The following is a 57,301-nucleotide window of genomic DNA, read 5'->3' as shown; positions in this document are numbered from 1 at the left end:
CGACGTTCTGGGTATTAAATATCGATTCCATGTTTTTCTCTATGGTGCTGGGAATCATCTTCCTGGTGTTGTTCCGTAGCGTGGCAAAATCTGCCACCAGCGGTGTGCCAGGGAAAATGCAGGCGGCTATCGAACTGGTTGTCGGTTTCGTCGATAGTAACGTGCGCGACATGTATCACGGTAAGAGCAAACTTATCGCCCCGCTGGCTCTGACAATCTTTGTCTGGGTCTTCCTGATGAACTTCATGGATCTGCTGCCAATCGACTTGCTGCCATATATTGGCGAGCACGTATTGGGGTTACCGGCGCTGCGCGTCGTACCATCTGCAGACGTGAACATCACGCTATCTATGGCGTTGGGCGTATTTATTTTGATTCTGTTCTACAGCATCAAAATGAAAGGCATTGGCGGCTTCACTAAAGAGCTGACGCTGCAGCCTTTTAACCACCCGATCTTCATCCCGATCAACCTGATTCTGGAAGGTGTGAGCCTGCTGTCTAAGCCTGTATCACTGGGTTTACGACTGTTCGGTAACATGTATGCGGGTGAACTGATCTTTATCCTTATTGCCGGTCTGTTGCCGTGGTGGTCGCAGTGGGTGCTGAATGTGCCGTGGGCCATTTTCCACATCCTGATCATTTCGCTACAGGCTTTCATTTTCATGGTCCTCACGATTGTCTATCTGTCGATGGCATCTGAAGAACATTGATTTTTTTCTCAACACTACTTTCCCTCTTGATTTCGGGTTGCAGCGCACACCGCTGAAGCCCGGAAGATGAAGGGAGCATTTAACTGAAACAAACTGGAGACTGTCATGGAAAACCTGAATATGGATCTGCTGTACATGGCTGCCGCTGTGATGATGGGCCTGGCGGCAATCGGTGCTGCGATCGGTATCGGCATCCTCGGAGGAAAATTCCTGGAAGGCGCTGCTCGTCAGCCTGACCTGATTCCTCTGCTGCGTACGCAGTTCTTTGTTGTAATGGGTCTGGTGGATGCAATCCCGATGATCGCTGTTGGTCTGGGTCTGTACGTGATGTTTGCTGTCGCCTAAAGCCCTGTGTTCACTCAGCGCACAATGTGCAAGGGTGAACGGATTCTGCCGCTTATCGTTGATAACGGCAGAAAAGTTAAATACTCAATCTAGAGGCATTGTGCTGTGAACATTAATGCAACAATCCTCGGCCAGGCTATCGCGTTCATCCTGTTTGTCGCGTTCTGCATGAAGTACGTATGGCCGCCGCTCATGGCTGCTATCGAAAAGCGCCAGAAAGAAATTGCTGAAGGCCTTGCTTCTGCTGAACGTGCAAAGAAAGATTTGGATCTCGCGCAGGCTAATGCGACCGACCAGCTGAAAAAAGCCAAAGAAGACGCTCAGGTCATTATCGAGCAAGCGAACAAGCGTCGCGCGCAGATTCTGGACGAAGCCAAAACCGAAGCTGAAAACGAACGTAATCGCATCGTGACACAAGCGCAGGCTGAAATTGACGCTGAACGCAAACGTGCGCGTGAAGAACTGCGTAAGCAGGTCGCGTTGCTGGCTATGGCTGGCGCCGAGAAGATCATCGAACGCTCCGTGGATGAAGCTGCTAACAGCGACATCGTTGATAAACTGGTCGCTGAACTGTAAGGAGGGAGGGGCTGATGTCTGATCTGATTACTGTAGCTCGCCCCTACGCCAAAGCAGCTTTTGACTTTGCTGTTGAGCATCAAAGTATTGAACGCTGGCAACAGATGCTGGCGTTTGCCGCAGAAGTGGCTCGCAATGAACAGATGGCTGATCTTCTCTCAGGTGCATTAGCACCCGAAGCGCTGGCAGCGTCGTTTAACGCAGTCTGTGGTGATCAACTGGATGAACCCGCGCAGAACCTGATTAAGGTGATGGCGGAAAACGGACGTTTGACAGCGCTTCCGGCTGTACTGGCCCAATACATCGAACTGCGTGACGCTCATGAAGCCACCGCTGAAGTTGATGTTATCTCCGCCAGTACGCTGAGTGACGACCAGCTGAATAAAATCAGCGCCGCGATGGAAAAACGTCTGTCACGCAAAGTTAAGCTGAATTGCAAAATTGATAAGTCTGTGATGGCAGGCGTGATCATCCGTTCGGGTGATCTGGTTATTGATGGCAGCGTACGCGGCCGTCTTGACCGTCTGGCTGACGTCTTGCAGTCTTAAGGGGACTGGAGCATATGCAACTGAATTCCACCGAAATCAGCGAACTGATCAAGCAGCGCATTGCTCAGTTCAATGTCGTGAGTGAAGCTCACAACGAAGGTACGATTGTTTCTGTAAGTGACGGTATCATCCGCGTACACGGCCTGGCCGATGTCATGCAGGGTGAGATGATTGCCCTGCCGGGCAACCGTTACGCTATCGCCCTGAACCTCGAGCGTGACTCGGTTGGTGCAGTGGTGATGGGCCCTTACGCTGACCTCGCCGAAGGCATGAAGGTTAAGTGTACTGGCCGTATTCTTGAAGTACCGGTAGGCCGTGGCCTGCTGGGCCGCGTAGTGAACACCCTGGGTGCTCCTATCGACGGTAAAGGCGCAATCGACAACGACGGTTTCTCACCGGTTGAAGTCATTGCACCTGGCGTTATCGACCGTCAGTCAGTCGACCAGCCGGTTCAGACCGGTTATAAGTCGGTCGATGCGATGATTCCAATCGGCCGTGGCCAGCGTGAGCTGATCATCGGTGACCGTCAGACCGGTAAAACCGCAATGGCGATCGATGCGATCATCAACCAGCGCGACTCAGGCATCAAGTGTGTCTACGTTGCGATTGGTCAGAAAGCCTCAACCATCTCTAACGTGGTTCGTAAGCTGGAAGAGCATGGCGCACTGCAGAACACCATCGTTGTTGTGGCGTCTGCTTCTGAATCTGCTGCACTGCAGTATCTCTCTCCGTACGCAGGCTGTGCGATGGGCGAATACTTCCGTGACCGCGGTGAAGATGCGCTGATCGTATACGATGACCTTTCTAAGCAGGCTGTCGCGTACCGTCAGATTTCTCTGCTGCTGCGCCGTCCACCAGGTCGTGAAGCATTCCCTGGCGACGTGTTCTATCTCCACTCCCGTCTGCTGGAACGTGCATCACGCGTAAGCGCTGATTATGTAGAGCGTTTCACCAATGGCGCAGTGACAGGTAAAACCGGTTCACTGACCGCGCTGCCGATCATCGAAACCCAGGCGGGCGATGTTTCTGCGTTCGTTCCGACCAACGTAATCTCGATTACTGATGGTCAGATCTTCCTGGAATCGAACCTGTTCAACTCCGGTATTCGTCCGGCCGTTAACCCAGGTATTTCGGTATCCCGCGTAGGTGGTGCTGCACAGACCAAGATCATCAAGAAACTGTCCGGTGGTATCCGTACCGCGCTGGCACAGTATCGTGAACTGGCGGCATTCTCGCAGTTTGCCTCTGATCTGGATGATGCAACCCGCAAACAGCTGAGCCACGGTCAGAAAGTGACCGAGCTGCTGAAGCAGAAACAGTATGCGCCGATGTCTGTTGCGCAGCAGGGTCTGGTTCTGTTCGCTGCAGAGCGTGGCTATCTGAACGACGTTGAACTGGCAAAAATTGGCAGCTTCGAAGCTGCACTGCTGGCCTTCGCCGATCGCGACCACGCTGAGCTGATGGCTGAAATCAACCAGTCGGGTAACTTTAATAACGATATCGAAGCCAAGCTGAAAGGCCTGGTCGAGACGTTTAAAGCAACCCAGTCCTGGTAATGTCTGGCGGCTTGTCTGAAAAGGCAGGCCGCAAGGCTTTGAGGAGAAGCTAATGGCCGGCGCAAAAGAGATACGAAGCAAGATTGGAAGCGTGAAAAACACGCAGAAGATCACCAAAGCGATGGAAATGGTCGCCGCCTCCAAGATGCGTAAAACGCAGGAACGCATGGCGGCCAGCCGTCCGTATGCAGAAACCATGCGCAAAGTGATTGGTCACCTTGCGTTGGGTAATCTGGAATACAAGCACCCTTACCTGGAAGAGCGCGACGTCAAGCGCGTCGGCTACCTGGTCGTTTCAACTGACCGCGGGCTTTGTGGTGGTTTGAACATTAACCTGTTCAAAAAGTTACTGGCGGATATGAAGTCCTGGTCCGATAAAGGCGTGCAGAGCGATCTGTCGATTATCGGTTCAAAAGGGGCGTCATTCTTTAATGCTGTGGGTGGCAACATTGTGGCGCAAGTCAGTGGCATGGGTGATAAACCTACCCTGTCTGACCTGATTGGCCCGGTAAAAGTGATGTTGCAGGCTTATGATGAAGGCCGCATCGACAAGCTGATGATCGTCAATAACAAATTCAATAACACCATGTCTCAGACTCCGACCATCACCCAACTGCTGCCGTTACCGCCAGCGGAAGGTGAAGAAGAGATGAAGGCGAAGACCTGGGATTACCTGTATGAACCCGATCCGAAAGCGCTGCTGGATACCCTGCTGCGTCGTTATGTCGAATCGCAGGTTTATCAGGGTGTGGTGGAAAATCTGGCCAGTGAGCAGGCCGCACGTATGGTAGCGATGAAAGCCGCAACCGATAACGGCGGAAATCTGATCAAAGAGCTGCAGTTGGTGTACAACAAAGCTCGTCAGGCCAGCATCACCCAGGAACTTACCGAGATTGTCGGTGGAGCCTCCGCGGTTTAACCAGGTTTGGAATTAGGTAGAGGATTCAAGATGGCAACTGGAAAGATTGTCCAGATTATCGGCGCCGTTGTTGACGTCGAATTCCCTCAGGACGCGGTACCGCAAGTGTACAGCGCCCTCGAGGTTATGAATGGTGATGCGCGTCTGGTGCTGGAAGTTCAGCAGCAGCTCGGCGGCGGCGTAGTACGTACCATCGCAATGGGTACGTCTGACGGCCTGAAGCGTGGTCTGAGCGTCAACGACCTGCAGAAACCGATTCAGGTACCCGTCGGTAAAGCGACCCTGGGCCGTATCATGAACGTTCTCGGCGAGCCAATCGATATGAAAGGCGAGCTGAAAGAAGAAGATGGCAGCGCAGTAGAGATCGCCTCTATTCACCGCGCAGCCCCTTCTTATGAAGATCAGTCTAACTCGCAGGAACTGCTGGAAACCGGCATCAAGGTTATCGACCTGATGTGTCCGTTTGCTAAAGGCGGTAAAGTCGGTCTGTTCGGTGGTGCGGGTGTAGGTAAAACCGTCAACATGATGGAACTGATCCGTAACATCGCGGCTGAACACTCAGGTTACTCAGTGTTTGCCGGTGTGGGTGAGCGTACTCGTGAGGGTAACGACTTCTACCACGAAATGACTGACTCTAACGTTATCGATAAAGTTGCACTGGTCTATGGCCAGATGAACGAGCCGCCGGGTAACCGTCTGCGCGTAGCACTGACCGGTCTGACCATGGCGGAAAAATTCCGTGATGAAGGTCGCGACGTTCTGCTGTTCATCGATAACATCTACCGTTATACCCTGGCCGGTACAGAAGTTTCTGCACTGCTGGGTCGTATGCCATCTGCGGTAGGTTACCAGCCAACGCTGGCAGAAGAGATGGGTGTGTTGCAGGAGCGTATTACCTCCACCAAGACCGGTTCAATCACCTCCGTACAGGCCGTTTACGTCCCTGCGGATGACCTGACTGACCCATCACCAGCAACTACCTTTGCGCACTTAGACTCAACGGTAACGCTGAGCCGTCAGATCGCCTCTCTGGGTATCTACCCGGCCGTTGACCCGCTGGACTCTACCAGCCGTCAGCTGGATCCGCTGGTTGTCGGTCAGGAGCACTATGATGTTGCACGTGGCGTTCAGTCACTGCTGCAGCGTTATCAGGAACTGAAAGACATCATCGCCATCCTCGGTATGGATGAGCTGTCTGAAGAAGACAAACTGCTGGTGGCACGTGCGCGTAAGATTCAGCGCTTCCTGTCTCAGCCGTTCTTCGTTGCAGAAGTATTCACCGGTTCACCGGGCAAATACGTGACGCTGAAAGACACTATCCGTGGCTTTAAAGGCATCATGGAAGGTGAGTTTGACCACCTGCCAGAGCAGGCCTTCTACATGGTTGGCGCCATCGAAGAAGCCGTGGAAAAAGCGAAGAAACTGTAATAACGGTTTCCCGGGAGGAAGATTATGGCTATGACTTATCACCTGGATGTGGTCAGCGCAGAGGAGCAGTTGTTCTCTGGTCTGGTACAGAAAATTCAGGTGTCAGGTAGCGAAGGTGAACTGGGGATTTTCCCTGGCCATGCGCCGCTGCTGACTGCCATTAAGCCTGGAATGATCCGTATCGTGAAACAGCACGGCGAAGAGGAGTTTATCTACCTCTCTGGCGGCGTGCTGGAAGTGCAACCGGGCAGCAGCACCGTTCTGGCCGATACCGCTATCCGCGGTACCGATCTGGATGAAGCACGCGCTCTGGAAGCAAAACGCAAAGCAGAAGACCATATGAACAGCAGCCACGGCGACGTGGACTATGCTCAGGCCTCTGCCGAGCTGGCGAAAGCCATTGCTAAACTGCGCGTGATCGAACTGACCAAAAAAGCGATGTAATCCAGCTTTATGCGTCATGAAATGCCAGCCCTCGGGCTGGCATTTTTTTTGTCTGCTGCGCCTGATCTGCCTGTCCGCCTAATTTCGGCCTGAGAAAAATGTAGTAATCTCAATCCCAAACCGTTTTACTTTCACCCGTAAAAATTCACTCAGGATAGTTATGTCTAACAGTGCGATGAGTGTGGTGATCCTTGCTGCTGGCAAGGGCACCCGTATGTATTCCGATCTGCCTAAAGTTCTGCATACGCTGGCAGGCAAACCCATGGTTCAGCATGTGATTGACGCGGCTAAAGGGCTGGGCGCACAGCAGGTCCATCTGGTTTATGGTCACGGCGGCGATCGCCTGAAGGCGACCCTCACTGACAGCTCGCTCAACTGGGTACTGCAGGCCGAGCAGCTCGGCACTGGCCATGCGATGCAGCAGGCAGCGCCTGCATTCGCGGATGATGAAGATATCATGATGCTTTACGGTGACGTGCCGCTCATCTCTCAGGCGACATTACAGCGGCTGCGCGAAGCCAAACCGCAGGGCGGCATTGGCTTACTTACCGTGGTACTGGACGACCCAACCGGTTATGGCCGCATTGTGCGTGAGAACGACACCATCACCGGCATTATCGAACAGAAAGATGCCAGTCCGGCGCAGCTCACCATTAAAGAGATCAACACCGGCATTCTGATCGCCAACGGCGGCGATTTAAAACGCTGGCTGGCGCAGCTCACCAACAATAATGCGCAGGGTGAGTATTACATCACCGATATTATCGCGCTGGCGCATCAGGAAGGTCGGGTGATCAACGCGGTTCATCCGGCACGCATCAGTGAAACCGATGGCGTCAATAACCGGCTGCAGCTGGCGACATTAGAGCGCACTTACCAGGCTGAACAGGCGGAAAAACTGCTGCTGGCTGGCGTGATGCTGCGCGATCCGGCCCGTTTTGACCTGCGCGGGACGCTGACGCACGGGCGGGATGTTGAAATTGACACCAACGTCATTATTGAAGGCCAGGTCACGCTGGGCGCACGCGTCAGAATCGGCGCGGGCTGCATTATCAAAAACAGCGTGATTGGCGATGACTGTGAAATCAGCCCCTATTCGGTGATCGAGGATGCGAATCTCGCCACTGCCTGCACCGTCGGACCTTTTGCCCGTCTGCGTCCTGGCAGCGAACTGGCCGATGCTGCCCACGTGGGCAACTTCGTCGAAATGAAGAAAGCGCGTCTGGGCAGAGGATCGAAAGCGGGGCACCTCTCCTATCTCGGTGATGCGGAGATTGGCGACAACGTAAATATCGGTGCAGGCACCATTACCTGCAACTACGACGGTGCGAACAAATTCAAAACCGTGATTGGCGATGATGTGTTTGTGGGCTCAGATACCCAGCTGGTGGCGCCGGTCAGCATCGCGGCAGGGACCACCATTGCGGCGGGCACGACCATCATGAAAGATGTGACCCAGGCCGGTCTGGTCTATAACCGTAAAGAGCAGAATCACAAAGCGGACTGGCAGCGTCCGGTGAAGAAAAAATAAATTTTAACGGCCCGCTTTAATGCGGGCCGATGCAGTGCAGTGCCAAAACTATAATCCCCACTCTCTACAAGGCTCGGGGAACCGGCAAAGCCGGATATCAGGTCGCATGACAACAGAAGTGGCGAAAAGCCATGTAGTCAGGAAAACATCATTATGTGTGGAATTGTTGGTGCAGTAGCGCAACGTGATATCGCAGAGATTCTGCTGGAAGGTCTGCGTCGTCTTGAATATCGCGGATATGATTCGGCCGGTCTGGCCGTGGTCGATCGTCAGGGGCACGTCACGCGCCTGCGGCGTTTAGGAAAAGTGCAGAAACTGGCGGAAGCCGCTGAGCAGCAACCGCTGATTGGTGGCACCGGCATCGCGCACACGCGCTGGGCAACCCATGGCGAGCCGTCGGAAGCGAACGCGCATCCGCACGTCTCAGAGCACATCATCATCGTGCACAACGGCATCATTGAAAATCATGAGCCATTGCGTGCTGAACTGATCGCGCGCGGTTATGTCTTTGCCTCTGAAACGGACACCGAAGTGGTGGCGCATCTGGTTCACTGGGAGCAGAAGCAGGGCGGTTCGCTGCGTGAAGTCGTACTGCGTGTGATTCCGCAGCTGCGCGGTGCCTATGGCATGGTGATCATGGACAGCCGCGATCCGTCACTGCTGGTGGCGGCCCGTTCCGGCAGCCCGCTGGTGATTGGTCGTGGCATGGGCGAAAACTTTATCGCCTCGGATCAGCTGGCCCTGCTGCCGGTGACCCGTCGGTTCATCTATCTGGAAGAGGGTGATATCGCCGAAATCAGCCGTCGCGATGTCACGGTGATCGACCGTGAAGGCAACACCGTGACCCGTGCCGAGATCGAGTCGAACCTGCAATATGATGCCGGTGACAAAGGCATTTACCGTCACTACATGCAGAAAGAGATCTACGAACAGCCCATGGCGCTGAAAAGCACCCTGAGCGGTCGGTTCAGCCAGGGTCAGGTTGATCTCAGCGAACTGGGCGCGGGCGCAGAAGCGCTGCTGAGCCAGGTTGAGCATATCCAGATTATCGCCTGCGGCACCTCGTACAACTCCGGCATGGTGTCACGCTACTGGTTTGAGTCGCTGGCAAACCTGCCCTGTGATGTCGAGATTGCCTCGGAATTCCGCTACCGCAAATCAGCGGTGCGCAAAAACAGCCTGCTGATCACCCTGTCGCAGTCGGGTGAAACGGCAGATACCCTGGCGGCGCTGCGTCTCTCTAAAGAGCTGGGCTACCTGGGCTCGCTGGCGGTCTGTAACGTGGCCGGTTCATCACTGGTGCGGGAATCTGACCTGGCGCTGATGACCAAAGCGGGCACCGAAATCGGCGTCGCCTCTACCAAAGCGTTCACCACCCAGTTAGCGGTGCTGCTGATGCTGGTGGCGAAACTGGGCCGTCTGAAAGGGATGTCTGCCGAGACTGAACATGAGATCGTTCATGCACTGCAGGCGTTGCCGAACCGGATTGAGCAGATGCTGGCGCAGGATAAGCTGATTGAGAATCTGGCGGAAGGCTTCTCTGACAAGCATCACGCGCTATTCCTGGGCCGTGGCGATCAATATCCGATTGCCATGGAAGGGGCGCTGAAGCTCAAGGAGATCTCCTACATTCATGCGGAAGCCTACGCCGCAGGCGAGCTGAAACATGGCCCGCTGGCGCTGATTGATGCGGACATGCCGGTGATCGTGGTGGCACCTAACAACGAACTGCTGGAGAAGCTCAAATCCAACATCGAAGAGGTACGCGCACGCGGTGGACTGCTCTATGTCTTTGCCGATCAGGATGCGGGCTTCAGCGACAGTGACGGCATGAAGATCATCCCGTTGCCGCATGTCGAAGAGGTCATTGCGCCCATCTTCTACACGGTGCCGCTACAGTTACTCTCCTATCACGTCGCCCTGATCAAAGGGACCGACGTCGATCAGCCACGTAACCTGGCAAAATCGGTTACTGTGGAATAACCGGGTGGGCCCCGTCGCGGGCCCACTTTGCTCTGGCCCTCTGTCATATAACTGTCATATTTCGTACATTTCACTGTCATCAAACTGTCCTATTTTCCCTCCTGCAGCAATCACAGATTCTTACTAAAACGGCCCCAAGCCTGACTTTTCTCCCCTGGAGGGAATATGACACTGATGCGTAGCACCGTAGCCCGAATCCTCGCCACCACCTTCGCCGTAAGCGCGGTATCTGCTTTTGCGGCAACCGATCTCACTGGCGCAGGCGGGACGTTCCCGGCGCCGGTTTATGCCAAGTGGGCAGCAGAATATCAAAAAGCCACCGGTAGCAAAGTTAACTACCAGGGTATTGGTTCATCTGGCGGCGTGAAACAGATCATCGCTAAAACCGTCGATTTCGGTGCGTCCGATGCGCCAATGAAAGATGAAGATCTGCAGAAAAATGGCCTGTTCCAGTTCCCTACCGTGATCGGTGGCGTAGTGCTGGCGGTTAACCTGCCGGGTATCAAGTCAGGTCAGCTGACGCTGGATGGCAAAACCGTCGGTGATATCTACCTCGGCACCATCAAAAAGTGGAACGACCCGGCGATTGCTAAACTTAACCCAGGCGTGAAACTGCCAGAGACCAACATCAACGTGGTACGTCGCGCTGACGGTTCAGGCACCTCGTTCGTGTTCACCAGCTATCTGGCGAAAGTGAACCCGGACTGGAACAGCAAAATTGGTAAAGGTAACACCGTTAACTGGCCGGTCGGTCTGGGTGGTAAAGGCAACGACGGCGTCGCCGCGTTTGTTCAGCGTCTGCCGGGTTCAATCGGCTACGTGGAGTACGCCTACGCCAAACAGAACAACCTGACCTACACCAAATTGATCGATGCCGATGGCAAAGCGGTCGCCCCAAGCGAAACCAGCTTCAGTAATGCCGCGAAAGGCGCTGACTGGAGCAAATCGTTCGCGCAGGATCTGACCTTCCAGAAGGGCGCTGATGCCTGGCCAATCTCGTCAACCACCTTTATTCTGATCTACAAAGATCAGGCTAATGCGGCCAAAGGCGCTGAAGTACTGAAATTCTTCGACTGGGCTTACAAAAGCGGCAGCAAAACCGCCACAGCGCTGGACTATGCTGCGCTGCCAGAGAGCGTGACTGAACAGATTCGCGCCGCCTGGAAAGCCAACATCAAAGACAGTTCTGGTAAAGCGCTTTATCAGTAATTGACCGACCCTGACCGGACAGCAGTCCGGTCAGACTCAACGGGCGGCGTCATGCCGTCCTGATAACTTCTGAAGACTGAGACTTCTATGGCTGCAACGAAGCCGGCATTCAAAGCCCCAGGCAAACAAGGTGACAGAATTTTTGGCGCGCTGGTCAGGCTGGCTGCGCTGATTGTCCTGTTACTGATGGGCGGCATTATTGTCTCCCTGATCATCTCCTCGTGGCCCAGCATCCAGAAGTTTGGTTTCGCCTTTTTGTGGACCAAAACCTGGGATGCGCCCAACGAACAATTTGGTGCACTGGTACCGATCTACGGCACCCTTGTGACCTCCATTATTGCCCTGATTATCGCAGTACCGGTGAGTTTTGGTATCGCGCTGTTCCTGACTGAACTCGCGCCAGGCTGGCTGCGTCGCCCGCTGGGCACCGCCATTGAGCTGCTGGCAGCCATTCCCAGTATTGTTTATGGCATGTGGGGTCTGTTTGTTTTCGCGCCGCTGTTTGCCGAATACTTCCAGACACCGGTCAATGACGTGATATCGGGCATTCCGATTGTCGGCGAGCTTTTCTCCGGCCCCGCTTTCGGTATCGGCATCCTCGCGGCGGGTGTGATTCTGGCGATCATGATCATCCCTTATATCGCCTCGGTGATGCGCGACGTCTTTGAGCAGACCCCGGTGATGATGAAAGAGTCAGCCTACGGCATCGGCTGCACCACCTGGGAAGTGATCTGGCGCATCGTACTGCCCTTTACCAAAAATGGCGTGATTGGCGGTGTGATGCTCGGACTGGGTCGTGCGCTGGGTGAAACCATGGCGGTGACTTTTATTATCGGCAACACCTACCAGCTCGACAGCCCGTCACTGTTTATGCCGGGTAACAGCATCACCTCGGCGCTGGCCAACGAGTTCGCTGAAGCGGAATCGGGCGTGCACGTCGCCGCGCTGATGGAGCTGGGACTGATCCTGTTTGTGATTACCTTTATCGTGCTGGCGATTTCAAAGCTGATGATTATGCGGCTGGCGAAAAGTGAAGGAGCGCGCTCATGACCACAATTGAAATTCAGGCGCGCGCCGAACTGGACGCATCACGCCGTAAAATGCAGTCCTGGCGCAGCACTAAAAATAAAATTGCGCTGACGCTGTCGCTGCTGACCATGGCTTTTGGCCTGTTCTGGCTGGTGTGGATCCTGTTCACCACCGTATCGCGCGGCGTGGATGGGCTCTCCTGGTCCCTGTTCACCGAATCAACGCCACCACCCAATACCGCGGGCGGCGGGCTGGCTAACGCCCTGGCAGGCAGCGGATTACTGATTTTCTGGTCTACCTTCTTCGGCACACCGCTGGGCATCATGGCGGGTATCTATCTGGCGGAATATGGGCGCAAGTCGCCACTGGCAGAAGTGATCCGCTTTATTAACGACATTCTGCTTTCGGCACCCTCGATTGTGGTCGGCCTGTTCGTCTACACCCTTGTGGTGTCGCAGATGCAGCACTTCTCCGGCTGGGCCGGGGTGATTGCGCTGGCGCTGCTGCAGGTGCCGATTGTGATTCGTACCACCGAAAACATGATGCGACTGGTGCCAGACAGTATGCGTGAAGCGGCTTACGCGCTGGGTACGCCCAAGTGGAAGATGATCGCGTCTATCACCCTGAAAGCGTCGGTCTCCGGCATCATCACGGGTGTGCTGCTGGCGATTGCGCGCATTGCAGGTGAAACGGCACCGCTGCTGTTCACGGCGCTCTCGAACCAGTTCTGGAGCACCGACATGATGCAGCCGCTGGCGAACCTGCCGGTCACCATCTTTAAGTTCGCCATGAGCCCGTTCGCCGAATGGCAGAGCCTGGCCTGGGCAGGTGTGCTGATTATCACCCTCTGCGTGCTGGTGCTGAACATCGTGGCGCGGGTGATTTTCGCCAAAGGTAAACACGGTTAATTTCCGGCGCGGCCCTGTGCGGCGCCGTATAAGAGAGATGAATTATGAGTATCGCGACAGCATCAGCCGATAAAATTCAGGTCCGTAATCTGAACTTCTATTACGGCAAATATCATGCGCTGAAGAACATCAATCTGGATATCGCTAAGAATCAGGTGACTGCGTTTATCGGGCCATCGGGCTGTGGTAAGTCGACCCTGCTGCGGACCTTCAACAAAATGTACTCGCTCTATCCGGATCAGCGGGCTGAAGGGGACATTCTGCTGGATGGCGAAAACATTCTGGCGACTCAGCAGGATATCGCGCTGCTGCGTGCCCGGGTCGGCATGGTGTTTCAGAAGCCTACGCCGTTCCCGATGTCGATCTATGACAACATCGCCTTTGGCGTTCGCCTGTTTGAAAAGCTGTCGCGTGCCGATATGGATGCGCGCGTGCAGTGGGCGCTGACCAAAGCCGCGCTGTGGAATGAAACCAAAGACAAGCTGCATCAGAGCGGTTACAGTCTCTCCGGCGGCCAGCAGCAGCGTCTGTGCATTGCCCGCGGTATCGCGATTCGCCCGGAAGTCTTGTTGCTGGATGAGCCCTGCTCTGCGCTTGATCCTATCTCTACTGGCCGTATTGAGGAGCTGATCACCGAGCTGAAACAGGATTACACCGTGGTGATCGTGACGCACAACATGCAACAGGCTGCACGCTGCTCTGACCATACGGCTTTCATGTATCTGGGCGAACTGATTGAGTTCAGCGATACCGACACGCTGTTCACTAAACCCGCCCAGAAGCAAACCGAAGATTATATAACTGGCCGCTACGGCTGATCTGACAGGAGATCGACATGGATAATCTTAATCTGAATAAGCACATCTCCGGTCAGTTCAATGCCGAGCTGGAGCATATCCGTACCCAGGTGATGATCATGGGCGGTATGGTCGAGCAGCAGCTGACCGATGCAATTACCGCTATGCATAATCTGGATGGCGAACTGGCGCAGCGGGTGATCGACGGTGACCAGAAGGTCAATATGATGGAAGTGGAGATTGATGAAGCCTGCGTGCGCATCATCGCCAAACGTCAGCCAACCGCGATCGATTTGCGACTGGTGATGGCGATCATCAAAGCCATTTCTGAGCTGGAACGGATTGGCGACGTGGCGGAGAAGATCAGCCGCACGGCGCTGGAGAAGTTTGGTCAGCAGCATTTGCCGCTGCTGGTCAGCCTTGAGTCGCTGGGTCGTCACACCGTACAGATGCTGCATGATGTGCTGGACGCTTTTGCACGCATGGATCTCAACGAAGCGATCACTATCTACCGTGAAGATAAAAAGGTGGATAAAGAGTACGAAGGCATTGTGCGTCAGCTGATGACCTACATGATGGAAGATCCGCGCACCATTCCCAGTGTGCTGACGGCGCTATTCTGTGCCCGCGCCATTGAGCGTATCGGCGATCGTTGCCAGAACATCTGCGAAATCATCTTCTATTTCGTCAAAGGTCAGGATTTCCGTCACGTTGGCGGCGACCGGCTCGATGAATTACTGTCGGGCGATGACGGCAGCAACAGACCTTCCTGATAAATCTTCTTCCTGCGCCTGATCGGCGCAGGGATAAGCCTTTTCAATTGGTCACATCCTGAACTCTCTCTATAATTGCGGCACTTTTCTTTATGAGGTGCGCAACGATGTCCCCTTCTCCCCAATCTAAGCCGGGCGTAACGCCGGGCAAAGCGATGCTGGCTGCGGTCAGCGGTTATGCCATGGATGGATTTGACCTGCTGATACTCGGCTTTATGCTGCCGGCTATCAGTGTTTCGCTGGCGCTCAACCCATCACAGGCGGGATCGCTGGTGACCTGGACGCTGATTGGCGCGGTTATCGGTGGCATCGTATTTGGTCATCTCAGCGACCGCTATGGCCGCATCCGCATGCTCACCGTCACGATTCTGGTCTTCTCGGTCTTTACCGGCCTGTGCGCGGTGGCGCAGGGCTACTGGGATCTGCTCGCCTGGCGAACGCTGGCGGGTGTCGGTCTGGGTGGCGAATTTGGTATCGGCATGGCGCTGATTGCCGAAGCCTGGCCTGTGGAGAAGCGTAATCGCGCATCAGCGTGGGTCGGTATAGGCTGGCAACTCGGGGTGCTGATGGCGGCCTTTATCACACCGCCGCTGCTGACTATCATCGGCTGGCGCGGCATGTTTCTGGTCGGCTTGTTGCCTGCGCTGGTCTCGTTTGCCATTCGTCGCGGCATGGGTGAACCGGAGGCGTATCAGCGGCAGGTTAAACATGTGCCGTCACTCTCTTTTCCGGCGCGCCTGAAACTGCTGGTGCGCGATCGCGCCACCGCCAAAGCCAGCCTGGGCATTTTTATCCTCTGTTCAGTACAGAACTTTGGTTACTACGGGCTGATGATCTGGATGCCGAGTTACCTCTCCTCCAGCTTTGGCTTCAGCCTGACGAAGTCGGGCCTCTGGACCGCGGTGACCGTGGTCGGGATGACCTTTGGCATCTGGCTGTTTGGTGTACTGGCCGACCGCTTCGCTCGCTGGAAAATCTTCCTGCTCTATCAGTTTGGCGCAGTAGTGATGGTGGTGGTGTATGCTCAGCTGCGCGACCCGAACATCATGTTATTGACCGGCGCGATCATGGGGATGTTTGTTAACGGCATGATTGGCGGTTATGGCGCGCTGATTTCCGATACCTTTCCGCCGCAGGTGCGTGCCACCGCGCAAAACGTCCTGTTCAACCTTGGTCGTGGTGTGGGCGGCTTCGGCCCGGTGGTAATTGGTCTGCTGGCGAGCCAGTTCTCGTTTACGGCGGCGATTACCCTGCTGGCGCTGATTTATCTGCTGGATATTGCGGCGACGCTGTTCCTGCTGCCGAAGAAACAGGGTCAGGAAGATACGCTGGGCGCGATCGGCTGATGCTGCCGTGATGGTATGGCTGGAGTAAGTATCATTCCGGCCATTCCGGGTCAGTAATATGGCTCACGATCACCTGTTCTGCCTTCATTACCCCCTGGCATTACATGGCAGGGGGATCCGTTAACAGGCGATTTAAATTCATAACAGGCAGAGCGTTCTCGCAGGTTTACTTCATCAGCGGCAGGAGCTGTTGATAAAGCGTCGCAAAGGTCTCCCGACGCGGCTGGTAGTGCGCTACCCGGGCCGGATCCGGCTGGTGTCGCTGCACCAGAACCGGGGTCGGCACGGTGACCTCTGCATCCAGCGCCTGCTGCGCCAGCCTGGCGGCCCCCAGCGCCGGGCCAACCTCCCCGCCATGGCAGTAATCCAGCGTCTGGCCGCTGATGTCTGCCAGCATCTGACGCCACAGTGCACTGCGTGCGCCGCCGCCGATCAACATAATGCTCTTTGGCTGAACGCCACAGTCGTGCAGCGCGTCCATGCCCTCCGCCAGCGCAAACCCTACGCCTTCCAGCACCGATCTCGCCAGCTCGGGACGGCCATGCTGGTGGGTAAAGCCAAAGAAAGCACCCCGGGCATTCGGGTTATTGTGCGGCGTGCGCTCACCGGAAAGATAGGGCAGAAACCACAGCCCGGGCACGTCATCGCGCGCGCGTTCAGCTTCAGCCAGCAGCTCAGGAACATCTCTGCAACCGGTCAGCGTCGCTGCCCAGTCCAGGCAGGAGGCTGCGCTGAGCATCACCGACATCAGATGCCAGCGCTGGGGTAACGCATGACAGAAGCTGTGTACCGCGCGCTGCGGATTGCTGAGATAGCCGTCGCTCACCACGAAGTAGACGCCCGACGTACCCAGCGACAGCATACCCTGGCCCGGTTCGGTCATGCCGACACCAATCGCACCCGCAGCATTGTCGCCACCGCCCGCCGCCAGCGGCACGGCGTTCATCCTCCAGCGTGTGGCCAGTTCGGCATGTAAGGTGCCGGTCAGGGCATTGCCCTCATAGAGTTGCGGCATCTGATCGCGGCTGAGGTCGCAGGCGCGCAGCATCGCATCGCTCCAGTCACGCAGCGCCACATCCAGCCACATCGTGCCTGCTGCATCTGACATATCAGTGGCGAAGTCGCCACTCAATCGCCAGCGCAGGTAATCTTTGGGCAACAGCACGTGAGCGATCTGATTGAATATTGCTGGTTCATGTTGCTGAACCCACAGCAGCTTGGGAGCCGTGAAGCCGGGCATCATCAGGTTGCCGGTGATCGCCCGCGAATCCGGCACCTTCTGTTCCAGCTCCCGGCACTGCGCCTCGCTGCGCCCATCATTCCAGAGCATGGCCGGTCGTAATACCTGATTTGCACTGTCGAGCAGCGTTGCGCCATGCATCTGTCCGCTCAGCCCGATGGCCTGCACCGCGCGCAGATCCTGCTGCGCGCTCAGCGCCTGCATGGCCAAATCCAGCGCCTGCCACCAGCTTTCGGGATCCTGCTCGCTCCACAATGGCTGCGGACGCGAAACCTGCAGCGGCGCTGTTTCCGTCGCCACCACGTTGCCTTGTGCATCCATCAGCACCACTTTGACGCCAGAGGTGCCTAAATCGATCCCGATAAACATGCTCTGCTCCTGAAGGGTTAGAAATCAAACAGGTAGTGATTCACCAGATTTTCCAGTTGCTCCTGACGTCCGCTCTGATGCTGCGGATTGAGCTGCTGCTGCTGAGCATGCGCCGCCAGCGCCTCCAGTGAAAACTCACCTTTCAAAATTTGCTGGCCGAACTCACCATTCCAGCCGCTGTAGCGCTGTGCCACACGCTTATCGAGTTCACCGTCGCTGATCATGCGAGCGGCGACTTTCAGCGCCAGCGCCATGGTATCCATCGCGCCAATATGACCGTAGAAGAGATCATATTTATCAGTGCTCTGACGACGCACTTTGGCATCAAAGTTTAAGCCGCCAGTGGTAAAGCCGCCCGCCTTGAGAATTTCGTACATCACCAGCGCATTCTCTTCCACGCTGACCGGGAACTGATCGGTATCCCAGCCGCACTGCGGATCGCCGCGGTTGGCATCCACTGAACCAAAAATGCCCAGCGCAATGGCCGTCGCAATTTCATGATGGAAAGAGTGACCCGCCAGCGTGGCGTGGTTCGCCTCAACGTTAACCTTGATCTCTTTCTCCAGTCCGAACTGTTTCAGGAAGCCATAAACCGTCGCGACATCATAGTCATACTGATGTTTGGTCGGCTCCTGCGGTTTCGGTTCGATCAGCAGCGTTCCCTGAAAGCCAATTTTGTGTTTGTGCTCGACCACCATCTGCATAAAGCGGCCAATCTGCTCGCGCTCCTGGCGCAGATCGGTATTCAGCAGAGTTTCGTACCCTTCGCGTCCGCCCCACAACACATAGTTTTCGCCGCCCAGGGTTTTGGTCGCCTGCATGGCGCTGCAGACCTGCGTCGCTGCCCAGGCAAAAACTTCAGGATCGGGATTGGTGGCAGCCCCGGCTCCGTAGCGTGGATGGGTAAAGCAGTTGGCTGTGCCCCACAGCAGTTTCACGCCGGTCTCCTGCTGTTTCTCCAGCAGTTTATCGGTCATGGCGGCAAAATTCTCTTTGTAGCTGTGCAGCGAATCGCCTTCTGGTGAGACATCAACGTCATGGAAGCAGTACCACGGCACATTCAGCTTGTGGAAAAACTCAAAGGCCACATCCGCTTTCAGTTTTGCCAGCTGCAGCGCATCTCCGCTTTTCTGCCACGGACGATCAAAAGCGCCGACACCAAACATATCCGCGCCATTCCAGCAGAAGGTGTGCCAGTAACAGGCGGCAAAGCGCAGATGCTCCGCCATGGTCTTGCCGAGGATCACCTCATCGGGATTGTAGTGGCGGAAAGCGAGAGGATGAGTCGACTGGGTGCCTTCATAACGAACCCGATCGATCTGATCGAAATAAGCGTGCATGGTTTGCTCCTTAGCATCAGTACCCGAATGGCCTGCGTTGAAGCAATATTTGATATTGGCTGCTGCCTCAGCTCAATTACGATATTTCACTACGGGTGTCAGATAATTATTATTTGTGCGCTGGCTCGCAAAATAATGTTATTTACGGGATGGTTTATCATTATCGCTCTCTTGTCCGAAAAAGATGAAACCTCGATCGCGCTCATAAAAAATGAAATAAACCAAAAAACGTAATAGCCGGATAAAAATCAGTAATTGCTGTAACAGGAAAATAAGGGCAACAATTCATCCGCCTGGTTTATAGGCCTGAAACGACAATAGCCTCAACCTACAGGATGATCACAATGAAGATGAAACATGCACTGCTCGCCGCCTGTGCGGCGCTGGCGCTGTTCAGCCAGACCAGCGTGGCAAAAGAAGTGAAGATCGGCATGGCGATTGACGATTTGCGACTCGAGCGCTGGCAGAAAGACCGCGATATTTTCGTAAAACAGGCTGAGACGCTGGGCGCGAAGGTGTTTGTTCAGTCAGCCAACGGCAACGAAGAGACACAGATGTCGCAGATTGAAAATATGATCAATCGCGGTGTCGATGTGCTGGTGATTATTCCCTACAACGGTCAGGTATTGAGTAATGTTGTCGCTGAAGCGAAACGGGAAGGCATTAAAGTGCTGGCGTATGACCGAATGATAAATAATGCCGATATCGACTTTTATATCTCTTTCGATAATGAAAAAGTGGGCGAACTGCAGGCCGAGAGCATTGTGAAACAGGTGCCTAAGGGCAACTATTTTTTAATGGGCGGATCGCCTGTGGATAATAACGCACGCCTGTTTCGTGCCGGACAGATGAAGGTGTTAAAACCCTATATTGATAACGGCAGCATTAAAATTGTTGGCGACCAGTGGGTCGATGCCTGGCTGCCGGAAAATGCCCTGAAAATTATGGAAAATGCCCTGACCGCCAACGGCAACCATATCGATGCGGTGGTGGCCTCTAACGATGCCACCGCAGGCGGCGCGATTCAGGCGCTGAGCGCGCAGGGGCTGGCAGGAAAAGTGGCGATCTCCGGTCAGGATGCCGATCTGGCAGCCATTAAGCGTATCAAAGCGGGCACCCAGACCATGACGGTTTACAAACCGATCACTGAGCTCGCCACCGAAGCGGCGAAAATTGCCGTCGAACTGGGCGAGGGCAAAACACCTGCCAGCAACAGCACGCTTAACAATGGTCTGAAAGAGGTTCCGTCACGGCTGCTGAAGCCGATTCCGGTCAACAAAGACAATATTGAAAGCACCGTGGTGAAAGACGGTTTCCACAAACAGAGCGAACTCTGACTGCGCATAGCGTGAGGGAGAACAGTCGATGCTGCTGGAAATGAAAAATATCACCAAGCGTTTCGGTGCCGTGAAGGCGCTGAATGATGTCAGCCTGCAACTTGAGGCGGGCGAAGTGATGTCGCTGTGTGGTGAGAATGGATCGGGCAAATCGACGCTGATGAAAATCCTGTGCGGACTCTATCCGCACGGCGATTTTGAAGGGCAGATTCACTTCTCTGGCGACGACATTCAGGCGCAGACCATTCGCGATACCGAGCGTAAAGGCATTGTGATTATTCATCAGGAGCTGGCGCTGGTGCGGCAACTGACGGTGATGGAGAACATTTTCCTCGGTGCCGAACTGAGCCGTTTCGGCATGGTGGATGATGAAACCATGACCCTGCGCTGCCAGCAACTGCTGGCGCGGGTCGGGCTGAACGTTTCTCCCGCCACCCGGGTCGGTGAGTTAGGCCTTGGGCAGCAGCAACTGGTGGAGATTGCCCGCGCCCTTAACAAACAGGTCCGGCTGCTGATTCTGGATGAGCCGACCTCTTCCCTGACGGAGCAGGAAACGGACGTGCTGCTCGGCATCATCCGCAATCTGCGTGAACACGGCATCGCCTGCATCTACATCTCGCACAAGCTGAATGAGGTTAAGGCGATCTCCGATACCATCTGCGTGATTCGTGACGGCCAGCATATTGCTACCCGTCCGGCAGCGGGCCTGAGCGAAGATGACATCATCACCATGATGGTGGGACGCGAGCTGACCGCGCTCTATCCCCACGCGCCGCATCAGATTGGCGACGTGATACTGAAAGTTGAAAACCTCACCGCCTGGCATCCGGTTAACCGCCACATCCGCCGCGTTAACAATGTTTCGTTCTCTCTCAGACGCGGTGAAATCCTCGGCATTGCCGGGCTGGTAGGCGCAGGCAGGACGGAAACGGTGCAGTGTCTGTTTGGCGTCTGGCCAGGACGCTGGCAGGGCGATATCTGGATCAATGGCAAACAGGTCAACATCACCGATTGCCGCGCCGCCATTGCGCACGGCATCGCGATGGTGCCGGAAGATCGTAAAAAAGATGGCATCGTGCCGCTGATGGCGGTGGGCAAAAATATTACCCTGGCGGCGCTGGACCAGTTCAGCCACCGGCTCTCAACGCTGGATGAAGCGCAGGAGCAGCAGGCGATCAACGACGCGATCGGTCGGCTGCGGGTGAAAACCTCCTCATCAGAACTGCCGATTGGCCGTTTAAGCGGCGGCAACCAGCAGAAAGCAATTCTGGCGAAATGTCTGCTGCTCAATCCAAAAATCCTGATCCTCGATGAACCGACGCGCGGCATTGATGTGGGCGCACGTCAGGAGATCTACCTGCTGATCAATGCGCTGGTTCAGCAGGGTATCGCGGTGATTGTGATTTCCTCTGAGCTTCCGGAAGTGCTGGGCCTGAGCGATCGGGTGCTGGTGATGCATGAAGGGCAGATCAAAGCCGATTTGATTAACGATAACCTGACTCAGGAGCAGGTGATGGAAGCTGCCCTGCGGAGTGAACATTATGCTTAAAAGTGAAAGTACCCAAAGCCGCCTCTCCGGCACGCCGGGCAAACCGTCACCGGGCAGGTTCACACTGCCTAATCTGCAGGTTCTGGTGATGCTGGGCGCAATTGTGCTGATTGCCCTGTTCTTTACCTGGACCACAGACGGCTCGTGGCTCAGTGCGCGTAACGTCTCCAACCTGCTGCGTCAGACCGCCATTACCGGCATTCTGGCCGTGGGTATGGTGTTCGTAATTATCTCGGCGGAGATCGATCTGTCAGTAGGTTCCATGATGGGCCTGCTGGGTGGCGCGGCGGCGATATTCGACGTCTGGCTCGGCTGGCCGTTGCCGCTGACCATCGTGGTGACGCTGGTGATGGGATTACTGCTTGGCACGTGGAATGGCTGGTGGGTGGCCTACCGTAAAGTGCCTTCGTTTATTGTGACGCTGGCGGGGATGCTGGCTTTCCGCGGTGTTCTGGTCGGGATTACCGATGGCACTACGGTTGCGCCGATCACGCCGGGCATGTCGCAGATTGGTCAGAGTTATCTGCCGGGCGGCGTCGGTTTCGGCTTTGGCGTTGCCGGTCTGGCGTTGTTTATGTTGTGGCAGTGGCGGCTGCGGCTGCGTCGTCAGCAGCTCGGACTGGCGCAGGGCGCAGCCAGCGGCACCATCGGACGTCAGGCGATCACCGCCATCTTAGTGCTGGGTGCCATCTGGTTGCTCAACGACTATCGCGGCGTGCCGACCCCGGTGTTACTGCTGGCCGTGCTGTTGCTGGCGGGCATGTTTATGGCAACCCGCACCGCGTTTGGCCGTCGTATCTACGCCATCGGCGGCAACATTGATGCTGCGCGCCTGTCTGGCATTAACGTGGCGCGTACCAAGCTGGCGGTGTTTGCCATCAACGGTGTGATGGTGGCGATTGCCGGGCTGATCCTCAGTTCACGGCTGGGCGCAGGTTCGCCGTCGGCGGGTAATATTGCGGAACTCGACGCTATCGCCGCCTGTGTCATCGGCGGCACCAGCCTGGCGGGTGGCGTGGGTTCGGTTGCGGGCGCGGTAATGGGAGCCTTTATTATGGCCTCGCTGGATAACGGCATGAGCATGATGGATGTGCCGACTTTCTGGCAGTACATCGTCAAAGGCGCGATTCTGCTGCTGGCGGTGTGGATGGATACGGCAACGCGGCGTCGGGTGTAATCGCGCGGGCGATCACATTGTGGCGCAAACAATTTTTTTGCCCCTTTCAGCCGTGTTATGCAATGCGCTGAGGATTTAAGGGAACGCGCCATCATGCATGAGAAACGCTATCGCATTACCCTGCTGTTTAACGCCAACAAAGTGTATGACCGTCAGGTTGTGGAGGGCGTCGGTGAGTATCTGCAGGCGTCGCAGACTGACTGGGATATCTTCATCGAAGAAGATTTCCGCTGCCGCATCGACAACATCCGGGAGTGGCTGGGCGATGGGGTGATCGCCGATTACGACGATCGCTCTATCGAAACCCTGCTGTCGAATGTTTCCGTGCCGATTGTCGGCGTTGGCGGCTCTTATCATCGGCAGGAGGATTATCCGCCGGTGCACTACATCGCGACTGACAACGCCGCGCTGGTGGAGAAAGCCTTTCTGCATCTGAAAGAGAAGGGCATTAATCGCTTTGCCTTTTATGGTTTACCAGCCTCCAGCGGCAAGCGCTGGGCACAGGAGCGTGAACAGGCGTTTCGCCAGCTGGTGGGACGTGAGCGCTATCAGGGCGTGGTCTACCAGGGCATGGAAACCGCGCCGGAAAACTGGCAGCACGCCCAGAACCGTCTTGCCGACTGGCTGCAGACGCTGCCGCCGCAAACCGGCATTATCGCCGTCACGGATTCACGGGCGCGACACCTGCTGCAGGCGTGCGAACACCTGAAAATTCCGGTGCCGGAGAAGCTTACGGTTATCGGGATTGATAATGAGGAGCTGACCCGCTATCTGTCACGCGTGGCGCTCTCGTCCGTGGCGCAGGGCTCACGGCAGATGGGCTATCAGGCGGCCAAACTGCTGCATCGGCTGCTGGATAAGCAGCCCTTACCGCTTCAGCGTATCCTGGTGCCGCCGGTGAAAGTCATCGCCCGGCGCTCTACCGACTTCCGCTCGCTGCGCGATCCGGCGGTGATTCAGGCGATGCACTACATCCGCTTCAACGCCTGTAAGGGGATCAAAGTGGAGCAGGTGCTGGATGCCGTCGGGCTGTCGCGCTCTAATCTGGAAAAGCGCTTTCGGGATGAGACCGGCGACACCCTCCATGCGATGATCCACCGTGAAAAACTGGAAAAAGCGCGCGAGCTGCTGGCCTCTTCATCGCTCAACATCAACGAGATCTCGCAGATGTGCGGCTATCCTTCGCTGCAATACTTCTATTCGGTCTTCCGCAAAAGCTACGACACCACGCCAAAAGAGTATCGCCAGCATTTTGGGGAGAATGTGTTGTAGCAGGAAGCGTTCAGTCTGAGGTGGATGGATACCGGATGAATCAGGGCGGCTTGGGCCACTAGATCATCCGCTGCTCACTCTGCTCCAGCACCGCCAGCGCCAGCCCGTTGGCCGGATCGATCCGTTGCTCAGGAAAGTGCAGCAGGGTATGTGCGGCGGTAAAGGCCAGCGCGTTGCCGTGGGCGGTAGTGCGCACCGCCTTGCAGAAGACCTCACTGGCGTTCCACGGACAATCAATGATGATGGTGGCGGGATTGAGCAGCAGCATAATCTGACTCAGCGCCGCACCCAGATAGCCACCCGCCTGCGCCATCACCTCATCCACCACCCGTGGCGCGCTGTCGCGGTTCTGCCAGCTCAGGCCAGGCTGACGCTGCGCCAGCTGCTGTTTAACCGCAGGCTGGCTGACCAGCGCTTCCAGGCAACCGCGGCGGCCACAGCTGCAACGCGGGCCGTCGGGCTGGACAACCAGATGTCCCGCCTCGCCCGCCGTCCAGCTGTGCCCGGTAAATACTTCGCCATGCTGTACCAGTGCGCCGCCAATTCCCTCGGAAATACGCAGATAAAAGTGACCGCTCTCCACAGATAATCCACGCAGCTGTACCGCCAGCAGCGCAGCGGCTTTGACATTATTCATAATGCGGATGGGGAGACTGACGTGCTTACTCAGCGCGCCCAGCAGGTCAACATCCTGCCATTCGAGGGGCAATGAAATATGCATCCAGCCGCGCCGGGGATCGACGATACCGGGAAAACCCAGGCCAATGCCGAGCAAATCAGGATAGCTTTTCATCAGTTCCCGGCACAGCATCGCCAGCTCAGCCAGCAGTCGGGTCGGGTTACTGGTATCGGTGCGCAGCGTCTTTTCAGCCAGCACCTGTGAAAAATAGTCGCAGACCCGCCAGTGGATGACGTTGCGTTCCACCATGATGCCTGCGCTCTTGAGTTTTTCCGGCCGCAGGGTAATCCCGATTTTAGGCCGTCCGGCGGAAGCGACGCTGACCGGCCCCAGCTCCTCTATCAGGCCCTGCTCCAGCAGGTCATCAATGATTAAGGAGACGGTGTTTTTGCTGAGTGTCAGCGCCTCCGCCAGATCCTGACGCGACGTCACGCGCAGCTTACGCAGCTGAGTCATCACCCGTTTCTGGTTATTCAGTCGCAGTAGTGCAGGGCCTTTGCCGTTCGTTTTCATTACGGGTTCACTCAACAGAGGAGTAAGAATTGAGTGTATCAGCCCATACGTATTCCACATCCCACACTTTTGCGGGCGGTTTCACACAACCCGATCGCCTGTGGCTAAGATCGTGACCGCGATCCGATCGTGGGATTAATGCCGGGTTTTCTGCTGCACCAGTGGCCGGACGTCGGAATGATCCTGACTCAGCGCGTCCGGCTGCGCCGGGCATGGGCGGAAGGGCAAAGGCGGTATAGCGCGTCGTTATGACGAGGGGCTTCAGGCCCGATGAGCGCAGTGACCCGGCGCTGCCGGGTCACTGTTTAATATTCGTCGCCGCGTACCCGACTGCGATAGCTTTCCCAGTCGAAGCGCACCCACAGGCTGTTGCCGAGGCGCATACGGTCCATGACACGTTCGCCCAGCAGCGTATTCATGCCCGCATGGTCGAGGTTGGATAACATGCCGGTCGGGCGTTTCGAGGAGGATCGGCGATCGACAATCTGGTTAATAATCACTTTTTCGTAGCGCGATTCGCTCTGCATACCGATCTCATCAATCACCAGCAGATCAACACTGCTGAGATCCTGAATCAGCCGCTCTTCGGTAATGCCGCTGCTGCCGCTGAAGGTGCCCTTCATGCTCGACATCAAATCAGCAACCGTCACGATCAGCACGCTTTTACCGCGCAGGATCAGGTCGTTGCCAATTGCGGCGGCCAGATGGTTTTTACCGGTGCCGGGACGGCCTGAAAAGACAAAACTGGCGATGCTGCCATCAAATTCAGCGGCATACTGACGCGCCAGTTCCAGCGCCTTGCGCTGTCCCTCATTCTCTACCCGGTAATTATCAAATGAGCAGTTCATATGCAGCTCGCGAATGCCGGAACGGCCCATTACGCGCTGCATTTTCATTGCGCGATTCTCACGCACAATCGCCTCTGATCGCAGGCGACCCTGCTCCTGATTCCACGCCAGTAGCTCTTCGCCATTAGCAAATTTAGGACGGGTGCCTGCGGGCATCATTTTTTTCAGACGGTTAAAGAGATCGTTTGGCGTTTTCATCATTCACCTCGGAAACCATCGGGAATGGTACGGTCAGGATCGGGCAACTGCGTGATATCACGCTTCGGTTGCCCGCCGTTTGCGGCACGGTTCATCTGAATGCTGCGTGCCAGTTTCTGTTGCCACTGTACATGATGGAACATCCGGCCTTCCGCCTGCCAGTAAGCCACAAAGGCTGCCAGCTCGCTGGGGGTCACTGGTTCGCCCAGCGACACACCCCAGATCGCGGCCTGGCGCGTAAAGTCGGCATCCGGCTGCCAGCCCTGATACATGGCGAACTTACCAGCCGGCGTATGGATCGCGGCGGGAGAATCGTCATACAGGCTGTCATCCAGCGCCACATCATTCGGCTGCCGGGCGGCGGCTTCCAGCGCCAGCAGCTCAGCCAGACGCTTAGGTGTGATGGCGTACATCACCGGCGCATAATTATCTAACACCGCCAGCGTGCCCTTTTCCGCCTGCTGCAGGGCAGTCAGCGGATCCTGTCGGAAGGCATCCAGGCCAATGAGCGTTGAAGTTAAGATTTTAGCTGACATGAAAAGACCTGAGGTTAACGAACACCTTGCGCCGGGAACCCGTCGCCGACGCAGAAGTGTTTATTGTACCTTTTTTAATGATGCGGATCGCTTAAAAAGCAAGAGTGCGGATCAGTGCGAGGTGACCGGAGAAGTGGCGTGACGGGCCGGTGCAGATTCGGTGGCGTGCACGCTGACGGCCGCGGCGGCCGGACGGGTCTGCCATAGATAGCGAACCGAGGCCAGCCAGCACAGGCCGTAACCCAGCAGTTCGGTACCCTCTTCGGCCATGTTTTTCACCACGCGGTTGTAATCCCCCAGCATCAGGTGCTGCCACAACGCATGAATACCAAACAGTCGTGAGAAGACCAGCACCACTAAAAAGCCGGAGGCCATCACCGGCCAGCTGCGGTGTTGCAGCAGCCTGGCCAGCGCATGCAGGGTTTTTTTCGGCGTTCGCAGCGCGACGGCCAGACAACCGGCCGTCACCGCCAGGGCGAACCAGATCCAGCTGCCATGCTGGATGGCATCAAACACAAAGTCGAGCTCACGGATTAGCATACAGCTATAGAAGCCCGCCACTAAGGTCAGCGCGCCGCGCTGAGCCGGACGGCGCTGGGCCGCAATAAAGAACAGGGCGGCAATCACCGCCAGCATGATTTCCTGGGTGGTTTCAGTAAAAGAAGTTTCGTGCAGCGCATCATTCATCCAGGCCACATCAATATAGATGGGCAATATCATCAGAGCGAGAAAGAGTGCTGCCAGTATGAAGACCGTCATTTCACGGCCAATAATTGTCAAATCGTTGCGCATAGTGTTACCAGTATAATGATTAGCGGACTCATTATATTTTAAACGCCCGATTCCCTTTCTCTTTTCATGCCCCGGTCAGAAGCTGGCGCTGAAGCCAAAGGTATAAAGTTGCTGCTCCTGGTTATTCAGCGCTTCGCTTTGTGAAAACGCGGCGAAAGCCGCCAGATTATCGTTCAGAGGCACTTGTGCACCGATGCTCAGATCGATGCCTTCGGACTGATCGGTGCCGTTCGTCGCCTCACGCCGGGGATTCTGCGGCGTGTCTGCCAGCAGATAGTGATAACTCAGCTGCGCCCAGGGCGATATCCATCCCTGCTGCGAATCGATGCGCCAGCCGACGCTGGCGCTCTGCTCACGACTCTGCTGATCGCTGTAGTCACATTGCAGACAGTTCATCTGCTGCGGATCAACGGCATACTGCGCCACCGGCCCGGTGGTAAATGACGGGGCAATGGGCAGGTCAACCCCAGCCCGATAGCGTTTTCCCAGCGGGGTGGTGCCTACGCTGCCGGTTTCACTGTGGACGGCGATGGGTGACGCGGTGGGAGAGTTGATGGCGGCTTCAAACAGGGCGCGGCTCTCATCGCTGAAGGCGAGTGGCGTCAGGGCGATCTTCTCCGCCAGAATCGTATCGTAGTCGGGCAGAAAGTCGGGATGTTGAGGCGCAGAGATGCCGCCGCGCGCAAAAGTCGGTTGCGTTAAGATTAACAGCCATACAGCACAGCAGATCCGCAGACCTTTCCAACCGCTTCTCGGCAACATCGCTTCTCCAGGCAAGGCTGAAGTTATTATCCGGCGTTTAAATTAAATTTCGGCCCGTCTCTGTTATTTAACCGGTGATCGTTTAACTATCAACCGATTAATTCTAAGATCAAGCGGACCGCTAAAATATTCTCATTATAAAGGAACAATGCGATGCAACGATGTGGTTGGGTAACGCAGGATCCCCTCTATCTGGCTTATCACGACAGGGAGTGGGGTGTGGCACAGAGAGACAAGCGTGCGCTGTTTGAGATGCTCTGTCTGGAAGGACAGCAGGCGGGGTTATCCTGGATAACCGTGCTGAAAAAGCGGGAAAACTATCGGGCGGCGTTTCACCAGTTTGATCCGCAGGCCATAGCGTTGATGGATGCGGCAGAGATCGACACGCTGATGCTCAACAGCGGCATTATCCGCCACGCCGGTAAAATCGCGGCGATTATCGCCAACGCTCGTGCTTATCTCCAGATGGAAGCGCAAGGCGAGGATTTCAGCCACTTCGTCTGGCAATTTGTCGATAACGCGCAAATCGTCCACCATTATCCTGACTATAGTCAGGCTCCCACCACCTCAGAGCAGGCCATTGCGCTCTCGAAGGCGCTAAAGCAGCGTGGTTTCAAATTCATCGGCCCCACAATCTGCTACTCCTTTATGCAGGCCTGCGGGCTGATAAACGATCATCAGAGCAACTGTTTTTGCCATCCTGACAACCAAAAGGCGTAATTCCCGCTAAATCAGGATTTTTCCTCACTACATTCCCGGCCACCAGGCGGCATAATCGTGCCACTTATGGGAAAGGTTTTCCCCTGTGTGTCGAATGTAAGGGAACAAAAATGCAGAAGAAATTAATCGCCATCACCTTGTTATTAAGCGGCAGTCTGGCCCTGCCAGGTTGTACCACCAATCCTTACACCGGCGAATCTCAGGCGGGTAAGTCAGGTGTGGGCGCAGGCCTGGGTGCGTTAGTGGGTGCCGGTGTCGGCGTACTCTCCTCGTCGAAGAAAGATCGCCGTAAAGGTGCGCTGATTGGTGCTGCAGGCGGAGCCGCACTGGGCGGTGGCGTGGGCTACTACATGGATGTGCAGGAAGCGAAACTGCGCGACAAGATGCGCGGAACGGGCGTCAGCGTGACCCGTAATGGCGATAACATCGTCCTGAATATGCCAAACAATGTCACCTTCGACTCCAGCAGCAGCAATCTGAAACCTGCCGGCGCGAACACCCTGACAGGTGTTTCAATGGTGCTGAAAGAGTATCCGAAAACTGCGGTAAACGTAGTGGGTTATACCGACAGCACCGGCACCCGCGCGCTGAACATGCGTCTGTCACAGCAGCGTGCTGAAAGCGTCGCCAGCGCGTTGATCGTGCAGGGTGTTGCCAGCGATCGCCTGCGCACCCAAGGTGCAGGCCCGGATAACCCGGTTGCCAGCAACAGCACCGAAGCAGGCAAAGCGCAAAATCGTCGTGTTGAGATCACGCTCAGCCCGCTGGGATAAACGCGGTCGCCCCCGCCCGGGGGCGCCTTTTTTCTGTAAAGCATCGCGTTAAAAGTATCAGTAATGTTTCTGCGAATAGAGCCAGCAGAGGCTTTATGGTAGTCTGATCAAAAATTGATCAATGGACGCCTTCCCATGTCTCTTAAAGCCATCGCTACGGTTTTAGGTCTTTCCGTAACGACCGTCAGCCGCGCCCTCAATGGTTATCAGGATGTCGCTCCGGAGACGCGTAAACGCATCGAAGAGGAAGCGCAGCGGCGTGGCTACCGGCCTAATGCGGCGGCCCGGCGTCTGAAAACCGGCCGTGCTAACGCGGTGGGGTTCGTCTACCCGATCGGTGCCTCTCCCCTGAATGGCAGCGACTTCAGCGACATGCTGCTGGCTCTGGAGCATCACCTTGCCCGTTATGACATTAACCTGCTGTTGCTGGCGGATAAGCAGCAGAGTCAGGCGACGCTGACACGCCTGCTGCGCAGTGGCGCCGTTGATGCCCTGATCGTCGGCCACACCACGCCAGAAGACAGTCGGCTTCATGCTCTGCTCCAGACCAATTTTCGTTTTCTGGCGCTGGGCCGCAGCGATCTGCCATCGACCTATGCGTGGTTTGATGTTGATCACCTTGCCGGTTCACAGCTGGCGGTGGGCTGGTCGCTGGCGCAGGGACGGCAGCGGATAGCCTGGCTTGGCAGCAATGAAAACAGTACGCGGGTGCGTGACCGGCGTCAGGGTTATCTGACGGCGCTGGGGGAAGTTACGCCTTACGCGATGGCGGCGGTGGCACCGTCGCGTCGCGCCGGCTATCAGCAAACCCGGGAGTGGCTGGCAGAGGGGCCAGTACCGGAAGTGATCATCACCGACTGCGCTGCGCTGGCTGAAGGGGCGGCTCTGGCGCTGCAACTGGCCGGGCGTGCAGCGGGCGAGGGTGCCATTCTGCTGGCGGGCTGGGAAGGATTGCCGCGAGATGCGATTCTCGATCATCCCATTGTCGCCATTCGTCAGGCGACGCCGCATCAGGCCGGTGAACAGGTGGCTGAAATGGTCATCCGGCTGATTGATGGCGCACCGCCGGAGACGTTACAGACTCTGTGGCAACCCTGGCTGCAATTACCGGCGTAGCGCTTTTTGCGCCGGGCTTTGCTTGTGCTAGTCTCTGCCGGGTTTCTTATTACGCAGGATATCTCATGAAAATCAGGCCGCCTCGCGCCACCATCAGCGATGTTGCTCACGCGGCACGAACCGGTAAAACCAGCGTTTCACGCTATCTCAATGGTGAACTGCATCTGCTCTCTGCCGGTCTGAAAGCGCGGATCGAACAGGCTATTGCTGATCTCAGCTATCGCCCGAGTCAGATGGCGCGCGGCCTGAAGCGCGGACGTACCCGCCTGATCGGGCTGATTATCGCCGATATCACCAATCCCTATTCTGTTGATGTCATGAGCGGTATTGAAGCCGCCTGCCGCGAGCAGGGCTTCACGCTGCTGATGTGTAATACCAATAACGAAGTGGATCTGGAGCAGCACTATCTGCAATTGCTGAGCAGCTATCAGGTTGAGGGCATTGTGGTTAACGCCGTCGGGATGCGCGAAGAGGTGCTGAACCATCTGCAACAATCCCTGCTGCCAATGGTGCTGATTGACCGTAAAATCCCCGATTTTCCCTGCGATGTGGTGGGCCTGAATAACGCCGAGGCAGCCGAAACGGCAACGCGGCATCTGGTCGACAATGGCTACGATGCGCTGCTGTTTCTTAGCGAGCCGCTGGGCAGCGTCAACACGCGCCGTGAGCGCCTGCAGGCCTTCCGCCAGCTACTGGCAGAGCATCCGCAGGTTGAGCATGAGAATACGGAAGTGGCGCTGCACCAGCCCGCCGCGCTGGATCAGGCGCTGCTGGCCTTTCATCAGCGTCACACCGGCAAACGTTGCGCAGTGATGGTCGCCAACGGGGCGCTGACCCTGCAGGTAGCGCGATCGCTACAGCGACTCAATCTGCACTGGGGCCGCGATATCGGCCTGCTCGGTTTTGACGAACTGGAGTGGGCGGCGCTGGCCGGTGTCGGTATCACCACGCTGAAACAGCCCACCTGGCAGATTGGCTACAGTGCGCTGGAACGACTGATTACGCGCATCGAAGGCAGCGGATTGCCGGTTGCCGAGCAGGTCTTTTCTGGCGAACTTATCGTTCGCGGCTCCAGCCAGCCTCTTAACTGAATTTCAGATTTAACCTTCCGTTTACGTGCTCGCTTCGTGAGCACGATCATAATTTCACAGTTTGCTGCTTTGCTTTGGAACCGGTTCCATTTAGGGTTTTTGTATTCGTTATGAGCAGAACCCTGCCATGGAGTAGAACATGAAACCTGACATCATCGTGGTGACCGCCGCATATGGCCACGCACAGATCGCCGCTCTCGGCGGTCAGCGTGCGCTGCTGCCGATTATCCAGCAGGCGGGCGCAGACGGGGTCGAAATCCGCCGCGAACTGCTTGATGACGCGGCACTGGCCGATCTGCCGGCACTGGCCCGGGCGGTGGCGCAGCATCAGCTGCACAGCAGCTATTCGGTGCCCGATACGCTGTTTTGTGACGGCGGCGAAATCAATCCCCGTATAACCCACTACGTTGAAGAAGCACGCCAGTTAAACGCTCAGCGGCTGAAAGTGGCGCTGGGAGAGTTCACTGGTGCGCTGCCTCGCGAAGCGTTGCAGGCGCTGCTGGCAGATCTGCCGTTTCAGCTGACGGTGGAAAATGACCAGACTAAGCATGGCCGACTGGCTCCGTCAGTCGCCTTTTTCACGGCGGTCAGGGAAGCGGATCTGCCGATCAGCATGACCTTTGATATGGGTAACTGGTGCTGGACCGGTGAGGATGCCGATCAGGCGGCGCAGCAGCTGGCTGCGCAGGTGGGCTATGTGCATGTCAAAGCCGCCGTGGCGCACCAGGATAGCTACCGCGCGATTGCGCTGGATGAGGCTGATGACCACTGGCGCACACTGCTGCAACAGTTGCCCGCACAGGCACCGCGCGGTATTGAATTTCCGCTGGAAGGCGACGATCTGACTGCGGTGACACGCCACTACGTGTCGCTGCTGCGTAACGTGTAAGGAGTGAAGATGACCACGCATCACACTATGCATCACAACGGTCCGCTTGATGTTGTCACTATCGGTGAAGCGATGGCGATGTTCATCGCCCGTGAAACCGGCGACCTGGCCGCAGCAGAGACCTTTGTTAAACGCGCGGCGGGCGCTGAACTCAATGTGGCGACCGGCCTGGCTCGTCTTGGCCTGAAAGTGGGCTGGGTCAGTCGTATTGGCGATGACGCTTTTGGCCGGTTTATCTGCCAGCAGCTGGAAAAAGAGGGTATCGACCACGCCCGGGTGACGGTCGATAAGCGCTATCCCACCGGTTTTCAGCTCAAGTCCAAAGTCGATGACGGCTCTGATCCACTGGTGGAATATTTTCGTAAAGGCTCGGCGGCCAGCCATCTGTCGGTCGACGATTTTAACGCGGACTATTTTGGTTCGGCGCGACATCTGCACCTGAGCGGTGTGGCGGCGGCGCTGTCAGAGAGTTCGCTGGAGTTGCTGAAGCACACCGCCAAAGAGATGCGTGCGCGCGGTAAAACTATCTCGTTTGACCCTAACCTGCGGCCGGTACTGTGGCGCAGCGAAGAGGAGATGCGTAAGCAGCTCAATCTGCTGGCGGAGTATGCCGACTGGGTACTGCCGGGCGAAAAAGAGGGGCTGATTCTGACCGGCTATCGTCAGCCAGAAGCGATCGCGGATTTCTATCTCGATAAGGGGGTGAAAGCGGTCGTGATTAAAACCGGTTGTGACGGTGCCTGGTATAAAACGGCGCAGGGCGAGCAGGGCCAGGTTGAGGCGATAAAAGTCGACAACGTGGTGGATACGGTAGGCGCCGGAGACGGCTTTGCCGTTGGCGTCATCAGCGCCCTGCTGGAAGGTCAGTCGCTGCCGCAGGCGATTCGTCGCGGCAACAAAATTGGTTCGATGGCGATTCAGGTCATTGGTGACAGCGAAGGTCTGCCGACGCGTCAGCAACTGGGCGACGTGTAGTTCGCGCCCCTCTACAGTCACAGGAGTTCCCGATGAAAAAGCAGACAATCGCGCCAAAACGCTGGTGGTTCATCATGCCCATCGTGTTTATCACCTACAGCCTGGCGTATCTCGATCGTGCAAATTTTAGCTTCGCTTCTGCTGCCGGGATTAATGACGATCTCGGCATCACCAAAGGCATGTCCTCGCTGCTGGGTGCGCTGTTCTTCCTGGGTTACTTCTTTTTCCAGATCCCGGGTGCAATTTACGCCGAACGCCGCAGCGTCAAGAAACTGATCTTCTGGTGCCTGATCCTGTGGGGCGGCTGTGCCTCACTGACCGGCGTGGTCAGCAACATTCCGATGCTGGCGGCCATTCGCTTTATTCTGGGCGTGGTGGAAGCCGCGGTGATGCCCGCGATGCTGATCTACATCAGCAACTGGTTTACCAGGTCGGAACGTTCACGCGCCAACACCTTCCTGATCCTGGGTAATCCGGTCACGGTGTTGTGGATGTCGGTCGTGTCAGGCTATCTGATCGAATCGTTTGGCTGGCGTGAGATGTTTATCTTCGAAGGGATTCCGGCGGTGGTCTGGGCGATCGCCTGGTGGTTCCTGGTGCAGGATAAGCCGGCGCAGGCGCGCTGGATGAGCGATGCCGAGAAAGCGGCATTGCAGGCTGAACTGCAGAAAGAGCAGGAAAATATTAAAGCGGTGCGCAACTACAGCGAAGCGTTCCGCAACCGCAACGTGATCATTCTCTGCCTGCAATATTTTGCCTGGAGCATCGGCGTCTATGGCTTTGTGCTGTGGCTGCCGTCGATTCTGCGTAACGGCACGCAGATGGGCATGGTAGAAGCGGGCTGGCTCTCTGCGGTGCCTTATCTGGCGGCGACCATTGCGATGGTGGTGGTCTCCTGGGCGTCGGATAAAACCCAGAACCGTAAGCTGTTCGTCTGGCCGCTGCTGCTGGTGGGCGCGCTGGCGTTCCTGGGCTCTTATCTGGTGGGATCGAACAATTTCTGGATGTCCTACACCCTGTTAGTGATTGCCGGTGCCGCGATGTATGCGCCTTACGGGCCGTTCTTCGCCATTATTCCTGAGATGCTGCCACGCAATGTCGCCGGTGGCGCAATGGCGCTGATCAACAGTATGGGTGCGCTGGGGTCGTTTATCGGTTCATGGATTGTCGGCTATCTTAATGGAGCCACCGGCAGCCCGTCCGCGTCCTACATCTTTATGGGATCGGCCCTGCTGGTTTCGGTGTGGCTGACGCTGATTGTGAAACCGGCGCAGAACAAAGCGCCGCCGCTGCAGGGTGCGAAACCCGCCTGAAAGCGTAAACGTTAGCCTCTATTTCTCCGGGCGGCCTGCAAGCCGCCCGCTACTTATTGACCGGGAGCCACCGAATGAAACCCGCTGTAATTCTCTATAAAAAACTGCCCGACGATCTTTATGCTCGCCTGGCTGAACAGTGTGACGTGACGGAAATCAGCGATCTCTCGCCGGAAAGCCAGCAGGAACATGCTGCGGCGTTCCAACAGGCAGAAGGTCTGCTGGGATCGGGCGGTAAAGTGAATGGTGAGCTGCTGGCGAAGATGCCCAATCTGCGCGTCTGCTCCAGCGTCTCTGTAGGCTATGACAATTTTGATGTGGATGCGCTGAATCAGCGTCACGTGGTGCTGATGCACACGCCGACCGTGCTGACCGAAACCGTGGCGGACACCATGATGGCGCTGGTACTGAGCACCGCGCGTCGGGTACCGGAACTGGATGCCTGGGTCAAAGCGGGCAACTGGCAGAAGAGCATCGGTCCGGCACAGTTCGGCATCGACGTGCATCATAAAACGCTGGGTATTCTCGGCATGGGACGTATCGGGATGGCGCTGGCACAGCGCGCCCACTTTGGCTTCGGTATGAAAATCCTCTACAACGCCCGCCGCGAGCATGAAGAGGCGCAGTCGCGCTTTGGCGCACAGCGCTGTGAACGGGAGGCGCTGCTGAAGCAGAGTGATTTCGTCTGCATCAGTTTGCCGCTGACCGAAGAGACGCACCATCTGATCGGTGCCGCCGAGCTTGAACTGATGAAGCCGGATGCGGTGCTGATCAACGCCGGTCGCGGGCCGGTGGTGGATGAAAATGCGCTGATCGCCGCGTTGCAGGCGGGCAAACTGCATGCCGCCGGGCTGGATGTGTTTGAGCAGGAGCCAGTCTCTGCCGACTCTCCGCTGCTGTCGCTGCCCAATGTGGTGACGCTGCCGCATATCGGTTCTGCCACCCACGAAACCCGCTACGGCATGATGCAGGATGCGGTAGAAAATCTCCTCGCTGCACTCGGCGGAAGCGTCGAGAAAAACTGCGTGAACCCGCAGGCGCTGAAGTAATCCCCTCGCCTTTCCATTGCGCCCGCCCATGGCGGGCGTTATGGTGGACCCCCGATTCGCTATCACAAATATTTAACCGCTATGTCTTTTTCTCAGTTCGGCGACAAATTTACCCAACATTCCGGCATCTCACGTCTGATGGAAGATATGGGCGCGGGCCTGCGAACGCCCGGCACCATCATGCTGGGCGGCGGTAATCCGGCGCAGATCCCGGCCATGAACGACTACTTTCAGCAACTGCTGCAGCAGATGCATGAGGAAGGCAAACTCAGCGAGGCGCTGTGCAATTACGACGGCCCGCGCGGAAAAGCGACGCTGCTGGCGTCGCTGGCCGGACTGCTGAGCGATCAGCTTGGCTGGCCCATCACCGCACAGAACATTGCGCTGACTAACGGCAGCCAGAGCGCCTTCTTCTATCTGTTCAATCTGTTCGCCGGTCGTCGGGCCGATGGCAGCAAAAAGCGGGTGCTGTTCCCGCTGGCGCCTGAGTATCTGGGCTATGCGGATGCCGGCCTGGAAGAGGGGCTGTTTGTGTCGGCGAAGCCGAACATTGAGCTGCTGCCGGAAGGCCAGTTTAAATATCATGTCGATTTTGAGCATCTGCCGATGAATGAAGAGGTCGGGCTGATCTGCGTATCGCGCCCGACCAACCCCACCGGCAACGTGATCACCGATGATGAACTGATGCAGCTCGATGCGCTGGCACAGCAGCATGACGTGCCGCTGCTGATCGACAATGCCTATGGCGTGCCGTTCCCCGGCATCATTTTCAGCGAGGTGCGCCCGCTGTGGAACCCCAACATCATTCTCTGCATGAGTCTGTCGAAGCTCGGCCTGCCGGGTGCGCGTTGCGGCATCATTATCGCTGACGAGAAGACCATCACCGCGCTGAGCAATATGAACGGCATCATCAGTCTGGCGCCCGGCAGTATCGGTCCGGCCATTGCCAATGAGATGATCCGTCGCGGCGATCTGTTGCGGCTCTCCGAAGAGGTGATTAAGCCGTTCTATCAGCAGAAGGTGCAGCAGACCATTGCGATCCTGCGGCGCTATCTGCCGGAAGACCGTTGCCTGATCCACAAGCCGGAAGGGGCTATTTTCCTCTGGCTCTGGTTCCGCGATCTGCCGATCACCACCGAATTGCTTTATCAGCGGCTGAAAGCGCGCGGCGTGTTGATGGTGCCGGGCCACTTCTTCTTCCCGGGACTGGAACAGGCGTGGCCGCACACCCATCAATGTATGCGGATGAATTACGTGCCGGATGCAGAGAACATTGAGCGGGCGGTGCAGATTCTGGCGGAAGAGGTTGAGAACGCCTGGCGCGACAGCTAATCCTGCGTATCGGTTAAAGACAGCTGGCACCACTGTGCCAGCTGCTGAATCGCCTGTTCCACCTCTGCATTCCAGCCAAAACCTGCATTCAGCCGGAAACAGTGATCGTAGCGCTGGTCGGTGGCAAAAATGTGGCCCGGCGCAATGCCGATGCCCGCGTTGCGCGCTTTCAGAAACAGCTCGCGCACGTTCAGCGCCTGTCGGGGCATCTCAACCCACAGCACATAGCCTCCTTCCGGATCGGACACCCGGGTTCCCGCCGGAAATTCCCGTAACACCGACTGGCGCATTTCACGGATTTGTCGTGCCAGCTCACGCCGCAGCTTACGCAGATGAGCATCATAGCCGCCGCTGCGCAGCAGTTCCGCTACCGCCGCCTGCGACAGCACCGAGGTGCCCATGGTTGAGGTATATTTCAGTGAGGCGATTTTACGCATGTAGTTGACGCTGTGAACCCAGCCAATACGAATGCCTGGCGCCACGGTTTTAGAGAAGCCGCTGCAGAGAATGGCGTTGGGGCTGAAGGCGCGCATCGGGAAAGGGCGGCGTTCACCGAAGGCAGTATCGCCAAAAATATCATCCTCAATAATCACCACGTCGTTTTCATCCGCCTGCCGCGCAATATAGGCCTTATGCTCGTTGGGAATGCTTTTTCCCAGCGGATTGTTGACGTTGCACAGAGTGAGAAAGACCCGCACCGCCTTGCGCTGAAACAGCCCGGTGAGCTTCGCGACATCGACATACCCTTCCGGCCCGGCTTCCACTTCAATCACCCGTAAATTGAGGTTATGCAGCATCTGCAGCAGCACGAAATAGCAGGGTGATTCCACGGCGACCACATCGCCCGGCTGGGTCGTGGCGCGCAGCGACAGCGAGATCGCCTCAATGCAGCCGTTGGTGATCAGAATATCGTCAGCGCTGATATTGCAGCCGTAACCCACTGCCCGGCGGGCAATCTCTGTTTTCAGCGGTGCATAGCCGGTGCCCTTCACCGTATTCCCGAGCAGGGCCGGTTTGCTGTAGCCCATCTGACGCATCAGCAGGCCGATGCGCTTGACCGGATAGAGCGCACTGTCACCGTTGGCCAGATCGAGACGCACCCGGCAGTCTGAGCCAAGCATCGCCAGATGGAGTTCTGTCTGCTCATCAAGCGGCGCGATGGCGCGCGGCTGTTCACTGACGGCGGGCAGCTGACGCGAAGAGGGCCGCTGCGGGGCAACAAAAAAGCCCGATTTGGGGCGGGCAACAGCGTAGCGCTCATCTTCCAGCGTGCGCAGTGTCTTCAGGGCGGTGGTAAGGCTGACATTGTACTGCGTCGCCAGCGTGCGCACCGACGGCAGACGGCTGTCAGGTGCCAGCGAACCGGCATGAATGGCCTGCTTGATCTGTTCTGCGATCTGGCGGTAACGACTGCTCTGACTCTCCTGTTCCCCGATAATATCGGCCATCTGTTCCACCCCATATCGCGCTGATCTGTGCATATTCAACAGAGTACATTCAAAGTACTTTAGGCTGCATCTCTTAATTATTCATAACGCTAAACGGCCCGGCGACCCCGTCAGCCCCGGGCTTCAGACCATAAAGTGATTCTTTTCACCTGAGGAAAACGTGAGAAATGAATAATCTGCCCGCCATGATGAAGGAGATGGAAGCGTATCTGTCACCCGCCATCATTGAGTCCGCTCAACGCTGCTCTCTTCGCCTGCTGGCAGCGTTGCCGGATCAGCAGCAGCTGGAGAATAACCGTGTGCTGCTCGCCTATGGCGGAGGAAAAGATAGCAGCTACATGGTGGCTTACGTGCGTTACATTCAGGGACTGATCTGGCAGCAGCAGGGCAGCACCTTTCATCTGCGGATCAGCACCAATCGCCATGCGGCGATGAATCAGAGCGTAATGGAGAATATCCACCGCGTTTATCAGTCGCTGGCGATGCATGACGATGAGCGGGTGGAGTGTCTGGTCGTGGATGGCCTGCTGATCCGGCCGTTTGACCGCGACCTGCCGATGCCGGAGAGCGTGCGGCAGCAGAACCGCAATGACGTGCTGATGAATGGCCACCGGTTTCGCGCCGACGCGCGCTCGACCTTCTGCAACGCCTGTAATCTCAGCATGGTGAACTCCTTTGGCCTGGCGGCAGACTACAACGGTGGCGTGGATCTGATTGTTACCGGCGACTCGCCACAGGAGCAGGCCGCCTATGTCGCCTGGGCGCGGCACCTCTCACGGCTATTTGATGCGCCAGTGGCGGACAAAACCCGGGGCTTCAGCGGGTTTCTGCAGACGCTGGATGGTGTGGCAGAGCGCTACTTCAGCGATGTTTATGGCGCCGATCAGCTGACGCCTGCGCACCGCATCACCCACCAGCTGGCGCGCAATCCACTGTTCTTCAACATCTATCAGGACACCGCCTATGAAGCGGGCGCGCACTGGGCACTGCTCAGCGAATTTATGCGCTTCCGTTTTGATGCGCTGATGTTCAGCTTCTCCGAATCCGACTGCGGTAATCCGACGCTGATGGCACACCTGCGCGGATTGCGGGCAGAAACGCTGCTGCAGCGCCACTATGCCGAAGGGATCCGCGAATATGTGCGCTTTGCGCTGGGACTGATGGTGAAGAAAGATTTTCCGCCCGCGCTAATCGATGAGATGGCGGCACGCTATCAGGATGACGCCGCGATCCAGCGGCAGCGGCAGCGCGCGGCGGACTTCGCCATACAGGCGTTTGACCTCAGCGAAGATCAGCTGATCTGCATGATCTACTCCCCGTTCCTGGCGCAGGGAGAGCAGCTCGGACACTGGCTGATGCAGCAGCAGATTACGCTGGATGAGGCGGCCATCCGCGATCTGCTTGAGCAACGCAGTGAAGATCGCGCGCTGGCACAGCAGTTAACCCGGCTCTCCGGCATGACGCTGACGCAGATGCGGCACTGCTGGCAGAGCAAGCCGGTCAGTTCGCTGCTGGAGGGCAAAAGCGCCGATCCGCTGTCGCGCGTGCTGCGTTTTGATCCCCACAAAGCGGTGATTCAGGTCAATAACGGTGTACTGAATGACATCGTGACAGAAATCATTTCCGGGCGTTAACCCGGTAAGGCGAGGCGATGAAAAAGATTTTTCTGCAAATTGGCGCCACCCGCGACGGGCAAAATCCTTACTGCGCGGTGGCGAAGCGCGACGGCTATTTTACCGTGCTGGCTGAAATGGGTGATTTCGTCGATTACCAGTCGTTAAGCCTGGCTCTGCCGTTTGATCTGATCATTCGCCTCGATCGCCCCGAAAATCCCTGGGAGGTGATGCAGGCCTATCTGCACGCCGGTTTACTGGCGCATCCGCTGGTGGTGCTGGCGGGCTTTGAAGCCTACAACGCCAGCGCCGGACGACTGCGCGAGATGCTGGCCGGGCCGGATGCGCCCGCTGCCTTTATTCCGCTGGATAAATATGCGCAGCGTATGGCGCTGAAAAAAGCCTGGCCGCGCTTCCCGCAGCCGGAGTTCCGCTTTTTCGCCTCGCCGCTCAGCATTCTGGATGCCGGACAGGCGCTGATCTATCCCTGCGTCGTGAAGCCGGTGGATGGCGGCGGCGGCCTGGGCATCTGGCTGATTGAGCATGCCGATCAGCTGCATAGCGTAGTGAAACAGCTGGTACAGACCATGAATTACGGCGGACGCGGCTTCAGCGGCTTTATTGTGGAAAGCGCGCTGATCGGCGATGAGTTTTCATTACAGGGCGTGGTGCATCAGGGACATCCCCAGGCGCTGACCTGCTGCCAGAAGGTGATTGAGCAGCACCGGGATGCTGAGGGCTGCGTCAGCTTTTATGAGTCGGGGCATGTGGCGATGGCGGCAGCGGCCCTGCCGGTCTCGTTCAGCAGCCTGATGACATTCTGTTGCGAAACCTTTGGCTACCGTCAGGGTGCATTTCATATCGATTTTATTGTGGTCAACGGCGTGCCACATTTCCTGGAGATGGGGTTCCGGCTCTCCGGCATGGGCGTGGCGACGCTGGTGCAGGAGGCGACTGGCATCAACTGGGCGGAAGTCACCTTCCGGTTAGAAGCGGGCGGCGCGTTACCTGTCTTTGCCTTCACCACACCCGGTGCGGTCGGCCAGCTGCGGTTGCGGCAACCGGCGCAGCTGCAGGCTGCCGAACGCTGGATCGATCAGCATCAGCAGGGCGCGTTGTTACCGCCACTCAGATTGCCTGCGTTACAGGTTTCGTCACGCTCATCGCTCTATGCCGACCTGACGCGTCACGCGGGCATTCTGGCCACTTTCAGCCTGACGGCCACAGCGCGTGAGCCGATTATGACCACTTTTCAGCAGGTGATTGCCGCGCAGCCGGTGGCGGCCGGGAGAGATAAAGTATGTGCAGGATGATTCTGGCGCATGGCCGGTTCGACAGCGCAGAAATTCTGGAGGCGGCGCGCGCCATGAGCTGCGGTGAAAGCGCCGAACACGATGGCCCGATCAAATCACACCCTAACGGCTGGGGCTGTCTGTGGCTCGAAGAGGGTGAGATTCGTACCCTGCACGGCACCGGCGCGTTCGCAGAAGCGCTGCCCGGTATCGATGTGGATCGGCTGCGCAGCCGGTTTCTGGCGGTGCATGTGCGGCACGCCACGCTGAGTAAAAATCAGGGACTGGCGTTTTCTCATCCGCTGTGGCGCAACAGCGCCGGACATCAGTGGTACATGATGCATAACGGCTTTCTGCCGACGATTTACCGCCAGCTCGGTCTGGCCGAATCGCGCTTCGATTCAGAAGAGTATCTGCGTTATCTGGTGGATCAGACCACGCCTGCCGATTTCACCCGCGACTATCTGCGCGCAAAGATGGCGCAGGTAGAGCCGGGCGGCAGCGCAGGGAATGCCATTTTCGTCACCCGTGACAAAGCCTGGGCGTGGCAGTGGTATCCGCACGACACGCCCTGGCCCGACTATTTTACGATGCATTTTCAGCAACAGGATGGTTGCACGCTGATCGCCTCTGAACCCGTGGCAATACCAGGCAGCGCTGGCAACTGGCGGCGAATGAACAATCATGAACTCTATGAAATACCGTTTAGGGAGTGATAAACATGGCAATTTTCAATCAGTTCCGCGTGATTAATCCCAACATGTTTGTGGAATCGACCTGGCTGGATGACATCGTTACCGCACGGGTGCCGCTGCTGGTGTTGCGTAATTTCCTGACGCCAGAGGTGCGGGAAGCGGTGGTGACCGACCTGCAGAGCTGCCGGGAAAAGATCCGTGTCTCCCACTATCCCAATGGCGCGCTGACCACGCTCGGCCCCTATCTGGCGCGTCATACTGCGGCTCCCGATAACTATTTTACCGAGCTGCGCGATATCCAGCCGGCGTTGCCGCCCTCACTGAATACGCTGCGCGAACAGATTTACCGCTGGGTTCAGCATGCGCTGCGGCTGGAAAGTTTACGCATCGCCCACGAACCGGGTAGTGGAGACTATGCCGGTTCTATCGTGCGCTTTCATGCCAATGGCGTCGCGAACCCGCTGCATAACGACAATATCGTGCGCGACGCCGCAGAGACTTCGCTGGTGGTGACGCAAATCCTGCATCAGCTCAGCTGCGTGGTCTGCCTGCAGGAGTGCAACGCGGGTGGGGCACTGCGCATCTACAACAAAAAGTGGTCGCCAGAGGATGAGCAGTTCAAAACCGCCGGGGAGCTGGGTTATCGCAGTGGGGTGATTGAAAACAGCGAGATCTGCGAATTTTCACCACGCAGTGGCGATATCTATCTGTTTAATCCTGCGTTTTATCATGAGATCGATCGGGTCGAAGGCGATACCCGTATCACCATGGGTTTCTTTTTCGGGCTGACCGATAAAAAAATGAAACACGCTATCGCCTGGAGCTAAGCCGGGCTGTGCCAGAACAGGAGAAGGGAATGACGACGTTTGAAAAAATTACTGCGCTGCTGGATCAGCAGCAGGCCAGCTACCGCGTGGTGGAACATGAGGCGATAGGGCAGACCGAACAGATCAGCCAGATACGCGGTAACCTGCTGGGTCAGGCGGCCAAAGCGATGGTGCTGGAGGTCAGCATGCCGGACGGTGCGCCATCGCGTCAGCTGCTGGCGATAGTGCCGGGCGACTGCCGGATCAATTTCAAAAGTGCGGCGCGCGCCATCGGCGGCAAAAAATCCTCTTTTGCTGCTCCGGAGCTGGCGCAGGCGCTGACGGGCTGTGTGATGGGCGCGGTACCGCCGTTTAGTTTTGATGACCGGCTGGCGCTGCGGGTGGATACCCGGCTGCAACAGGTCGGAACGTTATGGTTTAACGCGGGCGAGCTGGATAAGTCGATCGCGCTGGCTGTAGATGATTATTTTCGCATCGTGGGTGAAGGCTGCTGTGCCGATATCGCGACCCCGATTGCGGTCACCGCCTGACGGCAGGACAAGGAGTTTCTGATGTCGGTAAAAGATATGCTGTTAGCGCTGTGCGTGGTGGTGGCGTGGGGCGTCAATTTTGTGGTGATCAAGCTGGGGCTGCAGGGTATGCCGCCTTTTTTGCTCGCCGGGCTGCGTTTTACCCTGGTCGCCTTTCCCGCCATTTTCTTTGTGCGTCGCCCGCCGATTCCGCTGCGCTGGCTGGTGGTTTATGGCATGACCATCAGTTTTGGTCAGTTCGCCTTTCTGTTCCTGGCGATCAAGCTCGGCATGCCTGCCGGTCTGGCCTCGCTGGTGCTGCAGGCGCAGGCATTCTTTACCCTGTTGCTGGGCGCGCTGTTGCTGGCGGAGAGGCTGCGCTGGAATCATATTGTCGGGATTATCATCGCTACGCTGGGGATGTTTTTGCTGGCAACGGCAGGCATGGAAGGGCAGACCAGCGCCGGTATCACGCTGACCACCATGATGCTGACGCTGTCGGCGGCGCTCTCATGGGGGCTGGGTAATATCACCAATAAGATTATTATGCGGAACCGTAGCGTGCCGATCATGTCACTGGTGGTCTGGAGTGCGCTGGTGCCGATCGTTCCTTTCTTTGCCTGTTCGCTGCTGTTTGATGGTCAGGCCGCCATCGTTAACAGCCTGCTGCATATCGGCCTGCAGACCGTGCTGGCGCTGTTCTATCTGGCATTTGTCGCCACCATTGTGGGTTACGCCATCTGGGGGAATCTGCTGAGTCGCTACGAAACCTGGCGCGTCGCGCCGCTGTCGCTGCTGGTGCCAGTGGTGGGGATTATTACCGCCGCGCTGGTGCTGGATGAGCATCTCTCCGGGCAGCAGATGCTGGGTGCGGTGGTGATTATTCTGGGGTTACTGGTCAATGTGTTTGGTGGCGTGCTGGGTCAGCGTTTAGCGATGCGAACGCAGCCGTAAGGACAAGTCTGCCTTCAGATATAAGGGCAAAAAAAACGCCGCTAACGCGGCGTTTTTAATGACTATTTCAGAACCTCAATATTACTTCAGAATCTCAATACGGCGTGGTTTCGCCTCTTCCGGCACCAGTCGTTCAAGATCGATGCTCAGCAGACCATTTTCGAGACGGGCATCGCGCACCACAATGTGGTCGGCGAGCTGGAATTTACGCTCGAAGTTACGCTCGGCGATACCCTGATACAGGTATTTACGCTCGGTCTGCTCTTCAGGATGGGCACCCCGCACGATCAGCACGTTATCGTGCGCCGTGATATCCAGTTCGCTCTGAGCAAAACCGGCCACCGCAATAGTAATGCGATAGTGATTTTCATCGACCAGTTCAACGTTATAGGGAGGATAGCCGCCATTGCTCTGATTCTGATTAGATTCGAGCAGGTTAAACAGGCGATCAAAACCGATAGCAGAGCGATAAAGTGGGGTGAGATCAAAATTACGCATATTAAGACTCCTGAATTTCAGCAAGTTTTGGCAACCTTCCACTACTGGACAGGCTGGATACGGCACCCCACTGTCCCTTGCGGCAACGGTGAGTGCGTCCGTAAACTAAAAATGGGTGCCACAAGACCATTTTCAAGAGGGTGAAATGCAATTTTTTTCGCCAATTTGAGGAAATGACATACACTCAGGACTACATTTGCCAGACCCAGACGGACTTCGCCCCAGAGTGTTGACGTTGTCTGGCAAGCAAACTCAGCCAGGCTTATGCCATGACTGAAGGGATGATGATGATGAAATTGATGAAGACCTTACCTCTGGCTGGAGTGGTGTGCTGCGCAATGGCAACAACCGGCTGTTCCAGCGTGATGTCTCACACAGGTGCGAGTCAGGGCTACTATCCAGGCACCCGTGCCAGCGCTGATATGCTGTCCGATGGTGATACCAGCTGGGCGCTGAAGCCGCTGGCGTTAATCGATCTTCCTTTCTCTGCTGTGCTGGATACGCTGCTGCTGCCGTGGGACTACTACCGCAGCGACAAAGATAAATCTCTCGACTCTCCACGTGAACGCATCCTGCAGAGCGAAAGGCTGGCGCATACGCAGGAAAGCCTGGCGCAGGCGCAGCCTATGCCTCCTATGCGGTCACTGCCGCAACCGTAAAGAGTTGCCGCCAGCCATTCACCTCACGCATATAAGCAATCTGTGTAACATCAGGTGACCAGACCACCGCGTCACCTGATGGCGCCTCTTCCGTTCTGCGGGTCAGACGCTGACACGCGCCGCTCTCAACGTCACATTGCATCACGCTGTTATCGCAGACAAAAGCGATCGCCTGGCCGTCAGGATGCCAGCTAAAGGCGGACTGAATGCTGTGGCTGAGTCGGGTGATCTGACGCGGTTCGCCGCCGTTGGGGGAGACCGTCCAGAGCTGGATCACCTCTGCGGCATCCGCCATCAGAAACGCTATCTGGCTGCCATCCGGTGCGGCGCGCAGCCAGTGGCGAGGTTGCAGAGCCACACCACGGCTGTGCGTCAGGCGACGCTGCTGCACGCCAGCCGGTGGCGCAGGTAACTGCTGGCTGCTGCCCTCCAGCGGCATTTCTCCGGCGCGGGCGTAATCCTCCAGCGCATCAGGCAGATCAACAATAAAAACTTCAGGCCGTTTTTCGCCCTGCGCCGTCAGCGTGTCGCCAATAAAGGCGATCGCCCAGCGCTGCCAGCTGCCGTCCGGCTTCTGGTAGCCACGCTCACCGACCCAGCACTCCTCACAGGCACGATTAATCTGGTCACTGCCTGGCAGCGGTTCCGCATGCGTCTGGCTCACCAGCAGGCAAAAAAAGGTGCCGTCATATTCGCGCGGATGTTGCTTTTCGGGCGTTACAGCGCAAAGGGGCACCGCGATGCCGACGTTGCGCAGATCGAGCCGGCTATCCAGTTCGTGCATCACGTGGTCATTGTAGGTAAAGCTCAGGCGAGAACCATCGGGACTGAAGACATGTACATGCGAGCCGCCACGCAGCGCGCCAGGAGTAAACGGCGGCGTGATATCGCAGGCATCCAGATTCACCGCTGCACCGTTCTGAACGATCACCCCGCGCCGGTGGTGGAAGTCATACTGCCAGCTGGCATCGGGATGTTCCGGGCCATGAATGCAGACGTAGCGCGGTGGCAGGTCGGGACTGACCGTGACGACGCCAACATGGGCACCATGCCGGGCCTGATAGAGCACCTCCACCTCACCGGTCATCACATTGACCCGCTCAATGGTCTGACTGGTAAACGATGCGCCCGATGGACGAACGTCAAACGCCAGCCACTGGCTGTCGGCAGTCCAGACATTAATATTGGTGAGCTGATGCTGACGGGCAGCAAAGGTGATCTGTTTTTCTGACATGATGAAACCCACGGAGAAAGAGTTGCCCGACAAATTACGCGATTCTGTTTTGCGGTGCAGCATTTTTGCCGGGTTAGGGGATCCGGGCCGAAGCGGCCCGGCAGAGAGCAGGCCGTTACAGCACTAACTCTTCGATGGCATGCGCGACGCCATCTTCCATATTGGTTTTGGTGATGAACTGAGCAATTTTCTTAACAGAGTCAATGGCATTCCCCATTGCGACACCCGTTCCTGCGTATTCAATCATCGCCAGGTCATTCTCCTGATCGCCAATCGCCATCACTTCTTCCTGCTTCAGGCCGAGCTTCTCAGCCAGCATTTTGACGCCCTGGCCTTTATTCACCCGACGATCGAGGATTTCCAGGTAATAAGGCGCGCTCTTCAGGATGGTGTAAGTCTGCTGAGCATGCCCGGGCAGGCGGGCAATCGCTGCGTCGAGCAGAGCGGGCCGGTCGATCATCATCAGTTTCGGGAAGCGCATGGCACGATCCATCTCCTCCACCGCGCGGTAGCGCACCGGAATGCCGGTCAGGCTCGCTTCATGGATGGTGTATTCGCTGATGTCTTTGTTAGGGGTATAGAGATGGGTTTTGTCGAATGCCTGGAAATGTACGCCAAGCTCATGCGCCAGGTTCTCAATGTAGAGGTAGTCGTCAAAGGTCAGCGTCACTTCCGCCACGCACTCACCATCTTCGGCCTGATGAACCAGCGCACCGTTGTTGCTGATCGCGTACTGGCCGGGCGTCTGCATATCCAGTTCCATGAGATAGCGCTGGATACCCACAAACGGCCGGCCGGTGGTCAGCACAATCGACACCCCTTGCTGACGGGCGCGATCCAGGGCGGATTTCACCGCCGGTGTGATCTCATGTTGCGGGTTGAGCAGGGTGCCATCCATGTCGATAGCGATCAATTTAATAGCCATAGAGTCCTCGTAGCGTCTGGGTTTTGTTCAATGCTAGCGCGATTCAGCGCACATTGACCAGTTTCATGGCAGGCGAGAACGGCCAGCTGACCACCAGGTTCAGGCGGTAAAGAGATCGCGGTGGATTTTAATCACGGCTTTTCGGATTGTTGCGGGTTCGCCAGGGGCGCAGCAGGGACGATGGATATCGTGCGGGAAAAAGAGCGCGAACATGCCGGGCATCAGCGTAATCACAGACTCATTCAATATCTTCTGATAAAAAACGACGTCTCGCTGCTGGGCAAAATCTTCGGTGATGTGCTGGTCGGGATGGGCGCGGGCCACGCCAATATTTTCGGTGCCTGCCAGCAGATACTGAATATCGATGTAGTTGAAGTGGGACTCCGCTTTACGCGCGCTGGCCGGTTCGGTCATCATCTCCTGCACCAGACAGAACATTTTGTTGTCGGGCAGGATCTCATATTTGCCGGTTTCCAGCTGGCTGAAATCTGTGCTGGCAATCCAGCTTATCGCCTGATCGACTACCGGATGAAAGGCGTGACGTTCTCTGTCCCAGTCGTGACGATCGCAAACAATCATGGTGTAACTCCCTGTGTGGAATAGTGCGCGGTAAATGCGCAAAGAGGGGCAAGAGTAAGGGAGCTGACCGGGTTAAAACGTGATCGGGATCGCAGCATGCGGGCAGGAAGGCACGCCCTGGCGGGTTTTCCGCCCGGACGGCACAAAAAAAAGGCCATCACCTGGGTGATGGCCTTTCATCGCTGATGCCGGTTAAATATCGATATTGGCGGCTTTCAGCGCATTTTCTTCGATGAAGGCGCGGCGCGGTTCAACCGCATCGCCCATCAGGGTAGTGAACAGCTGATCAGCGCCAATCGCATCTTTAATGGTAACGCGCAGCATACGACGGCTGTCTGGATCCATGGTGGTTTCCCACAGCTGCTCCGGGTTCATCTCGCCCAGACCTTTGTAGCGCTGGACCGAGAGGCCGCGACGCGACTCTTTAATCAGCCACTCAATCGCCTGTTCGAAGCTTGCCACTGGCTGACGACGCTCGCCACGCTCGATGTAAGCATCCTCTTCCAGCAGACCACGCAGTTTGCTGCCCAGGGCGCAGATTTTGCGATACTCAGGACCCTGAATGAAATCAGCATCCAGCGGATAGTCAGTATCTACACCGTGGGTACGGACGCGCAGTACCGGCTCGAACAGGTTTGATTCGCGGTTTTCACGCACCTGTGCCAGATAGGTGCTGCCATGCGCTTCGCGCTCCGTCAGATAGCTCACCAGACCATTCAGCCAGGTTGTAACCTCTGCTTCGCTGGTCAGGTCGCTCAGCGTGTCGTGATAAATCATCGCACGCAGCATGGCCATCGGATAACGGCGCTCCATACGCTTGATCATCTTCTGGGTGCTGTTGAAGTCAGTGACCAGCGTCTCCAGCGGCTCACCGCCCAGCGCCGGCGCGCTGGCATTGGTGTGCAGCGTCGCGCCATCAAGCGCGATAGCGATCTGATATTGATCCATCGCTTCATCATCTTTGATGTACTGCTCCTGCTTGCCTTTCTTCACTTTATAGAGTGGCGGCTGGGCGATATAAACGTGGCCGCGCTCAATGATTTCAGGCATCTGACGATAGAAGAAGGTCAGCAGCAGGGTACGGATGTGCGAACCATCGACGTCGGCATCGGTCATGATGATGATGCTGTGATAGCGCAGCTTGTCCGGGTTGTACTCGTCGCGACCAATACCGCAGCCCAGCGCGGTGATCAGCGTGGCCACTTCCTGGGAGGCGAGCATTTTGTCGAAACGCGCTTTCTCAACGTTAAGAATCTTACCTTTCAGCGGCAGAATCGCCTGGTTTTTACGGTTACGGCCCTGTTTGGCCGAGCCGCCTGCGGAGTCACCCTCCACCAGGTAGATTTCAGACAGCGCCGGGTCGCGCTCCTGGCAATCCGCCAGTTTGCCTGGCAGACCCGCCAGGTCCAGCGCGCCTTTACGGCGGGTCATTTCACGGGCGCGGCGTGCCGCTTCACGGGCACGGGCGGCGTCGATGATTTTGCCGACTACAATTTTGGCGTCTGATGGGTTTTCCAGCAGGTATTCAGCCAGCAGTTCATTCATCTGCTGCTCAACCGCTGTTTTCACCTCGGAGGAGACCAGTTTATCTTTGGTCTGCGAGGAGAATTTAGGATCCGGCACTTTCACCGAAACCACAGCGATCAGACCTTCACGGGCATCATCACCGGTGGCGCTGACTTTGGCCTTCTTGCTGTAACCCTCTTTTTCCATGTAGGCATTCAGGGTACGGGTCATCGCTGAACGGAAACCGGCGAGGTGTGTACCGCCGTCGCGCTGTGGGATGTTGTTGGTAAAGCAGTAGATATTTTCCTGGAAGCCGTCGTTCCACTGCAGCGCCACTTCCACACCAATGCCATCTTTCTCGGTAGAGAAATAGAACACGGTAGGGTGAATCGGGGTTTTGTTTTTGTTGAGGTACTCAACAAACGCCCGGATGCCGCCTTCATAGTGGAAGTGATCGCTTTTGCCATCACGCTTATCATCCAGACGAATCGACACGCCGGAGTTCAGGAATGAGAGTTCACGCAGGCGTTTCGCCAGGATGTCATACTCAAAATCGCGCACGTTGGTAAAGGTTTCGTGGCTCGGCCAGAAACGCACACGGGTCCCGGTAATGTCGGTCTCACCCGTTACCGCCAGCGGTGCCTGCGGTACGCCATGGACGTAAATCTGCTGATGCACTTTGCCTTCGCGACGAATGGTCAGCTCCAGCTTCTGCGACAGGGCGTTAACCACGGAGACGCCCACGCCGTGCAGGCCGCCGGAGACTTTATAGGAGTTATCATCGAACTTACCGCCAGCATGCAGCACGGTCATGATCACTTCAGCGGCAGAGATGCCCTCTTCTTCGTGAATACCGGTAGGAATGCCGCGTCCATCATCCTGCACCGATACGGAGTTATCGGCATGGATGGTGACCACAATGTCACTACAGTGACCAGCGAGCGCTTCGTCGATTGCGTTATCCACGACCTCGAATACCATGTGATGCAGACCGGTACCGTCATCGGTATCGCCGATATACATGCCCGGGCGTTTGCGTACCGCATCAAGTCCTTTCAGGACTTTAATACTTGAGGAGTCATAAGAATTCGACATCAACGTTTCTCGCTCATTTTAATCTTCAGGTTGAACCGCTATTTTACCCTGTTCCACGCGGAACATCTTGCCCTTTTCGTCGGTCATGTCGATTACATGTCCGGCAGAAATTGCGCTGACAAACACCTGAGCCTGAGTGGCTTTTAACCGTTCCGCCAACAGGCGTCGGCGGCTCTCATCCAGCTCAGAAGCAAAGTCATCAATAAGGTAAATACAGCGGCGTCCGCTCTGGCTTGTCAGGAACTCGCCCTGTGCCAGACGCAATGCACACATCAGCAGTTTTAACTGCCCGCGTGAGAGTAAATCTTCTACCGGCGTCCCTTCAGCCCGAATACGAAAATCCGCTTTATGGGGACCGCTGGCGGTATAGGTCAGTGCGCGATCGCGCTCGAAGTTACGTTCCAGCAGTTCGGCGTAGTCGCTCTCTTTGTCCCAGCCACGCTGGAATGAGAAGCGCAGCTCAAATTCCGGCAGAAACTGGCCACAGGTGGCGGTGATTTCCGCGGAAATCGCCGCACTGTATTCCGCCCGCCACTGGCTGATCTGTTCAGCCAGCGGAACCAGCTCCTGATCCCAGGGACGAATCTGGCTGTAACGTGAGACCTGGCGCAGCGCCGCGTTCCGCTGTTTAAGCAGGCGGCGCATGTTGTTCCAGGCGTTAAAAAAGCCGGGGGTGTTATGAAAGCAGCCCCAGTCGACATAGGCTCTGCGATATTTGGGGCCGCCATTCAGCAAACTAAAGCCTTCAGGGGTGATTAACTGCATCGGCAACAGCTGCGCCAGCTCCGCGACCTTGTGACCATCGCTGCCATCAATGCGCACTTTGCTGTCACCGGCACGGTTTTTGGTCAGCCCGACTGAAATTTCCCGCTCTTTGTTTTCCAGACGCCCATGCAGCACAAACGCCGCCTCGTCGTGACGAATCACGCGTCCCGCCTGCAGGCTGCGAAACGAACGGCCATGCCCCAGAGTATGAATCGCTTCTAAAACGCTGGTTTTACCACTGCCGTTGGCGCCGACCAGGAAATTAAAGCCGGGTGCCAGCTGCAGGTCAGCCTGCTCAATATTACGAAAATCTTTGATAAGAAGGCGGGTTAAAGCCATGAATCAGTCCAGCGTGAAGGGCAATAAAGTTTTGGGCCTGGCGATCCAGGGCGTCAACGGCAAAGCAGGTTTGCCCGATACCTCAGTCACCAGGCCGTCGGCGTCGCAGCTACGTTGCGCCCCGCCAGCGCACAGCCACCGGAGCGTACTGAAGTACGTGAGGATGGCGAGCACTGCCGGGGCACAACGTAGCAAGTAAGCCAGGCCGATATATTCTACAAGAAGCGCGCAGGCCCTGGGAGCATACTGAAGTATGTGACCAGGGGCGAGCACTGCCCGGAATCAGAATGGCAAGTAAGCCAGGCCGATATATTCTACAAGCGCATGGGCATGACGACATAGGCCGCTGCCGGACTCGCCACATCCTCAATCTGCACGCTCGACACTGAATCGGTCAGCAGCAGACGGACGTTTTCGCACTTCAGCGCGTTCAGCACATCCAGCACGTAACTGACGTTGAAGCCAATCTCCAGTTCCGTGCCGTTGTAGCTGACATCCAGCATCTCTTCCGCTTCTTCCTGTTCAGGGTTATTGGCGGTGATCTTCAGCTGATTTTCGGTGATATAGAGCCGAACACCGCGGAACTTCTCGTTAGAGAGGATAGCGGCGCGGGCAAAGGCCTGTTTGAGCAGATCGCAGCCCGCTTCCAGCGCTTTGTCCGGATTCTTCGGCAATACGCGACGATAATCGGGGAAACGGCCATCAACCAGCTTAGAGGTAAAGATGTAGTCGCCGACATGCGCACGGATATTGCTGCCGCCAATCTGAACCTGCAGCGGAGTATCGCCGCCATCCAGCAGACGCAGCAGTTCAATCACGCCTTTGCGCGGCACAATCACCGAATGACTCGGCAGCGCCTGACCAATCGGCATGGAGCAGACAGCCAGACGGTGACCGTCAGTGGCCACGGTGCGCAGCTCTTCCCCTTCGGTTTCAAACATCATGCCGTTGAGGTAGTAACGCACATCCTGATGCGCCATCGAAAACTGGGTGGCTTCAATCAGCCGTTTCAGCGTTGCCTGTGGCAGGGTGAATTCAACCTCACTCTGCCAGTCGTCAAGATTCGGGAAGTCACTGGCGGGCAGGGTCGACAGCGAAAAACGGCTGCGGCCAGAGCGCACCAGCATGCGATCGCCTTCCAGTGCCAGAGTAATTTCTGCGCCATCCGGCAATCCGCGGCAGATATCGAGGAATTTGCGCGCCGGAACGGTGGTGGATCCAGGCTCATGTGCCTGAGTCAGCGCCACGCGTGCGACCATCTCCATTTCCAGATCGGTACCGGTCAGCAACAGCGAACCTTCAGTTACCTGCAGCAGCAGGTTTCCAAGGATCGGCAGCGTCGGACGACCACCCAGGGGACCACTTACTTGTTGCAGCGGCTTCAGCAGCTGCTCACGTTCAACAATAAATTTCATAGCGTCAGGAAGATAATGTTCTGATGAGATTAGAGAAATCTTCTTTGATATCGTGGCTCTCTTCACGCAGCTGCTCAATCTTGCGGCAGGCATGAAGCACCGTTGTATGGTCGCGACCCCCAAAAGCATCGCCAATTTCTGGCAAGCTATGGTTGGTTAACTCTTTCGCCATCGCCATCGCCATCTGGCGCGGACGTGCCACCGAGCGCGAACGGCGCTTGGAAAGCAGATCCGCCACCTTAATTTTGTAGTACTCAGCCACGGTCTTCTGAATATTATCAATGGTGACCAGCTTTTCCTGCAGCGCCAGCAGATCGCGCAGCGCTTCGCGCACGAAGTCGATGGTAATCGCCCGGCCAGTAAAGTTGGCATTGGCGATCACGCGATTCAGCGCGCCTTCCAGCTCACGCACGTTAGAGCGTAACCGCTTGGCAATAAAGAAGGCGACTTCACCAGGCAGACGGATGTCGTTCTCATCCGCTTTTTTCATCAGGATCGCCACACGCGTTTCCAGCTCAGGCGGCTCGATCGCCACCGTTAAACCCCAGCCGAAACGTGATTTAAGACGATCTTCCACCCCGTTGATCTCTTTTGGATAGCGATCCGAGGTGAGGATGATCTGCTGGTTGCCCTCTAATAAGGCATTAAAGGTGTGGAAGAACTCTTCCTGCGATCGCTCTTTATTAGCAAAGAACTGAATGTCATCGATCAGCAGCGCATCTACCGAACGGTAGTAGCGTTTGAACTCTTCAATCGCATTGTTCTGCAGTGCTTTAACCATGTCCTGCACGAAGCGCTCGGAGTGCATATAAACCACTTTTGCATTGGGTTTACGGGCAATGATGCCGTTGCCCACCGCATGCAACAGGTGCGTTTTACCGAGACCGGTGCCGCCATACAGAAACAGCGGGTTATAAGCGCCGCCTGGATTATCCGCCACCTGACGTGCCGCCGCGCGCGCCAGCTGGTTAGATTTACCCTCGACGAAGTTATCGAAGTTATGACGGTTATTCACATTTGAGCGATAGGTCACGTCGGCTGGTGCCGGGACATTATCCCAGCTGGGACGCATAATCTGCGTCGGGGCCGGACGAATATGGCTCTGTACGGGCATCACGGGCGCGCTGACGCTGGCCATTACGGGCTGGCTGACCGCTGCCGCCTGCTGCTGAACCGGGCGCGTTCCCACTTCAAAACGCAGTGCGGGCACGTTTGGACCGCAGAATTCATTCAGCAGTGCATTGATACTATTAAGGTATTTGTCCCGAACCCAGTCGAGTACGAAGCGATTTGGAGCATACAAGGCAAGCGTATTGTCGTTTAACTCAGCCTGTAGTGGACGGATCCACATGCTGAATTCGGTGGCAGGAAGCTCATCCTGCAAACGGGCAAGACACTGTTGCCAAAGCGTAAGTGACACGGCGGACTCCACTCGTACAAATTCGAAAAGAATAGTAGGCGTTACTCTAAGAAACGTTCATTTTTGACACAGACGCTAAGAAAGCGCCTGCGACCGCTATCAGCGGTTTTCCGTCCTGCAATCACCGGAGGATCGTCAGCGGAAGGGCGGATCATAGCGCAAAGCGAGGCAGAGATCTTCCCTTTCTACACAGTTTTGATCCTTTTTATCCACAGGCCAGAGGCGCGCAAAGAAGTTTACGCCAGTTGCGGGAAAAACCAGCAGGGATCTGGCGCAATCCATTAAAATTTCGGGCGACATCTCATTTTATCCCCAGGATCCGGCCAGCCGATCGCAATAAGATCCCGTGCGATCCTTGCGCTTTAGTGCGGAGCCCGTATAATTCTCCACCCGACATTGAGCCATCAGGCGCAAAGTCGGGACTCTGCGGGCTGTATGCGGGTTTTCAGGCACTATGACACGCGAAGTAAATTGACTCGGGACTGTACAATTATTACAATCCCGCCTCTTTATTAAAGACACATTGAGGCGTAGGTCGATTTTCTGGCCCGAAACGCGTCACCCAGTGAAAATTTTCAAGTTTAGGTAGAAACCGCCATGAAACGCACTTTTCAACCGTCCGTACTGAAGCGCAACCGTTCACACGGTTTCCGTGCTCGTATGGCAACAAAAAATGGTCGTCAGGTTCTGGCACGTCGTCGTGCTAAAGGCCGTTCTCGTCTGACCGTTTCTAAGTAATAAAGCAAGCCCTGATGGGTAAGCTCGCATTTCCCAGGGAGTTACGTTTGTTAACTCCCACTCATTTCACTTTCGTCTTCCAGCAGCCACAACGGGCTGGCACGCCGCAAATTACTATTCTCGGCCGCCTTAACGCGCTGGGGCATCCCCGCATCGGTCTCACCGTCGCTAAAAAACATGTGAAACGCGCTCATGAACGCAACCGGATCAAGCGATTGACCCGCGAAAGCTTTCGTCTGCGTCAACATGAACTGCCGTCGATGGACTTCGTGGTGGTCGCGAAGAAGGGGGTTGCCGATCTGGATAACCGTATGCTGGCGGAAGCGTTGGAGAAATTATGGCGTCGTCACTGTCGCCTGGCGCGCGGCTCCTGATCGTCCTGATACGCGTCTATCAACGCGGCATCAGTCCATTACTGGGACCACACTGTCGGTTTCACCCGACCTGCTCTCATTACGGAATTGAGGCATTACGCAGGTTCGGCCTGATAAAAGGCAGTTGGTTGACATTAAAACGCGTATTAAAATGCCACCCCTTGAACCCGGGTGGTGACGATCCTGTGCCGCCAAAAACCTTTGATACCAGAGAACATTAACGATGGATTCGCAACGCAATCTCTTTCTCATCGCTTTTCTGTTCGTGACCTTTATGATCTGGCAAGCCTGGCAGACGGACCACGCTCCGCAGCCACAGCAGACGCAGACCACACAAGGCACAAACAGCGTAGCGGGTGATACCGCCAGTCAGGGTGTACCGGCCAGCGGTCAGGGCCAGACGATCACCGTTAAGACTGATGTCCTGTCATTGAATATCAACAC

General features: G+C 56.5%; 56 protein-coding genes (2 of these 56 cut by a window edge). 40 read left to right on the top strand and 16 right to left on the bottom strand.

Features of this window, described 5'->3' with window-relative positions:
* From atpB to OK412_RS17785, 16 genes are all read left to right on the top strand, one after another.
* On the top strand, positions 1–710 hold the 3' portion of the coding sequence (atpB, locus tag OK412_RS17860; protein ID WP_010258863.1) for a F0F1 ATP synthase subunit A. 109 nt of this gene lie to the left of the window's left edge; the window shows 710 of its 819 coding nt (coding positions 110–819); its start codon lies off the left edge, out of view; its stop codon occupies positions 708–710.
* 105 nt (positions 711–815) lie between these two features.
* Positions 816–1,055 (top strand): F0F1 ATP synthase subunit C, encoded by a 240-nt coding sequence (gene atpE / locus OK412_RS17855; protein ID WP_003849523.1) that lies wholly within the window; start codon positions 816–818, stop codon positions 1,053–1,055.
* 105 nt (positions 1,056–1,160) lie between these two features.
* A complete protein-coding gene (gene atpF, locus OK412_RS17850) occupies positions 1,161–1,631 on the top strand; it encodes a F0F1 ATP synthase subunit B (protein ID WP_003849528.1) in 471 nt (156 codons plus the stop codon).
* Positions 1,632–1,645: 14 nt separating this feature from the next.
* On the top strand, positions 1,646–2,179 hold the full coding sequence (atpH, locus tag OK412_RS17845; protein ID WP_003849530.1) for a F0F1 ATP synthase subunit delta: 534 nt from the start codon (positions 1,646–1,648) through the stop codon (positions 2,177–2,179).
* Between the two features lie 14 nt (positions 2,180–2,193).
* Complete coding sequence (atpA, locus tag OK412_RS17840) at positions 2,194–3,735, top strand: F0F1 ATP synthase subunit alpha (RefSeq protein ID WP_010258868.1); 1,542 nt, start codon at positions 2,194–2,196, stop codon at positions 3,733–3,735.
* A gap of 52 nt (positions 3,736–3,787) precedes the next feature.
* Complete coding sequence (gene atpG / locus OK412_RS17835) at positions 3,788–4,654, top strand: F0F1 ATP synthase subunit gamma (RefSeq protein ID WP_010258869.1); 867 nt, start codon at positions 3,788–3,790, stop codon at positions 4,652–4,654.
* 30 nt (positions 4,655–4,684) lie between these two features.
* On the top strand, positions 4,685–6,082 hold the full coding sequence (gene atpD, locus OK412_RS17830; protein WP_010258870.1) for a F0F1 ATP synthase subunit beta: 1,398 nt from the start codon (positions 4,685–4,687) through the stop codon (positions 6,080–6,082).
* A gap of 24 nt (positions 6,083–6,106) precedes the next feature.
* The gene (locus tag OK412_RS17825; RefSeq protein WP_010258871.1) at positions 6,107–6,526 is read left to right on the top strand and encodes a F0F1 ATP synthase subunit epsilon; all 420 of its coding nucleotides are present in this window, start codon (positions 6,107–6,109) and stop codon (positions 6,524–6,526) included.
* 160 nt (positions 6,527–6,686) lie between these two features.
* Positions 6,687–8,057 carry a bifunctional UDP-N-acetylglucosamine diphosphorylase/glucosamine-1-phosphate N-acetyltransferase GlmU gene (glmU, locus tag OK412_RS17820; protein ID WP_010258872.1) on the top strand — a complete coding sequence of 457 codons (1,371 nt, stop codon included), beginning with the start codon at positions 6,687–6,689 and terminating at the stop codon, positions 8,055–8,057.
* 153 nt (positions 8,058–8,210) lie between these two features.
* Positions 8,211–10,040 carry a glutamine--fructose-6-phosphate transaminase (isomerizing) gene (gene glmS / locus OK412_RS17815; protein WP_010672188.1) on the top strand — a complete coding sequence of 610 codons (1,830 nt, stop codon included), beginning with the start codon at positions 8,211–8,213 and terminating at the stop codon, positions 10,038–10,040.
* A 165-nt stretch (positions 10,041–10,205) separates the two neighbouring features.
* Entirely contained in the window at positions 10,206–11,249 is a 1,044-nt protein-coding gene (gene pstS / locus OK412_RS17810) for a phosphate ABC transporter substrate-binding protein PstS (RefSeq protein ID WP_010258875.1), read from the top strand.
* An 87-nt stretch (positions 11,250–11,336) separates the two neighbouring features.
* Positions 11,337–12,299, top strand: a complete 963-nt coding sequence (gene pstC / locus OK412_RS17805) for a phosphate ABC transporter permease PstC (protein WP_010258877.1) — start codon at positions 11,337–11,339, stop codon at positions 12,297–12,299.
* A complete protein-coding gene (pstA, locus tag OK412_RS17800; protein WP_010258878.1) occupies positions 12,296–13,186 on the top strand; it encodes a phosphate ABC transporter permease PstA in 891 nt (296 codons plus the stop codon). Before pstC ends, pstA begins: the two co-directional genes overlap by 4 nt.
* A 44-nt stretch (positions 13,187–13,230) precedes the next feature.
* Positions 13,231–14,004, top strand: coding sequence for a phosphate ABC transporter ATP-binding protein PstB (gene pstB / locus OK412_RS17795; protein ID WP_010258879.1), 774 nt, complete (start codon positions 13,231–13,233; stop codon positions 14,002–14,004).
* Between the two features lie 17 nt (positions 14,005–14,021).
* Positions 14,022–14,756, top strand: a complete 735-nt coding sequence (gene phoU / locus OK412_RS17790) for a phosphate signaling complex protein PhoU (protein ID WP_010258881.1) — start codon at positions 14,022–14,024, stop codon at positions 14,754–14,756.
* A 107-nt stretch (positions 14,757–14,863) separates the two neighbouring features.
* Positions 14,864–16,102, top strand: a complete 1,239-nt coding sequence (locus tag OK412_RS17785) for an MFS transporter (protein ID WP_264353402.1) — start codon at positions 14,864–14,866, stop codon at positions 16,100–16,102.
* 166 nt (positions 16,103–16,268) lie between these two features.
* Here the strand turns inward: OK412_RS17785 and xylB are convergent, their stop codons facing one another.
* Positions 16,269–17,711, bottom strand: coding sequence for a xylulokinase (gene xylB, locus OK412_RS17780; RefSeq protein WP_264353401.1), 1,443 nt, complete (start codon positions 17,709–17,711; stop codon positions 16,269–16,271).
* Positions 17,712–17,728: 17 nt separating this feature from the next.
* Positions 17,729–19,051, bottom strand: coding sequence for a xylose isomerase (gene xylA / locus OK412_RS17775; protein ID WP_010258886.1), 1,323 nt, complete (start codon positions 19,049–19,051; stop codon positions 17,729–17,731).
* 344 nt (positions 19,052–19,395) lie between these two features.
* Between xylA and xylF the strand changes: the two genes are divergently transcribed.
* From xylF to xylR, 4 genes are all read left to right on the top strand, one after another.
* On the top strand, positions 19,396–20,388 hold the full coding sequence (gene xylF, locus OK412_RS17770) for a D-xylose ABC transporter substrate-binding protein (RefSeq protein WP_010258888.1): 993 nt from the start codon (positions 19,396–19,398) through the stop codon (positions 20,386–20,388).
* A 28-nt stretch (positions 20,389–20,416) separates the two neighbouring features.
* Positions 20,417–21,937: a xylose ABC transporter ATP-binding protein gene (locus OK412_RS17765; protein ID WP_010258889.1), complete on the top strand. Its 1,521-nt coding sequence runs from the start codon at positions 20,417–20,419 to the stop codon at positions 21,935–21,937.
* The gene (gene xylH, locus OK412_RS17760) at positions 21,930–23,114 is read left to right on the top strand and encodes a xylose ABC transporter permease XylH (RefSeq protein WP_033768410.1); all 1,185 of its coding nucleotides are present in this window, start codon (positions 21,930–21,932) and stop codon (positions 23,112–23,114) included. The genes OK412_RS17765 and xylH overlap by 8 nt, the downstream gene beginning before the upstream one ends.
* A gap of 93 nt (positions 23,115–23,207) precedes the next feature.
* Entirely contained in the window at positions 23,208–24,386 is a 1,179-nt protein-coding gene (gene xylR, locus OK412_RS17755) for a D-xylose utilization transcriptional activator XylR (protein ID WP_010258893.1), read from the top strand.
* 58 nt (positions 24,387–24,444) lie between these two features.
* On the opposite strand, the gene OK412_RS17750 is transcribed toward xylR, so the two are convergent.
* The 5 genes from OK412_RS17750 to OK412_RS17730 all read right to left on the bottom strand — a co-directional run bounded on the left by OK412_RS17750 (position 24,445) and on the right by OK412_RS17730 (position 28,714).
* Complete coding sequence (locus OK412_RS17750; protein WP_022624794.1) at positions 24,445–25,578, bottom strand: ROK family transcriptional regulator; 1,134 nt, start codon at positions 25,576–25,578, stop codon at positions 24,445–24,447.
* A gap of 305 nt (positions 25,579–25,883) precedes the next feature.
* Positions 25,884–26,624, bottom strand: a complete 741-nt coding sequence (gene dnaC, locus OK412_RS17745; RefSeq protein WP_010258898.1) for a DNA replication protein DnaC — start codon at positions 26,622–26,624, stop codon at positions 25,884–25,886.
* Positions 26,624–27,160 (bottom strand): primosomal protein DnaT, encoded by a 537-nt coding sequence (gene dnaT, locus OK412_RS17740; protein ID WP_010258900.1) that lies wholly within the window; start codon positions 27,158–27,160, stop codon positions 26,624–26,626. The genes dnaC and dnaT overlap by 1 nt, the downstream gene beginning before the upstream one ends.
* Positions 27,161–27,271: 111 nt before the next feature.
* Positions 27,272–27,952: a hypothetical protein gene (locus OK412_RS17735; protein ID WP_010671597.1), complete on the bottom strand. Its 681-nt coding sequence runs from the start codon at positions 27,950–27,952 to the stop codon at positions 27,272–27,274.
* A gap of 75 nt (positions 27,953–28,027) precedes the next feature.
* Positions 28,028–28,714 (bottom strand): autotransporter, encoded by a 687-nt coding sequence (locus OK412_RS17730; RefSeq protein ID WP_010258902.1) that lies wholly within the window; start codon positions 28,712–28,714, stop codon positions 28,028–28,030.
* 153 nt (positions 28,715–28,867) lie between these two features.
* Here OK412_RS17730 and OK412_RS17725 point away from each other — a divergent pair, with 153 nt between their 5' ends.
* The 9 genes from OK412_RS17725 to OK412_RS17685 all read left to right on the top strand — a co-directional run bounded on the left by OK412_RS17725 (position 28,868) and on the right by OK412_RS17685 (position 37,972).
* The gene (locus tag OK412_RS17725; protein WP_033785863.1) at positions 28,868–29,434 is read left to right on the top strand and encodes a DNA-3-methyladenine glycosylase I; all 567 of its coding nucleotides are present in this window, start codon (positions 28,868–28,870) and stop codon (positions 29,432–29,434) included.
* A 110-nt stretch (positions 29,435–29,544) separates the two neighbouring features.
* Complete coding sequence (locus tag OK412_RS17720; protein WP_010258904.1) at positions 29,545–30,207, top strand: OmpA family lipoprotein; 663 nt, start codon at positions 29,545–29,547, stop codon at positions 30,205–30,207.
* A gap of 135 nt (positions 30,208–30,342) precedes the next feature.
* A complete protein-coding gene (locus tag OK412_RS17715) occupies positions 30,343–31,323 on the top strand; it encodes a LacI family DNA-binding transcriptional regulator (protein ID WP_033759341.1) in 981 nt (326 codons plus the stop codon).
* A 65-nt stretch (positions 31,324–31,388) separates the two neighbouring features.
* On the top strand, positions 31,389–32,414 hold the full coding sequence (locus tag OK412_RS17710; protein ID WP_010258906.1) for a LacI family DNA-binding transcriptional regulator: 1,026 nt from the start codon (positions 31,389–31,391) through the stop codon (positions 32,412–32,414).
* 139 nt (positions 32,415–32,553) lie between these two features.
* A complete protein-coding gene (locus OK412_RS17705; protein ID WP_052270966.1) occupies positions 32,554–33,303 on the top strand; it encodes a hypothetical protein in 750 nt (249 codons plus the stop codon).
* 9 nt (positions 33,304–33,312) lie between these two features.
* On the top strand, positions 33,313–34,278 hold the full coding sequence (locus OK412_RS17700; protein ID WP_010258908.1) for a sugar kinase: 966 nt from the start codon (positions 33,313–33,315) through the stop codon (positions 34,276–34,278).
* Positions 34,279–34,310: 32 nt separating this feature from the next.
* Entirely contained in the window at positions 34,311–35,591 is a 1,281-nt protein-coding gene (locus tag OK412_RS17695; protein WP_022624800.1) for an MFS transporter, read from the top strand.
* 74 nt (positions 35,592–35,665) lie between these two features.
* Positions 35,666–36,640, top strand: coding sequence for a glyoxylate/hydroxypyruvate reductase GhrB (gene ghrB, locus OK412_RS17690; protein ID WP_010671603.1), 975 nt, complete (start codon positions 35,666–35,668; stop codon positions 36,638–36,640).
* An 81-nt stretch (positions 36,641–36,721) separates the two neighbouring features.
* Positions 36,722–37,972, top strand: coding sequence for a valine--pyruvate transaminase (locus OK412_RS17685; protein ID WP_010671604.1), 1,251 nt, complete (start codon positions 36,722–36,724; stop codon positions 37,970–37,972).
* Here OK412_RS17685 and OK412_RS17680 read toward each other — a convergent pair.
* Positions 37,969–39,420, bottom strand: coding sequence for a PLP-dependent aminotransferase family protein (locus OK412_RS17680; protein WP_010258912.1), 1,452 nt, complete (start codon positions 39,418–39,420; stop codon positions 37,969–37,971). The two genes, OK412_RS17685 and OK412_RS17680, sit on opposite strands and share 4 nt — an antisense overlap.
* 167 nt (positions 39,421–39,587) lie before the next feature.
* Between OK412_RS17680 and OK412_RS17675 the strand changes: the two genes are divergently transcribed.
* Genes OK412_RS17675 through OK412_RS17650 form a run of 6 tightly spaced genes read left to right on the top strand, consistent with a single transcriptional unit; the run spans position 39,588 to position 45,310 of the window.
* Entirely contained in the window at positions 39,588–41,054 is a 1,467-nt protein-coding gene (locus tag OK412_RS17675) for a hypothetical protein (protein WP_033785854.1), read from the top strand.
* A 17-nt stretch (positions 41,055–41,071) separates the two neighbouring features.
* On the top strand, positions 41,072–42,346 hold the full coding sequence (locus OK412_RS17670) for an ATP-grasp domain-containing protein (protein WP_010671607.1): 1,275 nt from the start codon (positions 41,072–41,074) through the stop codon (positions 42,344–42,346).
* Positions 42,334–43,041, top strand: coding sequence for a class II glutamine amidotransferase (locus OK412_RS17665; protein WP_022624802.1), 708 nt, complete (start codon positions 42,334–42,336; stop codon positions 43,039–43,041). The genes OK412_RS17670 and OK412_RS17665 overlap by 13 nt, the downstream gene beginning before the upstream one ends.
* 5 nt (positions 43,042–43,046) lie before the next feature.
* On the top strand, positions 43,047–43,847 hold the full coding sequence (locus OK412_RS17660; protein WP_010258915.1) for a hypothetical protein: 801 nt from the start codon (positions 43,047–43,049) through the stop codon (positions 43,845–43,847).
* Positions 43,848–43,876: 29 nt separating this feature from the next.
* Positions 43,877–44,377 carry a YbaK/EbsC family protein gene (locus OK412_RS17655; RefSeq protein ID WP_010258916.1) on the top strand — a complete coding sequence of 167 codons (501 nt, stop codon included), beginning with the start codon at positions 43,877–43,879 and terminating at the stop codon, positions 44,375–44,377.
* Between the two features lie 21 nt (positions 44,378–44,398).
* On the top strand, positions 44,399–45,310 hold the full coding sequence (locus tag OK412_RS17650; protein WP_122457413.1) for an EamA family transporter: 912 nt from the start codon (positions 44,399–44,401) through the stop codon (positions 45,308–45,310).
* Between the two features lie 81 nt (positions 45,311–45,391).
* Here OK412_RS17650 and ibpA read toward each other — a convergent pair whose 3' ends face one another.
* On the bottom strand, positions 45,392–45,808 hold the full coding sequence (gene ibpA, locus OK412_RS17645) for a small heat shock chaperone IbpA (protein ID WP_010258920.1): 417 nt from the start codon (positions 45,806–45,808) through the stop codon (positions 45,392–45,394).
* Between the two features lie 290 nt (positions 45,809–46,098).
* On the opposite strand from ibpA, the gene OK412_RS17640 reads away from it, so the two are divergent.
* Complete coding sequence (locus OK412_RS17640) at positions 46,099–46,467, top strand: YceK/YidQ family lipoprotein (RefSeq protein WP_223564587.1); 369 nt, start codon at positions 46,099–46,101, stop codon at positions 46,465–46,467.
* Here the strand turns inward: OK412_RS17640 and OK412_RS17635 are convergent.
* The 7 genes from OK412_RS17635 to dnaA all read right to left on the bottom strand — a co-directional run bounded on the left by OK412_RS17635 (position 46,442) and on the right by dnaA (position 55,745).
* Positions 46,442–47,701 carry a DUF3748 domain-containing protein gene (locus tag OK412_RS17635; protein WP_264353400.1) on the bottom strand — a complete coding sequence of 420 codons (1,260 nt, stop codon included), beginning with the start codon at positions 47,699–47,701 and terminating at the stop codon, positions 46,442–46,444. The two genes, OK412_RS17640 and OK412_RS17635, sit on opposite strands and share 26 nt — an antisense overlap.
* A gap of 115 nt (positions 47,702–47,816) precedes the next feature.
* Entirely contained in the window at positions 47,817–48,626 is an 810-nt protein-coding gene (gene yidA / locus OK412_RS17630) for a sugar-phosphatase (protein WP_264353399.1), read from the bottom strand.
* 99 nt (positions 48,627–48,725) lie between these two features.
* Positions 48,726–49,205, bottom strand: coding sequence for a YhcH/YjgK/YiaL family protein (locus OK412_RS17625; RefSeq protein ID WP_010258925.1), 480 nt, complete (start codon positions 49,203–49,205; stop codon positions 48,726–48,728).
* Between the two features lie 192 nt (positions 49,206–49,397).
* Positions 49,398–51,806 carry a DNA topoisomerase (ATP-hydrolyzing) subunit B gene (gyrB, locus tag OK412_RS17620; RefSeq protein WP_010258926.1) on the bottom strand — a complete coding sequence of 803 codons (2,409 nt, stop codon included), beginning with the start codon at positions 51,804–51,806 and terminating at the stop codon, positions 49,398–49,400.
* Positions 51,807–51,824: 18 nt separating this feature from the next.
* Entirely contained in the window at positions 51,825–52,910 is a 1,086-nt protein-coding gene (gene recF, locus OK412_RS17615; protein ID WP_010258927.1) for a DNA replication/repair protein RecF, read from the bottom strand.
* Positions 52,911–53,224: 314 nt separating this feature from the next.
* Positions 53,225–54,325, bottom strand: coding sequence for a DNA polymerase III subunit beta (gene dnaN / locus OK412_RS17610; protein WP_010258930.1), 1,101 nt, complete (start codon positions 54,323–54,325; stop codon positions 53,225–53,227).
* Between the two features lie 4 nt (positions 54,326–54,329).
* Positions 54,330–55,745, bottom strand: a complete 1,416-nt coding sequence (gene dnaA / locus OK412_RS17605; RefSeq protein WP_031591042.1) for a chromosomal replication initiator protein DnaA — start codon at positions 55,743–55,745, stop codon at positions 54,330–54,332.
* A 597-nt stretch (positions 55,746–56,342) separates the two neighbouring features.
* Between dnaA and rpmH the strand changes: the two genes are divergently transcribed.
* The 4 genes in view from rpmH to yidC are tightly spaced (at most 14 nt apart) and all read left to right on the top strand, a layout consistent with a single transcriptional unit that may run on beyond the window.
* Positions 56,343–56,483: a 50S ribosomal protein L34 gene (gene rpmH, locus OK412_RS17600; RefSeq protein ID WP_003849659.1), complete on the top strand. Its 141-nt coding sequence runs from the start codon at positions 56,343–56,345 to the stop codon at positions 56,481–56,483.
* A 14-nt stretch (positions 56,484–56,497) separates the two neighbouring features.
* Entirely contained in the window at positions 56,498–56,857 is a 360-nt protein-coding gene (gene rnpA / locus OK412_RS17595) for a ribonuclease P protein component (RefSeq protein ID WP_008926396.1), read from the top strand.
* A complete protein-coding gene (gene yidD, locus OK412_RS17590) occupies positions 56,821–57,078 on the top strand; it encodes a membrane protein insertion efficiency factor YidD (RefSeq protein ID WP_008926397.1) in 258 nt (85 codons plus the stop codon). Before rnpA ends, yidD begins: the two co-directional genes overlap by 37 nt.
* A gap of 2 nt (positions 57,079–57,080) precedes the next feature.
* On the top strand, positions 57,081–57,301 hold the 5' portion of the coding sequence (gene yidC / locus OK412_RS17585) for a membrane protein insertase YidC (protein ID WP_010258933.1). 1,426 nt of this gene lie beyond the right edge of the window; only the first 221 of its 1,647 coding nucleotides appear in the window; the start codon lies at positions 57,081–57,083; the stop codon falls past the right edge of the window.

It is taken from the genome of Pantoea sp. JV6 (assembly GCF_025910055.1).
Taxonomy (GTDB): domain Bacteria; phylum Pseudomonadota; class Gammaproteobacteria; order Enterobacterales; family Enterobacteriaceae; genus Pantoea; species Pantoea agglomerans.
This window is presented reverse-complemented; position numbering and strand designations above follow the sequence as displayed.

Coding starts and splice junctions, on each gene's coding strand:
- atpE (WP_003849523.1), top strand. CDS start 816: ATGGAAAACCTGAATATGGATCTGCTGTACATGGCTGCCGCTGTGATG.
- atpH (WP_003849530.1), top strand. CDS start 1,646: ATGTCTGATCTGATTACTGTAGCTCGCCCCTACGCCAAAGCAGCTTTT.
- atpA (WP_010258868.1), top strand. CDS start 2,194: ATGCAACTGAATTCCACCGAAATCAGCGAACTGATCAAGCAGCGCATT.
- atpG (WP_010258869.1), top strand. CDS start 3,788: ATGGCCGGCGCAAAAGAGATACGAAGCAAGATTGGAAGCGTGAAAAAC.
- atpD (WP_010258870.1), top strand. CDS start 4,685: ATGGCAACTGGAAAGATTGTCCAGATTATCGGCGCCGTTGTTGACGTC.
- OK412_RS17825 (WP_010258871.1), top strand. CDS start 6,107: ATGGCTATGACTTATCACCTGGATGTGGTCAGCGCAGAGGAGCAGTTG.
- glmU (WP_010258872.1), top strand. CDS start 6,687: ATGTCTAACAGTGCGATGAGTGTGGTGATCCTTGCTGCTGGCAAGGGC.
- glmS (WP_010672188.1), top strand. CDS start 8,211: ATGTGTGGAATTGTTGGTGCAGTAGCGCAACGTGATATCGCAGAGATT.
- pstS (WP_010258875.1), top strand. CDS start 10,206: ATGACACTGATGCGTAGCACCGTAGCCCGAATCCTCGCCACCACCTTC.
- pstC (WP_010258877.1), top strand. CDS start 11,337: ATGGCTGCAACGAAGCCGGCATTCAAAGCCCCAGGCAAACAAGGTGAC.
- pstA (WP_010258878.1), top strand. CDS start 12,296: ATGACCACAATTGAAATTCAGGCGCGCGCCGAACTGGACGCATCACGC.
- pstB (WP_010258879.1), top strand. CDS start 13,231: ATGAGTATCGCGACAGCATCAGCCGATAAAATTCAGGTCCGTAATCTG.
- phoU (WP_010258881.1), top strand. CDS start 14,022: ATGGATAATCTTAATCTGAATAAGCACATCTCCGGTCAGTTCAATGCC.
- OK412_RS17785 (WP_264353402.1), top strand. CDS start 14,864: ATGTCCCCTTCTCCCCAATCTAAGCCGGGCGTAACGCCGGGCAAAGCG.
- xylB (WP_264353401.1), bottom strand. CDS start 17,711: ATGTTTATCGGGATCGATTTAGGCACCTCTGGCGTCAAAGTGGTGCTG.
- xylA (WP_010258886.1), bottom strand. CDS start 19,051: ATGCACGCTTATTTCGATCAGATCGATCGGGTTCGTTATGAAGGCACC.
- xylF (WP_010258888.1), top strand. CDS start 19,396: ATGAAGATGAAACATGCACTGCTCGCCGCCTGTGCGGCGCTGGCGCTG.
- OK412_RS17765 (WP_010258889.1), top strand. CDS start 20,417: ATGCTGCTGGAAATGAAAAATATCACCAAGCGTTTCGGTGCCGTGAAG.
- xylH (WP_033768410.1), top strand. CDS start 21,930: ATGCTTAAAAGTGAAAGTACCCAAAGCCGCCTCTCCGGCACGCCGGGC.
- xylR (WP_010258893.1), top strand. CDS start 23,208: ATGCATGAGAAACGCTATCGCATTACCCTGCTGTTTAACGCCAACAAA.
- OK412_RS17750 (WP_022624794.1), bottom strand. CDS start 25,578: ATGAAAACGAACGGCAAAGGCCCTGCACTACTGCGACTGAATAACCAG.
- dnaC (WP_010258898.1), bottom strand. CDS start 26,624: ATGAAAACGCCAAACGATCTCTTTAACCGTCTGAAAAAAATGATGCCC.
- dnaT (WP_010258900.1), bottom strand. CDS start 27,160: ATGTCAGCTAAAATCTTAACTTCAACGCTCATTGGCCTGGATGCCTTC.
- OK412_RS17735 (WP_010671597.1), bottom strand. CDS start 27,952: ATGCGCAACGATTTGACAATTATTGGCCGTGAAATGACGGTCTTCATA.
- OK412_RS17730 (WP_010258902.1), bottom strand. CDS start 28,714: ATGTTGCCGAGAAGCGGTTGGAAAGGTCTGCGGATCTGCTGTGCTGTA.
- OK412_RS17725 (WP_033785863.1), top strand. CDS start 28,868: ATGCAACGATGTGGTTGGGTAACGCAGGATCCCCTCTATCTGGCTTAT.
- OK412_RS17720 (WP_010258904.1), top strand. CDS start 29,545: ATGCAGAAGAAATTAATCGCCATCACCTTGTTATTAAGCGGCAGTCTG.
- OK412_RS17715 (WP_033759341.1), top strand. CDS start 30,343: ATGTCTCTTAAAGCCATCGCTACGGTTTTAGGTCTTTCCGTAACGACC.
- OK412_RS17710 (WP_010258906.1), top strand. CDS start 31,389: ATGAAAATCAGGCCGCCTCGCGCCACCATCAGCGATGTTGCTCACGCG.
- OK412_RS17705 (WP_052270966.1), top strand. CDS start 32,554: ATGAAACCTGACATCATCGTGGTGACCGCCGCATATGGCCACGCACAG.
- OK412_RS17700 (WP_010258908.1), top strand. CDS start 33,313: ATGACCACGCATCACACTATGCATCACAACGGTCCGCTTGATGTTGTC.
- OK412_RS17695 (WP_022624800.1), top strand. CDS start 34,311: ATGAAAAAGCAGACAATCGCGCCAAAACGCTGGTGGTTCATCATGCCC.
- ghrB (WP_010671603.1), top strand. CDS start 35,666: ATGAAACCCGCTGTAATTCTCTATAAAAAACTGCCCGACGATCTTTAT.
- OK412_RS17685 (WP_010671604.1), top strand. CDS start 36,722: ATGTCTTTTTCTCAGTTCGGCGACAAATTTACCCAACATTCCGGCATC.
- OK412_RS17680 (WP_010258912.1), bottom strand. CDS start 39,420: ATGGCCGATATTATCGGGGAACAGGAGAGTCAGAGCAGTCGTTACCGC.
- OK412_RS17675 (WP_033785854.1), top strand. CDS start 39,588: ATGAATAATCTGCCCGCCATGATGAAGGAGATGGAAGCGTATCTGTCA.
- OK412_RS17670 (WP_010671607.1), top strand. CDS start 41,072: ATGAAAAAGATTTTTCTGCAAATTGGCGCCACCCGCGACGGGCAAAAT.
- OK412_RS17665 (WP_022624802.1), top strand. CDS start 42,334: ATGTGCAGGATGATTCTGGCGCATGGCCGGTTCGACAGCGCAGAAATT.
- OK412_RS17660 (WP_010258915.1), top strand. CDS start 43,047: ATGGCAATTTTCAATCAGTTCCGCGTGATTAATCCCAACATGTTTGTG.
- OK412_RS17655 (WP_010258916.1), top strand. CDS start 43,877: ATGACGACGTTTGAAAAAATTACTGCGCTGCTGGATCAGCAGCAGGCC.
- OK412_RS17650 (WP_122457413.1), top strand. CDS start 44,399: ATGTCGGTAAAAGATATGCTGTTAGCGCTGTGCGTGGTGGTGGCGTGG.
- ibpA (WP_010258920.1), bottom strand. CDS start 45,808: ATGCGTAATTTTGATCTCACCCCACTTTATCGCTCTGCTATCGGTTTT.
- OK412_RS17640 (WP_223564587.1), top strand. CDS start 46,099: ATGAAATTGATGAAGACCTTACCTCTGGCTGGAGTGGTGTGCTGCGCA.
- OK412_RS17635 (WP_264353400.1), bottom strand. CDS start 47,701: ATGTCAGAAAAACAGATCACCTTTGCTGCCCGTCAGCATCAGCTCACC.
- yidA (WP_264353399.1), bottom strand. CDS start 48,626: ATGGCTATTAAATTGATCGCTATCGACATGGATGGCACCCTGCTCAAC.
- OK412_RS17625 (WP_010258925.1), bottom strand. CDS start 49,205: ATGATTGTTTGCGATCGTCACGACTGGGACAGAGAACGTCACGCCTTT.
- gyrB (WP_010258926.1), bottom strand. CDS start 51,806: ATGTCGAATTCTTATGACTCCTCAAGTATTAAAGTCCTGAAAGGACTT.
- recF (WP_010258927.1), bottom strand. CDS start 52,910: ATGGCTTTAACCCGCCTTCTTATCAAAGATTTTCGTAATATTGAGCAG.
- dnaN (WP_010258930.1), bottom strand. CDS start 54,325: ATGAAATTTATTGTTGAACGTGAGCAGCTGCTGAAGCCGCTGCAACAA.
- rpmH (WP_003849659.1), top strand. CDS start 56,343: ATGAAACGCACTTTTCAACCGTCCGTACTGAAGCGCAACCGTTCACAC.
- rnpA (WP_008926396.1), top strand. CDS start 56,498: ATGGGTAAGCTCGCATTTCCCAGGGAGTTACGTTTGTTAACTCCCACT.
- yidD (WP_008926397.1), top strand. CDS start 56,821: ATGGCGTCGTCACTGTCGCCTGGCGCGCGGCTCCTGATCGTCCTGATA.